At 35.8% G+C, this 57,671-nt stretch carries 51 protein-coding genes and 2 tRNA genes (1 of these 53 running past the window's edge); 18 read left to right on the top strand and 35 right to left on the bottom strand.

The genetic code is table 11. From position 1 onward, the window contains the following. Positions 1–128 precede the first annotated feature (128 nt). The gene (locus ACIQ1E_RS00540) at positions 129–1,364 is read right to left on the bottom strand and encodes an ABC transporter permease (protein WP_396167883.1); all 1,236 of its coding nucleotides are present in this window, start codon (positions 1,362–1,364) and stop codon (positions 129–131) included. Positions 1,365–1,453: 89 nt separating this feature from the next. Here ACIQ1E_RS00540 and ACIQ1E_RS00545 point away from each other — a divergent pair, with 89 nt between their 5' ends. Continuing rightward, positions 1,454–2,653 carry an exo-beta-N-acetylmuramidase NamZ domain-containing protein gene (locus tag ACIQ1E_RS00545; RefSeq protein ID WP_396167738.1) on the top strand — a complete coding sequence of 400 codons (1,200 nt, stop codon included), beginning with the start codon at positions 1,454–1,456 and terminating at the stop codon, positions 2,651–2,653. A gap of 74 nt (positions 2,654–2,727) precedes the next feature. Here the strand turns inward: ACIQ1E_RS00545 and ACIQ1E_RS00550 are convergent, their stop codons facing one another. Then, a complete protein-coding gene (locus tag ACIQ1E_RS00550; protein WP_396167740.1) occupies positions 2,728–3,225 on the bottom strand; it encodes a YkgJ family cysteine cluster protein in 498 nt (165 codons plus the stop codon). 70 nt (positions 3,226–3,295) lie between these two features. On the opposite strand from ACIQ1E_RS00550, the gene ACIQ1E_RS00555 reads away from it, so the two are divergent. Then, complete coding sequence (locus tag ACIQ1E_RS00555) at positions 3,296–4,012, top strand: class I SAM-dependent methyltransferase (RefSeq protein WP_396167741.1); 717 nt, start codon at positions 3,296–3,298, stop codon at positions 4,010–4,012. Positions 4,013–4,060: 48 nt separating this feature from the next. On the opposite strand, the gene ACIQ1E_RS00560 is transcribed toward ACIQ1E_RS00555, so the two are convergent. Both ACIQ1E_RS00560 and ACIQ1E_RS00565 read right to left on the bottom strand, forming a co-directional pair. Next, complete coding sequence (locus ACIQ1E_RS00560) at positions 4,061–5,218, bottom strand: aminotransferase class V-fold PLP-dependent enzyme (protein WP_396167743.1); 1,158 nt, start codon at positions 5,216–5,218, stop codon at positions 4,061–4,063. Between the two features lie 52 nt (positions 5,219–5,270). Further along, entirely contained in the window at positions 5,271–5,666 is a 396-nt protein-coding gene (locus ACIQ1E_RS00565; protein WP_396167745.1) for an energy transducer TonB, read from the bottom strand. Between the two features lie 11 nt (positions 5,667–5,677). Between ACIQ1E_RS00565 and ACIQ1E_RS00570 the strand changes: the two genes are divergently transcribed. Beyond that, positions 5,678–5,905, top strand: coding sequence for a hypothetical protein (locus tag ACIQ1E_RS00570; RefSeq protein WP_396167747.1), 228 nt, complete (start codon positions 5,678–5,680; stop codon positions 5,903–5,905). A 185-nt stretch (positions 5,906–6,090) separates the two neighbouring features. Here ACIQ1E_RS00570 and ACIQ1E_RS00575 read toward each other — a convergent pair whose 3' ends face one another. From ACIQ1E_RS00575 to ACIQ1E_RS00610, 8 genes are all read right to left on the bottom strand, one after another. After that, positions 6,091–6,510: an energy transducer TonB gene (locus ACIQ1E_RS00575; RefSeq protein WP_396167748.1), complete on the bottom strand. Its 420-nt coding sequence runs from the start codon at positions 6,508–6,510 to the stop codon at positions 6,091–6,093. Position 6,511: 1 nt separating this feature from the next. After that, complete coding sequence (locus tag ACIQ1E_RS00580) at positions 6,512–7,144, bottom strand: 7-carboxy-7-deazaguanine synthase QueE (RefSeq protein ID WP_396167750.1); 633 nt, start codon at positions 7,142–7,144, stop codon at positions 6,512–6,514. Positions 7,145–7,257: 113 nt separating this feature from the next. Next, a complete protein-coding gene (locus ACIQ1E_RS00585) occupies positions 7,258–8,925 on the bottom strand; it encodes a tetratricopeptide repeat protein (RefSeq protein WP_396167753.1) in 1,668 nt (555 codons plus the stop codon). Positions 8,926–8,942: 17 nt separating this feature from the next. Then, the gene (locus ACIQ1E_RS00590; protein WP_396167756.1) at positions 8,943–9,809 is read right to left on the bottom strand and encodes a PstS family phosphate ABC transporter substrate-binding protein; all 867 of its coding nucleotides are present in this window, start codon (positions 9,807–9,809) and stop codon (positions 8,943–8,945) included. A 286-nt stretch (positions 9,810–10,095) separates the two neighbouring features. Continuing rightward, positions 10,096–10,887 carry an energy transducer TonB gene (locus ACIQ1E_RS00595; protein WP_396167758.1) on the bottom strand — a complete coding sequence of 264 codons (792 nt, stop codon included), beginning with the start codon at positions 10,885–10,887 and terminating at the stop codon, positions 10,096–10,098. A gap of 44 nt (positions 10,888–10,931) precedes the next feature. Next, positions 10,932–11,498 (bottom strand): ExbD/TolR family protein, encoded by a 567-nt coding sequence (locus tag ACIQ1E_RS00600; RefSeq protein WP_396167760.1) that lies wholly within the window; start codon positions 11,496–11,498, stop codon positions 10,932–10,934. A 19-nt stretch (positions 11,499–11,517) separates the two neighbouring features. Continuing rightward, entirely contained in the window at positions 11,518–12,126 is a 609-nt protein-coding gene (locus ACIQ1E_RS00605) for an ExbD/TolR family protein (protein ID WP_396167762.1), read from the bottom strand. Positions 12,127–12,196: 70 nt separating this feature from the next. Continuing rightward, positions 12,197–13,018, bottom strand: a complete 822-nt coding sequence (locus ACIQ1E_RS00610; RefSeq protein ID WP_396167763.1) for a MotA/TolQ/ExbB proton channel family protein — start codon at positions 13,016–13,018, stop codon at positions 12,197–12,199. 372 nt (positions 13,019–13,390) lie between these two features. On the opposite strand from ACIQ1E_RS00610, the gene ACIQ1E_RS00615 reads away from it, so the two are divergent. Continuing rightward, positions 13,391–14,911: a helicase HerA-like domain-containing protein gene (locus tag ACIQ1E_RS00615; protein ID WP_396167765.1), complete on the top strand. Its 1,521-nt coding sequence runs from the start codon at positions 13,391–13,393 to the stop codon at positions 14,909–14,911. 35 nt (positions 14,912–14,946) lie between these two features. Then, a complete protein-coding gene (locus ACIQ1E_RS00620) occupies positions 14,947–15,312 on the top strand; it encodes a cupin domain-containing protein (RefSeq protein ID WP_396167767.1) in 366 nt (121 codons plus the stop codon). Positions 15,313–15,402: 90 nt separating this feature from the next. Here ACIQ1E_RS00620 and ACIQ1E_RS00625 read toward each other — a convergent pair whose 3' ends face one another. The 11 genes from ACIQ1E_RS00625 to ACIQ1E_RS00675 all read right to left on the bottom strand — a co-directional run bounded on the left by ACIQ1E_RS00625 (position 15,403) and on the right by ACIQ1E_RS00675 (position 28,160). After that, on the bottom strand, positions 15,403–17,787 hold the full coding sequence (locus tag ACIQ1E_RS00625; protein ID WP_396167770.1) for a penicillin acylase family protein: 2,385 nt from the start codon (positions 17,785–17,787) through the stop codon (positions 15,403–15,405). A 226-nt stretch (positions 17,788–18,013) separates the two neighbouring features. Further along, positions 18,014–19,063 carry a tRNA preQ1(34) S-adenosylmethionine ribosyltransferase-isomerase QueA gene (queA, locus tag ACIQ1E_RS00630; protein WP_396167772.1) on the bottom strand — a complete coding sequence of 350 codons (1,050 nt, stop codon included), beginning with the start codon at positions 19,061–19,063 and terminating at the stop codon, positions 18,014–18,016. 162 nt (positions 19,064–19,225) lie between these two features. After that, positions 19,226–20,455, bottom strand: a complete 1,230-nt coding sequence (gene aroA, locus ACIQ1E_RS00635) for a 3-phosphoshikimate 1-carboxyvinyltransferase (protein ID WP_396167773.1) — start codon at positions 20,453–20,455, stop codon at positions 19,226–19,228. A gap of 97 nt (positions 20,456–20,552) precedes the next feature. After that, positions 20,553–20,879, bottom strand: a complete 327-nt coding sequence (locus ACIQ1E_RS00640) for a nucleotide pyrophosphohydrolase (protein ID WP_396167775.1) — start codon at positions 20,877–20,879, stop codon at positions 20,553–20,555. Beyond that, a complete protein-coding gene (dtd, locus tag ACIQ1E_RS00645) occupies positions 20,879–21,331 on the bottom strand; it encodes a D-aminoacyl-tRNA deacylase (protein WP_396167777.1) in 453 nt (150 codons plus the stop codon). Before dtd ends, ACIQ1E_RS00640 begins: the two co-directional genes overlap by 1 nt. 84 nt (positions 21,332–21,415) lie before the next feature. Next, on the bottom strand, positions 21,416–22,393 hold the full coding sequence (rsgA, locus tag ACIQ1E_RS00650) for a ribosome small subunit-dependent GTPase A (RefSeq protein WP_396167780.1): 978 nt from the start codon (positions 22,391–22,393) through the stop codon (positions 21,416–21,418). Between the two features lie 125 nt (positions 22,394–22,518). Continuing rightward, a complete protein-coding gene (locus ACIQ1E_RS00655) occupies positions 22,519–23,598 on the bottom strand; it encodes a chorismate mutase (protein ID WP_396167782.1) in 1,080 nt (359 codons plus the stop codon). A gap of 74 nt (positions 23,599–23,672) precedes the next feature. Beyond that, positions 23,673–24,524: a prephenate dehydrogenase gene (locus tag ACIQ1E_RS00660; protein WP_396167783.1), complete on the bottom strand. Its 852-nt coding sequence runs from the start codon at positions 24,522–24,524 to the stop codon at positions 23,673–23,675. A 3-nt stretch (positions 24,525–24,527) separates the two neighbouring features. Continuing rightward, the gene (locus tag ACIQ1E_RS00665; protein ID WP_396167786.1) at positions 24,528–25,673 is read right to left on the bottom strand and encodes a pyridoxal phosphate-dependent aminotransferase; all 1,146 of its coding nucleotides are present in this window, start codon (positions 25,671–25,673) and stop codon (positions 24,528–24,530) included. Positions 25,674–25,739: 66 nt separating this feature from the next. After that, on the bottom strand, positions 25,740–26,567 hold the full coding sequence (locus tag ACIQ1E_RS00670) for a prephenate dehydratase (RefSeq protein ID WP_396167788.1): 828 nt from the start codon (positions 26,565–26,567) through the stop codon (positions 25,740–25,742). Between the two features lie 336 nt (positions 26,568–26,903). Then, complete coding sequence (locus ACIQ1E_RS00675; protein WP_396167790.1) at positions 26,904–28,160, bottom strand: dicarboxylate/amino acid:cation symporter; 1,257 nt, start codon at positions 28,158–28,160, stop codon at positions 26,904–26,906. Positions 28,161–28,306: 146 nt separating this feature from the next. Between ACIQ1E_RS00675 and gldA the strand changes: the two genes are divergently transcribed. Then, positions 28,307–29,203 (top strand): gliding motility-associated ABC transporter ATP-binding subunit GldA, encoded by an 897-nt coding sequence (gene gldA / locus ACIQ1E_RS00680; protein ID WP_396167791.1) that lies wholly within the window; start codon positions 28,307–28,309, stop codon positions 29,201–29,203. Positions 29,204–29,282: 79 nt separating this feature from the next. On the opposite strand, the gene ACIQ1E_RS00685 is transcribed toward gldA, so the two are convergent. The 3 genes from ACIQ1E_RS00685 to mutS all read right to left on the bottom strand — a co-directional run bounded on the left by ACIQ1E_RS00685 (position 29,283) and on the right by mutS (position 32,450). Continuing rightward, a tRNA-Leu gene (locus ACIQ1E_RS00685) sits at positions 29,283–29,368 on the bottom strand. Between the two features lie 267 nt (positions 29,369–29,635). Next, positions 29,636–29,708 (bottom strand) — tRNA-Gly (locus ACIQ1E_RS00690). 144 nt (positions 29,709–29,852) lie between these two features. Continuing rightward, positions 29,853–32,450 (bottom strand): DNA mismatch repair protein MutS, encoded by a 2,598-nt coding sequence (gene mutS / locus ACIQ1E_RS00695; protein WP_396167885.1) that lies wholly within the window; start codon positions 32,448–32,450, stop codon positions 29,853–29,855. 192 nt (positions 32,451–32,642) lie between these two features. Between mutS and ACIQ1E_RS00700 the strand changes: the two genes are divergently transcribed. From ACIQ1E_RS00700 to ACIQ1E_RS00710, 3 genes are all read left to right on the top strand, one after another. After that, positions 32,643–33,107: a DUF1573 domain-containing protein gene (locus tag ACIQ1E_RS00700; RefSeq protein WP_396167793.1), complete on the top strand. Its 465-nt coding sequence runs from the start codon at positions 32,643–32,645 to the stop codon at positions 33,105–33,107. 72 nt (positions 33,108–33,179) lie between these two features. Then, the gene (locus ACIQ1E_RS00705) at positions 33,180–33,716 is read left to right on the top strand and encodes an RNA methyltransferase (RefSeq protein ID WP_396167794.1); all 537 of its coding nucleotides are present in this window, start codon (positions 33,180–33,182) and stop codon (positions 33,714–33,716) included. A 44-nt stretch (positions 33,717–33,760) separates the two neighbouring features. Continuing rightward, positions 33,761–36,904, top strand: coding sequence for a T9SS type B sorting domain-containing protein (locus ACIQ1E_RS00710; RefSeq protein ID WP_396167796.1), 3,144 nt, complete (start codon positions 33,761–33,763; stop codon positions 36,902–36,904). Between the two features lie 15 nt (positions 36,905–36,919). Here ACIQ1E_RS00710 and folK read toward each other — a convergent pair whose 3' ends face one another. After that, on the bottom strand, positions 36,920–38,056 hold the full coding sequence (gene folK, locus ACIQ1E_RS00715; RefSeq protein ID WP_396167798.1) for a 2-amino-4-hydroxy-6-hydroxymethyldihydropteridine diphosphokinase: 1,137 nt from the start codon (positions 38,054–38,056) through the stop codon (positions 36,920–36,922). Between the two features lie 137 nt (positions 38,057–38,193). Here folK and sppA point away from each other — a divergent pair, with 137 nt between their 5' ends. Beyond that, positions 38,194–39,954, top strand: coding sequence for a signal peptide peptidase SppA (sppA, locus tag ACIQ1E_RS00720; RefSeq protein WP_396167799.1), 1,761 nt, complete (start codon positions 38,194–38,196; stop codon positions 39,952–39,954). Between the two features lie 59 nt (positions 39,955–40,013). Here sppA and ACIQ1E_RS00725 read toward each other — a convergent pair whose 3' ends face one another. After that, positions 40,014–40,808, bottom strand: coding sequence for a DUF2797 domain-containing protein (locus ACIQ1E_RS00725; RefSeq protein WP_396167801.1), 795 nt, complete (start codon positions 40,806–40,808; stop codon positions 40,014–40,016). Between the two features lie 141 nt (positions 40,809–40,949). Between ACIQ1E_RS00725 and ACIQ1E_RS00730 the strand changes: the two genes are divergently transcribed. Continuing rightward, a complete protein-coding gene (locus ACIQ1E_RS00730; protein WP_396167802.1) occupies positions 40,950–42,476 on the top strand; it encodes a GH3 auxin-responsive promoter family protein in 1,527 nt (508 codons plus the stop codon). 493 nt (positions 42,477–42,969) lie between these two features. Here ACIQ1E_RS00730 and serB read toward each other — a convergent pair whose 3' ends face one another. The 7 genes from serB to ACIQ1E_RS00765 form a co-directional block, all read right to left on the bottom strand. After that, complete coding sequence (serB, locus tag ACIQ1E_RS00735; RefSeq protein WP_396167803.1) at positions 42,970–44,205, bottom strand: phosphoserine phosphatase SerB; 1,236 nt, start codon at positions 44,203–44,205, stop codon at positions 42,970–42,972. A 282-nt stretch (positions 44,206–44,487) separates the two neighbouring features. Beyond that, complete coding sequence (clpX, locus tag ACIQ1E_RS00740; RefSeq protein WP_396167804.1) at positions 44,488–45,720, bottom strand: ATP-dependent Clp protease ATP-binding subunit ClpX; 1,233 nt, start codon at positions 45,718–45,720, stop codon at positions 44,488–44,490. An 85-nt stretch (positions 45,721–45,805) separates the two neighbouring features. Then, positions 45,806–46,477, bottom strand: a complete 672-nt coding sequence (clpP, locus tag ACIQ1E_RS00745; protein WP_396167806.1) for an ATP-dependent Clp endopeptidase proteolytic subunit ClpP — start codon at positions 46,475–46,477, stop codon at positions 45,806–45,808. Between the two features lie 129 nt (positions 46,478–46,606). Next, entirely contained in the window at positions 46,607–47,932 is a 1,326-nt protein-coding gene (locus tag ACIQ1E_RS00750; protein WP_396167808.1) for a trigger factor, read from the bottom strand. Positions 47,933–48,062: 130 nt separating this feature from the next. Beyond that, positions 48,063–48,407: a phage holin family protein gene (locus ACIQ1E_RS00755; protein WP_396167810.1), complete on the bottom strand. Its 345-nt coding sequence runs from the start codon at positions 48,405–48,407 to the stop codon at positions 48,063–48,065. Positions 48,408–48,615: 208 nt separating this feature from the next. After that, positions 48,616–49,377: an alpha/beta fold hydrolase gene (locus tag ACIQ1E_RS00760; RefSeq protein ID WP_396167811.1), complete on the bottom strand. Its 762-nt coding sequence runs from the start codon at positions 49,375–49,377 to the stop codon at positions 48,616–48,618. Between the two features lie 72 nt (positions 49,378–49,449). Next, the gene (locus tag ACIQ1E_RS00765; protein WP_396167812.1) at positions 49,450–50,163 is read right to left on the bottom strand and encodes a pyridoxine 5'-phosphate synthase; all 714 of its coding nucleotides are present in this window, start codon (positions 50,161–50,163) and stop codon (positions 49,450–49,452) included. A 99-nt stretch (positions 50,164–50,262) separates the two neighbouring features. Here ACIQ1E_RS00765 and ACIQ1E_RS00770 point away from each other — a divergent pair, with 99 nt between their 5' ends. The 7 genes from ACIQ1E_RS00770 to ACIQ1E_RS00800 form a co-directional block, all read left to right on the top strand. Further along, positions 50,263–50,922: a CBS domain-containing protein gene (locus ACIQ1E_RS00770; RefSeq protein ID WP_396167814.1), complete on the top strand. Its 660-nt coding sequence runs from the start codon at positions 50,263–50,265 to the stop codon at positions 50,920–50,922. Positions 50,923–50,928: 6 nt separating this feature from the next. Further along, positions 50,929–51,813, top strand: coding sequence for an NAD kinase (locus ACIQ1E_RS00775; RefSeq protein ID WP_396167816.1), 885 nt, complete (start codon positions 50,929–50,931; stop codon positions 51,811–51,813). Between the two features lie 214 nt (positions 51,814–52,027). Then, positions 52,028–52,657 (top strand): DUF6089 family protein, encoded by a 630-nt coding sequence (locus ACIQ1E_RS00780; protein ID WP_396167817.1) that lies wholly within the window; start codon positions 52,028–52,030, stop codon positions 52,655–52,657. A gap of 4 nt (positions 52,658–52,661) precedes the next feature. Then, positions 52,662–53,402 (top strand): isoprenyl transferase, encoded by a 741-nt coding sequence (locus tag ACIQ1E_RS00785; protein ID WP_396167818.1) that lies wholly within the window; start codon positions 52,662–52,664, stop codon positions 53,400–53,402. Beyond that, positions 53,335–56,103, top strand: coding sequence for an outer membrane protein assembly factor (locus tag ACIQ1E_RS00790; RefSeq protein ID WP_396167820.1), 2,769 nt, complete (start codon positions 53,335–53,337; stop codon positions 56,101–56,103). Before ACIQ1E_RS00785 ends, ACIQ1E_RS00790 begins: the two co-directional genes overlap by 68 nt. A 35-nt stretch (positions 56,104–56,138) precedes the next feature. Continuing rightward, positions 56,139–57,626: an OmpH family outer membrane protein gene (locus tag ACIQ1E_RS00795; RefSeq protein WP_396167822.1), complete on the top strand. Its 1,488-nt coding sequence runs from the start codon at positions 56,139–56,141 to the stop codon at positions 57,624–57,626. Positions 57,627–57,642: 16 nt separating this feature from the next. Beyond that, positions 57,643–57,671 carry the start of an OmpH family outer membrane protein gene (locus ACIQ1E_RS00800; RefSeq protein ID WP_396167824.1) on the top strand. 472 nt of this gene lie beyond the right edge of the window, so only the first 29 of its 501 coding nucleotides appear in the window; the start codon lies at positions 57,643–57,645; the stop codon falls past the right edge of the window.

The raw sequence follows: 57,671 nt of genomic DNA on the forward strand, positions 1-57,671 counted from the left end.
ATCTAGATAACCTATACCCTAGCCCTGATAGCAGGGGAAATCCTTTGCGGCCGGCGTTCGGCCGCAAAGATTGCAACGAATAGAAGGATAAAGCTCCTTATTATAATCATCCAAGAAATGACAATTATCTAATCAAAACGAATGGCTTTGACCGGGGAAATTTTGGTTATTATATAGGAAGGAATTAATAATACCAGAAAGCAGACTGTAACTGTAAGCAGATTCAAGAGCAATATGTATCCTAAATTGATGTCGACTGGGGCTTGATTGACATAGTAATTTTCGGGATTGAGTTGGATTAGTCCGAAATGCTGCTGGATCATCAACAATGATATACCTATTAGATTTCCCCAAAAGAGTCCTCTTACTATAAGGTAGAAGGCATTGTAAAGAAATATTTTCCGCACTGACCAATTGTTTGCCCCTAAAGCTTTGAGTATCCCTATCATTTGGGTTCGTTCTAGAATGAGCACCAATAAGGCGACTACCATATTGATGGTGGCCACTAAAATCATCACTACTAATATGACGATGATATTCAAATCAAAGAGTTTGAGCCACTCGAATATATAGCTATATTTCTCGATTATGGTTTTGGTGTCGAGTGTCGAGGATGTTTGCTGGTAAACTTGCTCTCCAATGGCTTCGATATTGGTAAAATCACTAGCGAAAACCTCGAAAGCACCAACTTGGTCTGGTTTCCATTTATTGATACGCTGAATGTGACGAATATCTCCTATTATATAGGTAGCGTCGAAGTCTTGAAAGCCTGAATTGAAAATTCCAGTAATTTTGAATCTTCGAATGTTGGGTAATTTATTTTGATCTTCCTTAATGAAGAATGTATTGAAAGTATCTCCAACCTTTAGATTTAAACGGTTTGCAAGCAATTGAGAAATCAATACTTCTTGATTAAGTTCCTTTGAAAAATCAGGCAAATTACCTTCGATGATATACTCCTTTATATAATCCCAATGATAATCCGTACCAACTCCTTTGAGAACAACACCTTCGAAAGCTGTTTCTGTCCTGATTATACCTGCCTTGCTTGCGATGGCCTGAATATGACTTACTCCCGATACTGAACTGAATTTTGGATAAAAGTCTTGATTTTTGGAAATAGGAACCAATGTGACTTCGGATTGGTTGTTGTCGTAATTCGAAATAATGATATGCCCATTGAAGGCGGAGACCTTATCGCGGATTTTCTGCTGCAAGCCAATTCCAGTTGCCACAGAAACAATCATCATAATCATACCAATAGCAATTGCTGATATTGCAATTTTGATAATTGGTGACGATATACTACTTTTATAATCTTTAGCAGTTATAAGTCGTTTGGCTATAAAATATTCTAAATTCAAATTTTTTTCGTTTGCCACAAAGATACATAAAGTTTTTTGCCACAGATTACACAGATTAACACAGATTAACAAAGATTAAAAATAGTATTATGAAATGTATTACCAATCCACAAACATTATTTATTGTTTGCTTTATTTTATTGTCGAATGTAAGCCTTGCAGCTAATAAAGAAAATAGTGATAGACCTCTAAACCATAAATCGCAAGAAATAAAAACCGGGGCTGATAATTTTGCCGCATATCTGCCTTTGCTAAAAAGCAAAAAAATTGGAATTGTAACCAACCAAACCGGAATTCTATCTGATAAAACCCATTTGGTTGATTTCTTGCTTTCGAAAAACATTAATATAAAAACCATTTTCGCGCCAGAACACGGATTTCGCGGAACTGCTGACGCTGGCGAACACGTAGTGGATGGCAAAGACAGCAAAACTGGCTTGCCAATTATTTCGCTATACGGAGATAACAAGAAACCAAAACCCGCGCAATTGGCAGGAATCGATTTAATGGTTTTTGACTTACAAGATGTGGGGCTTCGGTTTTATACTTACATTTCAACTTTGCATTATGTAATGGAGGCCTGCGCTGAAAACAACATTCCAGTCCTAATTCTAGACAGACCCAATCCAAACGGAAACATTATAGATGGTCCAATGCTTGAAAAGGAATATGCTAGTTTTGTTGGAATGCATCCTGTTCCTGTCTTGTACGGAATGACGATCGGAGAATATGGCAAGATGATAAATGGCGAAAAATGGATGAAAAATGGAGTGCAATCGAAGTTAACAGTGATTCCTTGCTTAAATTACAATCGAAAAATGAGCTACAGTTTGCCAGTAAAACCATCACCCAATTTACCCAATGACCAATCTATAAACCTCTATGCTAGTTTGTGCCTTTTCGAAGGAACGAATGTGAGTGTGGGACGAGGAACAGAGAAACAATTCCAAATTTACGGCTCACCTCTTCTGCCAAAAAGTGATTTTAGTTTTGTGCCGAAACCTAATTTTGGGGCTAAAGAGCCGATGCATAAAGACCAAATTTGCAATGGCGAAGATTTGTCGGCTGTGGCCAAAGTAACCCAATTGGAGTTGATATGGATTATGAAAGCCTACAACGAAACTTCGGATAAAACTACATTCTTCAATCCATTTTTTACAAAACTTGCGGGAACCAAACAACTGCAACAACAAATCGAAGCTGGAACTCCAGAAATAGAAATTAGAAAAAGCTGGGAGAACGGTCTGAATGACTTTAAGAAAACTAGAAAAAAATATTTGATTTATTAGTCCTCACCCCAGTCCTCCTCGAAGGAGAGGGAGCCGAAACTGGATAAATTATCGAAAAAAAAATAAAAAATAAATTATAACGACATTTTCTTTTTCATTTCCTCTACAATATTGAAAGCCGCAGGGCAAATAGCTACGTTTTTTAAGGTCAAATCAGAGATTTGCTGAAATTTCTTTCTATCAGTGTGTGGAAATTCACGACAAGCTTTTGGCCGAACATCATAAATAAAACAAGTATTGTCACTATCTAAAAAAGTACAAGGAACGCTTTGCAAAACATAATCTTGATCTTCATCTATACGCAAATATTGATCTATGAATTGTTGTGGTTTTTGTCGTAAATGTTTCGAGATCCTTTCAATGTCGGCTGATGTAAACAATGGCCCAGTGGTTTTGCAACAATTGGCACATTGTAAACAATCGGTTTTCTTGAATTCAGCTTCGTGCAAATCTAGCATCACATAATCCAGATTCTTGGGCGTTTTCTTTTTCAGCTTATCAAAATACTTTTTGGTTTCGTTATGCGTATCTTTGGCAAGTTTTCCGAGTTCGTTTAAATTTGGCTTTAGCATTTTATAAATTTTCTGCTGCAAAGTTAAACATCTTTTATACTCATAAACCCTTACACTTTTAAACTTTTTTATGAAAGACCTTTTCGGAAAAGCCATACTCGATTACCAAACTAACAATTCTCCTGAGGATATAATCACAGAAACTAACATTTCTGAAGAAGATGAAATGAGTGTTGCTTATCTGTTTCGTGCGTACGATGAAATGCCAAAATTGGAACAAAAAGCCTTGCAACTTGCAACAGGAAAAGTTCTTGACGTTGGCTGTGGCGCTGGTAGTCACAGTTTGACTTTACAAAATGACCGACATCTCGATGTGACTTCTATTGATATTTCTCCAAAAGCAATTCAAACCTGTACACTTCGTGGTTTGAAAAAGGCTAGAGTTCAAGATATCCTTGCGTTAGAAAATGAAAAATTCGACACCATTTTAATTTTAATGAATGGAACAGGCATTTTTGGAACATTAGAAGAAACCCCTAACTTTTTACAAAAATTAAAAAGTCTATTACAACCTGGTGGCCAAATTCTCATCGACTCTTCTGATATTATTTATATGTTTGACGATGATGAGTCGGAAGACTCAGACGGCGGAAAATGGATTAGCGGAGAAGGTTATTATGGAGAACTGACTTTTACTGTTTCGTATAAAAACGAAACTGAAGTGTCTTTTCCGTGGCTTTATCTTGATTACAACACTTTACAAAATGCGGCTTTCGCCAATGGTTTGCAATGCGAGTTGATACTTGAAGGCGAACATTATGATTACTTGGCGAGACTTTTTGTTTAGAAAATAGAGAAGAGAACAAAGAAAAAACACAAGAAATTCTATCAATATTTACAACTCAATCAAATCCGTTGTTGCGATTATATCTTGCAAAGCTTTGTACAAAACCTCCAAATCCGCTTGGGAGTTATAAGCGCTTATGGAATATCTCAAAAAATAACTTCCATTCAGAGGCATCACTGGAATTTCGATTTTGTATTTATTGAAAAGCAGGTCCTTCAACGCAACCGCATCTGAAGTTCTAATTGGAATACTCGCCATTTGAGCAAGAAATCCTTCTGTAATTGGGCATAAAGGCTCTGTCCCCAGCAAATCGCAAAAACGTTGATAATTGTTCAGAACAATATCTCTACATGCTTTGGCTTTGGTTTTCCAGTTGTTTTCTTCCAAAAAATCTATAACTTTAGGCGTGCATAAAAATGCTGAAATTTCTCTGGTTCCTTGGTATTCTTGATAATCCAAGAATTGACTTTCGCCAGGATTCACACTTTCGTAACCCCAGCCAACTATTAGTGGATCGAGCATTTCCTGAAAACCTTTTTTTACGTATAAAAAAGAACTGCCTTTTGGAGCCAGCATCCATTTGTGCAAGGTTCCAGTATAAAAATCTGGATTTAATTCTGAAATATTCAACTCTATTTGACCCGGAACGTGCGCGCCGTCGATAATAGTAATCAAACCTAATTCACGTGCTTTACCACAAATTTCTTTAATGGGAAAAATTAACGCTGTCGCACTTGAAATTTGATTAAGGAAAATAATTTTTGTTTTGGCAGTATAGCCACTCCAGAATTCTTCCAAGATTTGTTCTTTAGAAACAACAGGAAGCGAAATATTTTGGCGAATGTATGTGGCTCCTGATCTTTTGCAATAGAAATTCCAAGTTCTGTCCATTGCCCCATATTCGTGGTTGGTACTCAAAATTTCATCGCCTTCTTGCAGATGCAAACTTCGCATTATCGTATTGCTTGCAAATGTTGGATTTGGCGTAAAAAAGAAATCATTGGCATTACATCCGATAAATTTTGCTAATCTTTCTTTGGCAATTTTTAAATATGCTGCCTGTTTTTTTTGAATGAAATAAACGGGTTCTGTTTCCAGTTCCAATTGAAAACGCAGATATTCTTCAAAAATTGGTTTTGGACAAGCACCAAAAGAACCGTGATTCAGGAAAGTAATTGTTGGATCAAGAAGGAAATGGGATTTCATATTTTTGATTTTTGTAAATATAAAAAATCCCAAACAATGTTTGCGAAAAATATCACTTTCCCATTATTGAAATTGGCAAACTGTAAGTGCATCTCACTTTTTGCCCATTTTGTTCTCCCGGCAACCACTTTGGAGAAAGTTCCAAAACTCGAATCGCTTCTTTTCCTGTACCGTAACCTAAGTCTCTAAGAATTTTGATGTCCGTTAAAGAGCCGTCTTTTTCAATTACAAAAGTGATATAAATTTTACCGTTTAATTTCTTTACATCGGGAGTCCTGTAATTTTTTGCAATAAACTTATAAAACTCATCCCTTCCACCAGGAAAATCAGGTTTTACATCTAGTCCTTTTATATCGTAAAGTAGATTATCAGAGGTATTTTTGACCTCTTGGGCAGAAACCATTTGAATTGAAAAAAGGGCAATTGCTAGGAATAAAAAGTTTTTCATATGATTTTTATTTGAGAATTATTTTTTGTGTAAAAACAAAGGGCATCTTTATCACTACACTAAAAGGTGTACCTGCTCGTTTTGCGGGTTCCCATCTTGGAGATTTATTCAAAACTCTTATGATTTCTGAGGCAGATTCAACGTTTGGAAATTCTAAAACCTTGATCTTTTTCAAATCTCCCAATTCTGTAACCGTAAATGAAACAACAATTTTCCCAGCTTTAGAGACAGTCGAATAATTAAATTCTTGATTAATAAATTCATAGAATTTATTAAGATCGCCACCATTAAAGTTTGGATTAGAAACATCTGCACTAGTAACAAGTTCCGTTTCTATTAGGAGCTCGCTTTCTTGAGCAGAAATATTTTGAAAAAAAAAAGAAAATTGTCAGGAAAAAAATTTTTTGCATCCGATTCTTATTTATTATTTAGACTTCCTGGGATATTTATCGGCTGACTTAACTGTTATTGGAAATTGGTAAAGAACTCTAACTGGTACATTGTTTAATTTGGCTGGATTCCATTTTGCGCACATACTCAAAACCTTGAACACCTCTGCTCCAGAGTTATATCCAATATCTTGCAAGACTCTAATATCACTGATACTGCCGTCTTTTTCAATCACAAAAGTGGTTATTATTTTTCCGTTTAGCCCTTCTTGTTCAGGTGCTCTGTAGTTTTTTGCAATAAATTTATAAAAAGCCTCAACTCCACCAGGATATTCAGGTTTAACATCTACTACCTTGTAATCATAAATTGTATCCTTCGACTGGGAAGCTTGTTCTTGAGCAGAAATAAATTGCAAACAAAAAATAGGAATTATTAAAAAAAGAACTCTTTTCATATCAAGGAATATTCAAGTATTTGTGTGTTTGTAAAGATACACGCCATTTTGGATTGTTCATAACATAATCAACTACAAGTGGCGTCATTTCTTCTTTTTTGCTCCACTCAGGTTGGAGGAATAAAATGGCGCTATTGTTGACTCTTTCGGCTTGTTCCTCTGCGAAGATAAAATCGTGCTTGTTGAAAATAATCACTTTCAGCTCGTGGGCTTTGTCGTAGACGGTTTGAGTAGGTAATTTGTTTTTCTTTGGCGAAAGACAAATCCAATCCCATTTTCCAGTAAGTTCATAAGCACCCGAAGTTTCGATATGTACTTTTAGATCATTATTTTTTAACTTTTGTGTCAGCAAACTCATATCCCAAGTCAAAGGTTCGCCTCCGGTGACCACCACTGTATCTGCATATTTACTGGCATTGGCAACAATCAAATCTATACTTGTTGGCGGATGCAATTCGGCATTCCAACTTTCCTTTACATCGCACCAATGACAACCCACATCACAGCCTCCAATTCTAATAAAATAGGCGGCAGTTCCGGTGTGAAATCCTTCTCCTTGAATGGTATAAAACTCTTCCATCAAGGGAAGCATTGCGCCTTTGTTGACTTCTAATTGAATTTCTTTTGATAACATTGTTCTATTTTAATGTGCAAAGATAGTGAATATATAGTGTTGCCTATTCATCATAAAAAAACCGATAGCCTTTTTGAAACTATCGGTCATTATATTGATAAAACAGAAAATTATTATTTCAATTTAGCTAAAGATTCCGTGGCATACGGATTTGTTGGATCTATTGAAAGCGTTTTATTTAGGAACTCTATTGCTTTTGCTTTGTCTGTGTTAGCATAGCTAGCTGCAATGTTATTGTACGACTCTATAACCTTTTTAGCTGTGGTCGGTTTTGCTAATTCCTCAGGACCTTTTTCAGATACTTTTGCAACATAAGTCTCGTAATATTTAATGGTCATTTCATCATTCCCCATCAAACTATTTGTTCTAGCTCTATAAAGGTACGCATCTTGATATGAAGGAGAGGCTACTAAAACCTTTTCAAAAGCAGCGTCAGCTTTTTGCAATTGTGCTGGATCCGGTTTAACATCTTTCTTGTTATTAGCATAATAAATAGCTAGACCATAGTAAATGTTATCGTCTACGTAGTTTTTATATTCTGCATTCGCAGTTCCAAATTCAAAAACTGGTATAGCCTCTTTATAGAATTTTAATGCAAATATCTTTTTACCTACTTCATTAAAGTCTTCAATGATCAACGGCTCAATTTCTATTGCTTTCTTAAGATCATTTAAACCTGCATTGTACAAAGTTGGGTCAACGGACAATCCGTCAGCACTAACCCCTTTTTTGAATTTTGCCGTTCCTAAATACAAATAATCTTTTGCAATGATTTTATTTTCAGGATTTGCAATATAGTTTTCTAACGCTTTTATTGCTCCTTCTGCATTCCCGTTCTCGTAAGCTGAATAACCCAAATAACGGAAGATTCTAGGATTTACCTTATCCATTTCAATCATTTTATTCGCTTCGTCTTCAAGTGCTTTATAGTCTTTTAGCAATACAAGAAAGTCAGCGCGACGCATTCTTGAATGTATAGAACGGTCCGTAAGATTCATGTATTTTTCATAGTTTGAAAAAGCCAATTGCATATATTCAGTAGATTTAGAAGGCTTATTTCTTCCCCATTTGTAATAAGTCTCGGCCAATTCTCTATACACAGGACCGTAACTTGCATTGATTGCAATTACTTCATTAAATGATTTGATCGCTTCATCATAAGATTTTGCGCCTTTTAACAAAACTCCCAATTGCATTTTTGCTCTTAATAAAGTTGGGTCAAATTGAAAAGCATTTCTGTATGCAGCATAGGCCTCATTTTGGTTTTTATCACCATAAAACGCATCTCCCAAGGCCAATTGAACCAAGGCATCATTTGGATTGATGGTTTTGGCTCTATTCAAATATTCGATTGCCTTTTTGTAATTAGGCTTTGTCGAATACGTATAAGCTCTTCCTATCGCTATTAATTCCTCGACATCTTTCTTTTTAGCATCTTTCAACGCCAAAGCAAAGTTTGCTTCAGCCGCAGTTGCATTACCGCTATCCAAATCCATTGTTCCTATACCAATATTATTCAATCGAGCACCATCGGTTCCGGCTAATCCTTTTTGAAAAGAAATTTTCGCAGAATCGTTTACCATCTGTATAAGGTATATGTTTCCAAGCATGAAATTGGCTCTTCCGTCAATAGGATTGGTTTTTAATAATGTCTTTAAAATAGATTTTGCTTTTTCATATTGTTCTGCATCAACCGCTTTTCTAGCTTGGTTAATATCTTGTGCAAATCCAACAGTCATCGATGTTAAAAAAGCTATACTAAAAATCTTAAATGTGTTCATTGTGGTATTATATTAATTTATTTCTTATCACTATTTATCTCACTACTAATATTCAGTTTCCGGCCAGGCATATATGCTGGTAATAACCCAGATTTCAAAACTATTCTTTGACCTATATCTCCTGCTACAAATGAAGCGAACCCCATTCCTAATCCAGAAAAACCTTGTGCGTTGATGATGTACAAATCACGTGCCAAAGGATACTTGCCTTCCGCTATATTGTTTTGACTTGGCGGGTAAAATTTTGCTCCTCCTTTAGCTTTTACACTCAAAGCATTCACTTTGTCAATATACGTTTGCATATTTGGCATCGGCTGAGTTAGCCAATTGATTCCAACAACACCAATCATCCCCTCATTTTCAGCAACAAACTTTATCACTTCGTCGTTAGTCTTAAAAGAATAAACCCCTTCCTTAGGAATATCGTTTACTTCTGCAAGATTCTTCATATAACGCACCGTGCTAGAGTTTGGATTGTCAAAAACCAAGCCTTTTATACTTGGACTTTGTTTCCCTTTCATAAAAGCGATTACAGTCTCTAACTCAACAATCGTATCTTTATTGCTCTTGCTTGAAATAAACGCGATCGCATCAGTGGCAAATTTAGTGATTTTAGGCGTAATTTTCTTTTCAACAAAGATTTTATTTTCGTTAACTGTTAAATTTCTAGTTAAAATTGCAATTCCTGACTTTTCTTTAAACAACGCAACAATAATTTCCGCTTCTGATTTAGGCACGATCTTAATTTTAGCATCATACTTGCTTTCAAAAATAGCTACCTGATCTTCAACTATAGGCACCAAGGTTTCATCCACAAAAATGGATGTAGACCCTTTTAAAATAGATTCCTTGTTGTTATTTGATTTATCTGATTTATTACACATAATAAAACACAGACAAACAAATCCTAAAGTAAAAACCTTGCTAACTTTAAACATATCTACTCATTATTTAAGTTAAAAATCCTAAAAAACCGTATAAACGAATATACAATTAAAACCACTCCAAATGCAATTCGATAGCGAAATTCCATTGTTATTGGCATCGTTTTCCAAAAAATGAAAATCAATCCAAAAACGAGATAAGCTAGAAAAACCGTTAAGCCTATAACGAGAAGAAACCGCTCTTTCGGCGATTTCTCCTGAAAATTTTTTATAAAATTTTTAAACATTATTCCGCAGATTGAATGCTAATAGGTAAACTGAATGTACATCTTACTTTTTTACCATTTTGTTCTCCAGGAGTCCATTTCGGACACTTGTTTAAAACACGTATAGCTTCTTTTCCAGTTCCATAACCAATATCTCTAAGAACTTTGATATCTGTTAATGATCCGTCTTTCTCAACTACAAATGTTACATAAACTTTTCCTTTAAGACCTTCCTCTTCTGGTGTTTGATAATTCTTTGCAATGAATTGAGTGAATTTCTCCATTCCTCCAGGGAAATCTGGTTTAACCTCGATTCCAGCTGTGTTATACACCGTGTTGTCTTCTTCAACAACTGCGGCTACTCCTGTTCCAACTGGCTCAACAGTTAATTCAGCATCTGGATCACCTTTTATAGTTTCTTTACCGATGTTTTTATCTTTAAGATCTTTTACAACAGCAATCTCTTCAACAACCTCATCCGCTTTGGCAACCACAGGTTTCACAAATTTCACTTGATCCACTTTTGGCGGTGGTGGCGGTGGTGGTGGAAGATTTTCTTTTGGCTTCTCCTTTTTAGGAGGCATCTTTACTGCCGTTATTTTTGTATCTAAGGTATTATCCTCTTGTCTGTCTGGAATCATACGCATAAGCGTAGGAACACTAACCAAAAGAGCAAAAAGGATTGTTCCGATGATAAAAGCTCTAACTGTACTCTTCGTAATTGATTTTCTTAAATCGTAAGCACCATAAGCTTTATTACGCCCTTCGAAAACAATTTCAAGCCAATTATTATTTAATAAATCTAATTTCATATTTCTTAATTATTAGGTTATTGGGTTCATAAGATTAAATCATCTTACTTTCCTTCTAACAATTTTGCTTCTTCAGGTGTAAATTCATTAACAATTGCATAGGTCGGAACATCTACAATTGCCATCTCATCAAGTATGTCTACTAAATTTTTGTAAGTACATTTCTTACTTGGTTTAATAATCACAATCATCCCGTTTTTAGGTTTGCCTTTGGCAGCAGAATAAGCTTGTACTTTCGCTTTTCTGTCGATTAGCTCAGCACGAATTCCTTCTTTACCATAAGTAAAATCTTTAGGAGCTCCACCAGCCACTGGCGTTGCAAGTAAACCAACGAAACGAACCAATTTGTTATCTTTTCCTAACAAAATAGTCACCGTACGATTCTCATCTACCTTTATATCAGCTTGTGGTTCATTATCTTTCTCTTTATCTGGCAACCCCAAATTCATCGCTTGAGGTTTAGACAAGGTCGTAGTAAGCATAAAGAAGGTAATCAATAAGAAGGCCAAATCCACCATAGCAGTTAAATCTACTTTAGAGTTTTGTTTTTTACTCCTTACCTTTTTGTCTCCTTTTTTGCCACCACCGTCGCCTGTATTTAATTCAGCCATTTTAGTGTATTTTTTTTAATTAAAAATTCTTTCCTCTTAACCCCGTAACTAAACTAAAGCTATTGATTCCTTGATCTTGTAAAATATCCATTACCTTTTTGATAGAAGGATATTCCTCTTTTGCATCCCCTTTTATGGCTATTTGCAATTCTTTGTCATTCACTTCAATATTTGCAATACGAGCATTATAAACCCATTCTTTCAACTGATTGTCAAGCGAATCTGTTGGCACACCTGGCTGACCTGCTTTACTACGTTCAGCAGTTGCCATTGCAATAAGTTGTTTCAAATTCAGAACCGGCACTCCAATTCCTTCCATCAAGGCAAATTTCGATTTTTCATCTTCAGTAAATTCAACACCATATTTTTGACCCATCAATTCAAGAGTTTTTACACGAACTTCTCTTCCTTTCAAATCAAAAAACACTTTTCCTTTACCAATGGTCAGTGTAGCCAAATCCGTTTCAGGGACTTTGGTCTGTACGGTAGATTGTGGCGTATCCACAGGCAGTGCTTCTGGAATTTTGGCCGTTGCGGTCAAAATAAAGAAGGTCAGCAAAAGGAATGCCACATCACACATAGCCGTCATATCAATAGACGTTGCTTTTTTTTGCGTTTTTACAGCCATTAATTTTATCTTTAAATTATTAGGGAATTAGCGTATTAATTGAATAACGCTAATTCCATAAAAATTATTATTATTTAGTTTGTGTACCTCTGAAATGTCTGTAGGTATTCACGATTGTGTTACCAGCCTCATCGATAGAATACGTTAAAGTATCGATTTTTGAAGTAAATAAGTTGTAAGTAACAATTGCTAAAGCAGAAGTAGAGATACCTGTTGCTGTATTGATAAGAGCTTCAGAAATACCATTTGCCAACATCGCTTGGTCAGGAGTTCCTGAACTTGCCAATGCACCAAACGCTTTAATCATACCTGTTACAGTTCCTAATAATCCTGCAAGAGTTCCAAGAGAAACTAAAGTAGAAAGAATAGTCATATGTTTTTCTAACATTGGCATTTCAAGTGAAGTTGATTCTTCAATTTCTTTGTGAAGAGTTTCGGCAGCAGTTTCGCTATCAAGTCCTTCTTTTTTCACTTCTTGATATTTAACTAATGCAGATCTAATTGGATTTGCAACTGAACCTTGTTGTTTGTCACAAGCAGCAATTGCACCATCGATATCTCCTGCTTTGATGCTTTTTTGAACCTCTGCCATAAATTTATCAAGATTTCCTTTTCCAGCAGCTTTAGATATTACAGCATAACGCTCGAATGAGAAAACGATTACCATCAATAATAATCCCATAAGAACCGGTACAATAGGACCTCCTTTGTACACCATTGCTAAATAGTTTCCTGGAAGTGGATGCCCTGTATTTACTCCTCCTTCAAAATTTGCTCCATCACCCATAATGAATTGCCAAATTATCCATCCTGCAAAAATACATAGTGCAATAATGATTAATGAAATACTTCCTCCTAAACCTGCACCTTTTTCTTTTTTAACGTTTGCCATTTTTTTTAATTTTAATAGTTTTAATAATTTATTTTTTTTGTTATAAAAAACTTTGTTGAGGAGCAAATTTAATTTTTTAGTTTAAATAAAAAAACTTTTTTTGTGTTAATTTCATTAATTTAAAATTAGCAATACGATAAGGACGATTTTCCGATTTATATAAAAATCAAATACTTTGCGAAAATTAGATTTATTACAAAAAGATAAACACTGTTTTATGACATTTAGACACAATATTTCAACACATTTATAGATTTATAAAAGGCAAATTTTTAGGGTTTTATTAAAATACAATTCAATTAAAATAAATAATTTTTACTTTATTGCTCAAAAAAAATAATAACTTGCAATTGTTTTAAAATCAAAACCATCATGAACAGAATAAAAGATTTCAAAAAACTGATAAATGAAGGCTATCTTTCTAAAGGAGACAGCATAATTCTTGGAGGTGCAATTCTTGACGGCGAAGCCCTTGGTGATGCACCAATAAAAATTCCTTTAAAAACGCTTAATCGACACGGATTAATCGCTGGAGCCACTGGAACCGGAAAAACCAAAACGATTCAAGTATTATCCGAACAATTGTCCTCTTTTGGAATCCCTGTATTGATGATGGACATCAAAGGTGACTTTAGTGGCATTGCCAAAGAAGGTGAAGAAAAATCATTTATCAAAGAACGTCACGCAAAAATCAATATTCCATACAAAGTGGCTGCTTTTCCTGTAGAATTAATGTCTTTATCCGAGCAAAGTGGGGTGAGACTCCGTTCTACGGTCTCGGAATTTGGACCAGTATTATTTTCTAGAATTCTCGATTTGAATGATACTCAAGCTGGAGTTGTTTCGGTGATATTCAAATATTGTGACGATAATAAAATGCCGCTTTTGGACTTGAAAGATTTCAAAAAGGTAATCAATTACATTACCGAAGAAGGAAAAGCAGAAATTGAAGAAAATTATGGTAAAATTTCAACCTCGACAACTGGTACCATACTTAGAAAAATAATCGAATTAGAACAACAAGGAGCCGATTTATTTTTTGGAGAAATGTCTTTTGATATCAACGATTTAATGCGGTTTGACGAAAATGGAAAAGGGTACGTAAACATCATCCGCTTGACAGATATTCAAGATAAGCCAAAACTGTTTTCTACATTTATGTTGAGTTTATTGGCTGAAATATACCAACAAATGCCTGAAAAAGGCGACGCCGACCAACCAGAATTGGTGCTGTTTATAGACGAAGCCCATTTGATATTCAAAGAAGCGAGCAAAACCTTGTTGGATCAAATTGAAACCATTGTAAAACTAATTCGTTCCAAAGGGATTGGCGTTTATTTTATCACACAAAACCCGATGGATGTTCCTAGTGGTGTTTTAGCTCAATTGGGATTGAAAATTCAACATGCATTGAGAGCCTTTACGGCCAATGACAGGCAAGCCATCAAGCAAACGGCAGACAATTATCCAACATCTGATTTTTACAAAACGGATGAATTATTGACCAGTCTTGGCATTGGCGAAGCCTTGGTCACCGCCTTAAACGAAAAAGGAATTCCAACCCCTCTAGCCGCAACAATGATGCGAGCACCAGAAAGCAGAATGGATGTTTTAACGGAAAGTGAAATACAGGAAATCAATGCTAAATCAAAGTTAGTCAGGAAATATTCTGAACTTATAGACCGAGAAAGCGCTTATGAAATGCTGAATAAAAAAATTGCTGTTGTAGAAGAAGAAGCTGCTCAACAAGAGGAAGCAAAAACAGCTGAAAAAAAAGCTACTTCAGAGCCAAGTACCGCCACTGTTGTTGGAAAATCAGTCCTTAAAGTATTGACAAGTGCTACATTTATTCGTGGAGCGTTTAGTATATTAAGCAAAATCATGAGGAAATGATTTTAATGTCAAAGTCAATTACAATTATTTTATAAATGAAAAAATATTTTATTCAAAAAACTCCTTTTGTGGTTCCTACAACCGATGGAAAACTTATAGAAGAGCACCACGGTATTCCAACTACAAACAATCCAGCAATTTCTATTGCACATATGATTGCACCACCGCATTGGAAAGAACCTTTTCAAACACCAGAATTTGAAGAATACACCTATATTATATCAGGAAAAAAACAATTTATTATCGACGGAGAAACCTTAATTCTCGAAGCGGGGCAATCGATAAAAATTGAGAAAAATACTCGAGTTCAATATTCAAACCCATTTGATGCTCCTTGCGATTATATCGCCATTTGCACTCCCGCTTTTGATTTCAATAAAGTGCATCGGGAGGAAGAATAAATTTAATCTCAAAAATCAATGGCACTGACAATAACAATGCCGAATATTGAAATTGAATTTTGCCATGGCCATTGCCATTGCCATTAAAAATTATTTAGGAACGAAAACCAATTTTGTCGAAGTCTTCATGATTTCTTCCTTGTTCATTTTCATTATCCTGAATTTACCGGTGTTGTACATCTCGGCTTGGTCGTTGTAATGTTTGCTAAACGGATTGCCCGATTGCCCAGTTGGCAAAATGCTCATACTATTTTCAATATCCGAAAAATCGATTACCCTTCGGGTTGATGGGCCGCCTTTTACGTCATATTCACCAGTATCTGTAAAACTAAAAAACAAGTTATTGATGACTTCTGTACACCCAGTCACTTCGAAAGGGCCAACATTGAAAACCCCTCTCAAAGCAGCCACTTGTCCCAAAGGATGTTGATGTTCCAGGGTATGAACTCGATTCCAAGCCCAAGAATTGACATCTTTTCCTAATTGATTTTCGAGCGAGACAATCGCTTCACGAAAGGATTTATTGAGAATAACTACCCTACTCTCTTTTCTGTCTTTAGTGTTCACGTCATCCCACCACATCGAATTTTCATTTTTACTTTGCGATTCAATCATTTGTTTGACGATATGAGTACTTAGCAGCATTTTAAAATTGGCTTCGCCCAACTCGTCTAGAAACGTATTTTTTAAATACTGATAAATCCATTTCTGATAAATTGTGGGTGCTATATCCTTTAGATTTGATGAACCGTTCCATTTTATTAGAATTGAAACCGCTTGTTTCTCGTTGCTTGAAAGTACTTTTGAATCTAATGCAGTAATTAAATTGCCTACAATACTTGGCGTAATTGAGGATATATTATCATTCAACATTTTCCCAACTTCTTCCTTTGTCCAATTATTTTTTGGTTGCAATAAATCTGAAATCCTTTTGGCTCTGTCTTGTGGCAAATAATAGCCCGGATATAGATAACCTCCAACCGCTTCTGGCTGATTATTAGCCGAATAGATGTAATTCCAACTTGGATTAATTGCGTGAGGGTTTGTGGAGAAATCCAGAAATTCTTTCTTATCATCTATGCCGTTTGTACCATTTAAAATAAAATTTGAATTGACAGATTTATCCAATTTATAGAGTTTTCCCGAAGTGTTCCAAGCAATATTTCCTTTGGCATCGCCGTACATAATATTCAAACCCGGTGCTGCAATTAAAGAAACTCCTTCCCTAAAATCCTCCAAATTCTTGGAATGAGAAAGCGAATACACGGCTTCGAGTATATGGTTGTTTTCTTGGGTGTAAATCCAAGACATTGCAACCGGATTCTTTCCTGAAATCCCATCCAATAAATTATTCATTATTGGTCCGTGTTGTGTTTCTCGCACTACCAAAACCACATCAGAACTGTCTTTTACTTTAATAATTTCTTTTCGAATGATATAATCTTGAAATCCAGCACTGGTTTTGTATTGCTTTTTACTTTTTGGATTATCCTCTTCTTGGAACAAATCGAGATCGTCATTTTCGAACATCGTCAATCCGTAAGCATAGTCACGATTGTGTGCCAAAAGCGGAAAAGGAGTTCCGGCCAAATAATAGCCATACATTTCATAATCAGGAACGACAATATGTGCTTCATACCAAGTGCACGGCTGTGAAAATCCAATATGCGGATCATTGGCAAAAATTACTTTGCCGTTTTTAGTTTTTTGAGGAGCAATTACCCAACTGTTGCTGCCAATAAAAGCCGGAACTGGCGAATTATCGAGTAAACTAGCAATCGATGTAGAAATTGCGGAATATTCAATTGCTTTCCCATCAAAATTTTTGATTTGAGTTGTTCCTAAAGAACCGTCTAGGCCAAAATCTTTCAAATAATTAGCACCTAATTTATTACGAATATCGGTCAATAATGGATCCGTTTTTTGTGCCATTGCAAAACTAAATGCCATATAACCAAAAATGTTGTAAACATCTTTCAGTGTAAATTTATCTTTCTTTAATCCCAATAATTGAAATTCAATGGGAGTTTTGCCCTCTTCCAGATATTGATTTATTCCATCGACATAAGCCATTGACAGTCGATAGGCTTCTGAATTTTTATCCAATTTAGCAATTGCTTTTTCAGAATGTTCATCGATACCTAATCCCGCAAAAAACATATCTGTTTTCAATAATTTAGAACCAAACATTGCTGATAGCCTTCCCGGCGCAATTCGTCGCAATAACTCCATCTGCCATAAGCGATCTTGAGCGTGAACATAACCCAATGTTGTAATTGCATCCTTTTGAGAATTGGCATAAATGTGTGGCACGCCAAAATCATCAAAATACACAGTAGTTTCTTGTTGAATGTTCTTCAGTTGCAGTTCTCCCTCATAATTTGGTTTTGAATAAAAATAATATCCTATTAACGCCAATACAAAAAAGGCAACCAAAACTAGCATTACGAGCAGGAACTTCTTAAGGTTTTTCATTTGAAACTAAATTAAATACAACCGATTAAGTGTTACAGTTTTATAAAAACTTCGAAATTTAATATAAAAAAATGACATTCTATATAGTTATTTTTTGGACTATTTAAAAAAAGGAATACACTCAAAATCGAACTTTCTAAAACAAAAAAAATCTCGCCATTGCTGACGAGATTTTTCAATCCTCACCCCAACCCTCTCCAAAGGAAAGGGAGGAGAAATGTGTATATTAGATAATCAACATCGCGTCGCCGTAAGAATAGAATTTATATCCTTCTTTTATTGCCTCTTCATAAGCTTTTTTCATTAAATCGTGTCCACAAAAAGCGGAAATCATCATCAATAAAGTCGATTTTGGAGTATGAAAGTTTGTAATCATACAAGTTGCAACGCTAAAATCGTGAGGAGGAAAAATAAATTTATTGGTCCAACCATCGTAAGGATTTAGGGTTCTTTGTGATGAAACTGAACTTTCGATTGCTCGCATTGAAGTAGTACCTACGGCGCATATACGATTTCTGGTTACTTTGGCAGCGTTTACAATATCGCAGGCTTCTGGAGTAATTTTCAACTCTTCAGAATCCATTTTGTGTTTGGATAAATCTTCAACCTCAACTGGATTGAAAGTTCCTAAACCTACGTGTAGCGTTACTTCAGCAAATTTTATTCCTTTGATTTCTAATCTTTTCAGCAAATGCTTAGAAAAGTGCAAACCGGCAGTTGGTGCTGCAACAGCACCTTCTTCTTTGGCATAAATAGTTTGATAACGATCTGCATCTTCTGGAGTTACTTCCCTGTTGATGTATTTTGGAATTGGGGTTTCTCCTAATTCTGTCAATTTATTTCTGAACTCTTCGTATGAACCATCATATAGAAAACGCAAAGTTCTTCCGCGTGAAGTTGTATTGTCGATTACCTCAGCTACTAATGAATCATCATCTCCAAAGTACAATTTGTTACCGATACGGATTTTACGCGCTGGATCTACTAGTACATCCCAAAGTCTTTGCTCGGCATTAAGTTCTCTAAGTAAAAAAACCTCGATTCTTGCACCTGTTTTCTCTTTATTTCCGTACAAACGGGCAGGAAAAACTTTGGTGTTATTAAGAATCATAACGTCGCCTTCATCAAAATAATCGATAACGTCTTTGAACATTTTGTGCTCAATAGTTTGTTTTTTACGATCAATAACCATTAAACGTGATTCGTCACGATTTTCGGCTGGATATTCGGCAAGAAGTTCTTTTGGTAAATGGAATTGAAAATGTGATAATTTCATTTGAAAATATTTAAAAGTTTAAAAGTTTAAAGGTTTAAAGGTTGTTTACTTAAACCATTTAAAATTCAGGCTGCAAATATACGATTGCGAGATAGGCGTTGTCAAGTGTTTTGCCGTTTATTTTAGTTTTCACCGCAAACACGCCAAGTCGCGAAGAGTTAATTAGTTAATTTCTATTGTTTGGAATCCTAAACGAGCCATATCGACCCAAAAATCGGGATAGGATTTCGAAACTACTTCGGCATTTTCTATAATGATGGGCACTTTTAAAGCCAAAGGAGCAAATGCCATCGCCATTCTATGGTCGTTATATGTAGCAATCTTTACATTCGGATTGATTTTGGTTGCTGGTTCTAAAGTCAAACTATCATTTGTCACCGAAATATTGGCTCCGAGTTTTGTCATTTCAATTCTTAAAGCTTCTAATCTATCGGTTTCTTTTATTTTCAAGGTATGTAATCCTGTCAAATGGCAACCAATTCCCAATCCAAGACAAGTCACCACAATAGTTTGAGCAATGTCGGGAGTATTATTCAAATCCAAGGTTAAAGTCTCAAGTATAAAGTTCGGTTGCTTCACTAATGTTATTTTGTTTTCTTCAAAATGAGTCTCCACTCCCATTTTGGAATAAATTTCGACTAAAGCTGAATCGCCTTGCAAACTGTTTTTCTTATAACTAGACAATGAAACGGTGGCTTCGTTAGACAAAGCCACCAAACTAAAAAAGTAGGATGCCGAACTCCAATCCGATTCGACTGTAAGGGTCTTTGGTTTCAGGTTTGTTGTTAGTGGTTTTACGGTTAATGTATTCCCTTCAAAACTAGTTTCGACACCAATCTCAGTGAGCAATGCCAGGGTCATTTTGATATAAGGAACAGAAGTTATTTCGCCAACCAAAGTTATTTCGATACCGTTTTGCAATTTTGGTGCAACTAATAACAAAGCCGAAATGTACTGACTGCTTACATTAGCAGGAATACTGACTTTGTTTTTTTTAATTTTTTGCCCTGTGATTCGAATGGGTGGATAGCCCTCTTCATTTTCATATGAGATTTGAGCTCCTAATTGTTGTAAAGCTTCAACCAAAACTTTTATAGGACGTTCTTTCATTCTTGGCGAACCTGTCAAAACGACTTCGCGACCTTCGTTTACAGCGAAATAGGCAGTAAGAAAACGCATTGCTGTTCCTGCGTGATGAATGTCCACTATTTCTCCATTCCCTTTCAATGCTTTTTGCATTACTTCACTATCATCAGAGTTTGAAGTATTGGCCAAAGAAATATTCGAAAATAAAGCCTGCAAAAGCAGTAATCTATTAGTTTCGGATTTTGAACCCGTTATTGAGATTTCAGCTTTAAGGTTGCAGATTGCAGATTGCAGAAGTAAATTCATTTTTGTAATTATCTTTTTTACCGCCAGGACGCTATGGCGCAAAGTTCTTTGATTTTTTTAGCGGTGCAATTTACAATTCCTAATTTAAAATTCACAATTATTTCAATTTATCATTGTTTTTGTGACGGTCTTTATCCCGAACTGATTTCAAGTCCATTTTTTTATCGAAAGCGGCTTGCAAATCGATTCCGGTTTGGTTTGCCAAACACAAAACTACGAAAACCACATCGGCTAGTTCTTCGCCAAGGTCTTTGTTTTTATCACTTTCCTTTTCGGATTGTTCGCCGTATCGACGGGCAATTATTCGGGCTACCTCGCCTACTTCTTCCGTCAATTGTGCCATATTGGTGAGTTCGTTGAAGTAGCGAACACCATGTTCTTTGATCCACGTATCAACGACTAATTGGGAGTCTTTTAGGTTCATTATTCTTTATTTTTACTATCAATTAAAATTGTCACTGGGCCATCGTTTAAAAGAGCTACTTTCATATCGGCTCCAAAAATTCCCGTCTGTACTTTCTTACCTAATTCAATTTCAAATCGTTGCACAAATTGCTCATATATTGGAATGGCAATTTCAGCTTTTGCCGCTTTAACATAGGAAGGACGATTGCCTTTTTTGGTTGATGCCTGAAGGGTAAATTGAGAAACAACAATTACTTCGCCATCAACATCTTTGACCGAAAGGTTCATTACCTCATTTTCATCGCCAAAAATACGGAGATTGGCTATTTTTTGACAAAGCCAAACAATATCTTCTTGATTATCGGCATCTTCAATTCCAATTAAAACCAATAATCCTTTTTGGATTTCGGCTACGATTTTAGAGTCGATTGCAACTGATGCTTGAGAAACTCTTTGGATAACTATTTTCATAATTCTCTATATTATCTGAGATTCCTACGGAATGACAAACCTTACAAAAATGAGTACTGAACACTAAAAACTACCAACTGAGCACTATTTCCTCGTTTCGTCACTCGCTTTTCTTTCTTCGTCGAAGGAATCGGTGCGGTAATTTTCGTCGTCACCTTCTAAAATTTTAAGGTAACTACTGTATCTTGACCAAGCGATTTCGTCATTTTCTAAAGCCTTCTTTATGGCGCAATGTGGTTCTTCTTTGTGCAAACAATTATTAAATTTACATTGGTCTTTCAACTTGAAAAACTCTGGAAAATAACCACTGATTTCTTCTTTTTCCATATCGACAATCCCGAAGCCTTTGATTCCAGGTGTATCAATTATTCGAGCATCAAAACTCAAATCGTACATTTCGGCAAAAGTAGTGGTATGCTGTCCTTGTTTGCTGGCTTCGGAAATGGTTTTGGTTTTTAGATTTAAAGTGGGTTCTAAAGCATTGACCAAAGTCGATTTCCCAACGCCTGAATGACCCGAAAACATAGTCACTTTACCTATCATCATTTTTTTTAATTCCTCGACTCCTTTACCTGTTGTAGCAGAAACACGCAAACATTGGTATCCAATTTCTTGATAGACATGTTGCATATACAATTGTTCATCCAAGGTCGCCTCGTCGAAAGTGTCAATTTTATTGAAAACTAATATGGTTTCAATTCCATAAGCTTCGGCGGTAACCAAGAATCGGTCGATGAAATTGAAAGTTGTTGGTGGATTATTGATGGTTACCAAAAGGAAAACACGGTCGATATTCGACGCAATAATGTGCATTTGATGCGAAAGATTTACCGACTTTCGAACTATATAATTCTTCCTGTCATGAATTTTATGAATAATTCCAGTAACGGTATCCGAAGTTTCTTCGAGTTCATAATCTACAATATCGCCCACTGCGATTGGGTTGGTGCTTTTGATGCCTTTGATTCGGAATTTCCCTTTCATACGGCATTCGATAAAATCGCCTTTATCGGATTTTACGGTGTACCAACTTCCTGTAGATTTATAAACGGTTCCTGTCATAAGGCAAAGGTAAAATTTTGTTTCAAGTTTAAAGTGTAATGTAGCGCTTTTTTACAATGTTAAAAATAAAAAAATCCCCACAATCAATGAAAACTGTGGAGATTTAGTTTATTCAAAATAAAGAATTAAGAATTCAATATTTTTTCTTGGTGTTCGATACTTTCTTGGTGAATTCCTCTGAATAATTTTATTATAAATTCTTCTGTTAATCCTTTTTTAGCACCTTCGGCAACCATTTTGGCTTGAATTTCATTCCAACGATTGTTTTGCAAAACAGCCACATTATTTTCTTTTTTCACTTGACCAATTTCGTCAGCCACTTTCATACGCTTTCCTAAAAGTTCCAATAAATTAGCATCTAAAACATCTATATTGGCTCTCAATTTCGTCATTTTATTTTCGAAATCACTATCGCCACTCAAATTTCTGATTTTCAAGTCTTTGAAAATTTGTTTCAAAGCATCTGGAGTCACTTGCTGAGGCGCATCAGACCAAGCATTATCAGGATCATTATGCGTTTCGATAATCATTCCATCATAATTCAAATCCAAGGCTTCTTGAGTCACCTCTAGAATCATTTTGCGATCTCCTGTAATATGCGAAGGATCGATAATCAATGGCAAATCAGGGAATTTATTTTGCAATTCGATAGCAATCTGCCATTCTGGAATATTTCGGTATTTTGTTTTTTCGTAAGTAGAAAACCCTCTGTGAATTACTCCCAAATTTTTGATTCCAGCGGCATACAGACGTTCTACACCACCCAACCATAAAGCCATATCAGGGTTCACTGGATTTTTTACCAATACTATTTTATCTGTTCCTGCTAATGTATCGGCAATTTCTTGAACCGCAAACGGATTCGCAGTAGTACGAGCACCAACCCATAAAACATCGATATCATTTTCTAAAGCCAATTTACAATGTGCAGCTGTAGCAACTTCAGTTCCCATTAGCATTCCTGTTTCGGCTTTGGCTTTCTTCAACCATTTCAAACCAATTTCTCCTACCCCTTCAAATCCTCCCGGACGCGTTCTCGGTTTCCAAATTCCAGCTCTAAATACACTTACATCAGAATTTTTTAATTCGTGAGCAATTTTTAATACCTGCTCTTCGGTTTCAGCACTACAAGGTCCTGCAATTACAAATGGATGAGTCAAATTGAATTCGTTCAACCAATTTCTCATTTCTTTCTTGTTTTCCATCTTATTTTTTGTTTGTCGATTATTGTTTGTTGTTTATTGTTCTTTTTAACTGCCATCTGCAAACTGCAAACTGACTATTTTTTCATTCCATTTAATATTTCCTTGATCCTATTGACGCTTTGCATTTCGTTGAAAATAGCATCGTAATCATCCTTTTCTAATAGTTCTTTGAACTTAGATAAATTTGAAATATACTCTTCTAATGTTTTTACTACTTGTTTTTTATTCTGCTTGAAAATCGGAGTCCACATAGCTGGTGAACTTTTAGCCAAACGAACGGTACTTTCAAAACCAGAACCTGCCATATCAAATATATCTTGTTCGTCTTTTTCTTTATTGATAACCGTTTTTCCTAGCATAAATGAACTAATGTGCGACAAATGCGAAACATAAGCAATGTGCTTGTCGTGCGATTTTGGATCCATATAGCGGATTCTCATTCCGATACTTTTAAACAAATCCAACGCTTTTTCCTGTAATTTGAAAGTCGTTTTTTCGACTTCGCAAATGATATTCGTTTTCCCTTGAAACAAGTTTTTTATCGCCGCTGATGGCCCCGAAAATTCCGTTCCAGCAATAGGATGTGTGGCAATAAAATTTCTTCTTCGCGGATGATTCGCTACTGCTTCGCAAATTGGCATTTTGGTAGAACCCACTTCAAAAACTATCGTGTTGTCACCAATAGCATCCAAAACTTTTGGCAAAAGGGTCAAGGCAACATCCACGGGAACTGAAACTATCACAAAGTCGGCTTCTGCCAAATCTTCGAATGTGGCCTCTTGATCAACAACTCCAAGGGCAATGGCTTCTGCCAAATGACTTTTGTTGTTGTCAATTCCATAAATAGTCGCATCTGGATGTAGTGATTTGATGTCCAAAACCATCGAACCTCCAATTAATCCTATTCCTATTACGTGTACTTTCATTTGTTAAAATCTATCTATTGCTTCTTGTATTTTTTCTTCTTTTACACAAAGTGCAAATCGAATGTAACCTTCACCATTTGACCCAAAAATGGTTCCAGGCGTGATAAAAATTGATTTCTCATACAATATTTTATCAATAAAATCTTCAGCAGAGGCAATTCCGGCAGGCAATTTAGCCCAAACAAATAATCCAACTCCTTCTTTGTAAACTTCACAACCTAGCTTCTCTGCTAGTTGTTCTGTCAAAACTCTTCTTTTTTTGTACACCGCGTTCATCGAATCGAACCACGATCTATCGCTTTTCAAGGCTTGAATGGCTCCTTTTTGAATTCCATAAAACATCCCACTGTCCATATTACTTTTTACTTTCAAAACAGCGTCGATACAGGCTGCATTTCCTAAAACCATTCCAACTCGCCAACCTGCCATATTGAAGGTTTTAGAAAGCGAATTCAATTCTAAAGCCACTTCTTTAGCTCCTTCGACTTGCAACAAACTAATTGGATTGTCATTCAAAACAAAACTATACGGATTGTCATTAATCAATAAAATGTGATGCTTTTTGGCGAAAGCCACTAATTTTTCGAACAATTCCAGACTCCCTCTCGCACCTGTTGGCATGTGTGGATAACCCAACCACATTATTTTCACTTTCGATAAATCTAATTTTTCTAAAGCTTCGAAATCAGGTTCCCAATTGTTTACTTCTGTTAAATCATAATAAACTGGAACTGCACCAACCAAATTCGTCACCGAAGAATAGGTTGGATACCCTGGGTTTGGAATCAAAACTTGGTCTCCTTCGTTCAAAAAAGCCAATGAAATGTGCATAATTCCTTCTTTGGAACCCATCAAAGGCAAAATTTCTGTGTTCGGATTTAAGGAAACTCCATAATTAGTTGCATAGAAATCAGCCATTCCAGTTCTCAATTCTGGCAAACCTTGGTAACTTTGATATTGATGCGCATTTTCTTCTTGCATTGCCAAAGTTACGGCATCAATAACTGCTTGTGACGGTCTCAAATCTGGACTTCCAATTCCCATATTGATAATGGATTTTCCTTCGGAAGCCAATTGTCTTACTTCTCTCAATTTTGAGGAGAAATAGTATTCTTCAACTATATCTAATCTTTTTGCTGTTGTAATCATATTCATAATTTTCACTAATGCTCTCCTTTTTGGAATTTGTTTTTTGCCTTTTGGAATTTCCTTTTCCTACGGTTTTGTATTTTTATATTCTCCTAATACTTTGAAATATTCCGCCATAATTTCCATCAATGATTTTGCTTTGGCGTAATCTTCATATTTATCGAAAGTCACGTCCACAAAAAACGAATATTTCCAAGGTGTTTCTATTTTTGGCAAGGATTGAATTTTGGTTAAATTCAGTTTGCAATCGCTCATTACATTGAGAACAGCTGCCAAACTACCTCTTTTGTGATCCAATTCGAATTTAATTGAAGCACGGTTAATTTCCTCTTTAGAAACAAAAGAATTCTCCTTTTTAATAATAACAAAACGCGTCATATTGTTATTAATCGTCTGGATTTCTGGGGCTATAATTTCTAAATTATACATTTCTGCCGCTGTTTTACTGGCAATGGCGGCAATTCCTGAAAGTTGTTTTTTCTGAATTCTACGAGCTGTTTCGGCGGTATCTTTGTCTTCGACCAATTTTATTTTAGGATATTTTTTTAAGAATTCCATACATTGCAACAACGCCATCGGATGTGAATGTACTTCTAAAACATCTTTGATTTTTTGCCCTTTTAAAGCCATTAAATTTTGATGAATATCTAAATAATGCTCTCCAATAATATGCAAATTGTTTTTGTCAATTAAGGCATAATTTGGAATAATTGGTCCTGCAATAGAATTTTCGATGGCCATAACCGCTTGATCCGATTTACCAGACAATACACTGTCAATTAATTTATCGAATGACAAACATTCATCCACCTCAACTTCATTGCCAAAATATTCTTGTGCCACCTGATGGTGGAAAGAACCTTTTATACCTTGTATTGCAATAATTGTACTCATAAATATTCAAAAAAAAATCCTGATTTTCATCAGGATTGTATATTAGCTTTATTTGTTTTTATAATCTTTCAAATAACCATAGACAATCCTTACTTCCTAAAGAAGAAATAGTAAGTATTGCTAAAATAAAAACGGTTAGTTGACATAAATATCACGGTTTTTTTTAAAATCCTCTGCGAATGTATAAATTTAATTTTAGCAACCAAAAAAAAAAGATGATTTTATTAGTCAAAAAAAAGAATTATCAAAAAAGCTTGCTTTTAATTCAATAATAATCAAAAAAGAACTCCAAAATCAAAATTAAAGCAACCGGCACTTATCCTAATCTCCCTAAAATCATAGACTTTCATTCGTTTTAGACATCCATTTCTTTCCTTCAGAAATTCGGGTAACCATCATGGATGCAACCAAATCGCCATTGGCGTTTAATAAAGTGGCCATAGGATCAATCAATGTTCCGATAATCATTGCAACCGGCAAGGCTTGCTCCATTGGCAATCCATAAACAGTTATTGCCAATACTTCTCCTATATAACCTCCGTTTGGAATACCTCCTTCAACAACTGAAACAATTACAGTAATTCCTATTGCTAAAAGCAAAGTACTTGGTTCTGTAAAATCTTTGCCAAACATGGCAAAAAGAATGGCAATTTTTATGATAGACCCGGTTGACGAGCCGTCTTTATGTAAAGGCGCTCCCAACGGAATCACAATATGACTGATATGCTTAGGTATTTTAATTTCCTCGGCTGCTTCGAGATTTGCAGGGATTGTCGCAATACTGCTGCAAGTTCCCAAAGCAGTCAAAGACGGGGTAATGTTGTTTTTCCAGAAGATTGACAGTCCTTTTTTTCCTCCCGCCATAAAAGCATACAAACTAAAAAACACAACAAAATAAAACAAGCAAACTCCATAATATAGTCCCAAAGGCTTCGCATAGGTGCCAAATAATTGCGGTCCAAAAATACCAACTTGATACGCAAAATAAGCTCCTAATCCCACGGGAGCTGTTTTCATTATTAAATGAAGCAATTGTTTCATCACCTCATCGCCGGATTTTAAAAAACCTTTGAAGTTCTCCCCTTTTTCACCCGATTGCAAAGTCGCAAAGCCAATTAAAAAAGAAAACAATATCAGCGCCAACATGCTTTTTCGGGTCAACAATTCTGAGAAATCATTCACAGTCAGCAATTGGGTTACTTGCGTTCCTACACTACTGTCCTGAATAGTTTCTACTGGGATTTTAGATAGTACAATATCTTGATTAATTGGAAAAAGCAATACACCTATAATCATTACTACCGCTGAAATTAAAACGGTAGCCAAAAAAACGCCTAACATAATGCTGAATAATTTACCAAGTTTTTCGGTTTTTTCCAAAGTGGCAACAGAGGTTGCAATCGTAAAGAAAATCAAAGGAATGATCGCGGTAAATAGCATATTCAAGAAAATATCACCTAAAGGTTTTATCACCTCCACTCCTTTTCCGAATACTAACCCTAAAATGCTTCCCAAAATTATTCCTCCTAAAAGCAACAAAATTTCGCTATAGTTTTTCAAGAAACTGCCCGATGATTTACTTTGACTAGCCATATTTTAAAAAATTTAGGTAAATATATAAATCTAAACGATAAAGTCCTCAACGTTTGTTAAAGTTTTGAACATTGATAAATATCAATGTGATACAAAAACAATAAATAAAAGTTTTTTCTGTTTACTTTTGCTACAAATAAATTTCAATGTCAATAGTAGTAAATAACATATCGAAAAGTTATGGTGTTCAAAAAGCACTGGACAACATTTCGTTTTCTGTCAAAAAAGGAGAAATCGTTGGTTTTCTAGGGCCTAATGGTGCTGGAAAATCAACTTTAATGAAAATATTGACTACCTATATTGCTGCTGATGAAGGGTCTGCAGCTGTAAATGGATTTGATGTTAATTCACAAGCCAAAGCCGTGCAACAATCCATTGGCTATCTCCCAGAACACAATCCTTTGTATTTGGATTTGTATGTTCGAGAATATTTGGCCTTCAATGCCGATGTATATAAAGTATCTAAATCCAGAATAGAAGAAGTGATTCAATTGACAGGTTTGTCCAATGAAAGCCATAAGAAAATAGGTGAATTGTCTAAAGGTTACCGTCAACGCGTGGGACTTGCCAATGCTTTATTGCACAATCCTGACGTTTTGATTCTCGATGAACCAACAACTGGATTAGATCCCAACCAATTGGTCGAAATTAGAAACGTGATAAAAAACGTGGGCAAAGACAAAACCGTTTTCCTTTCGACACATATTATGCAGGAAGTAGAAGCGATTTGCGACCGCGTAATTATTATTGACAAAGGGAAAATCGTTGCCGATAAAAAACTGGACAACCTAATTTCGGAAGAAAAAGAACAAATAATTGAAGTGGAATTCGACAATCAAGTAGAAGAACAATTACTTGCAAAAATCGAAAATCTGACTTCTTGTAAAAACACGCACGATATGATTTGGGAATTGACTTTCAACGCCGATAAAGACATGCGTCCCGCAGTTTTTGATTTTGCGAATGCCAATGGCTTGAAAACACTACAGCTTAATCAGAAGAATAAAAATCTAGAAGCAGTTTTTAGGGAGATTACGAAGTAATAACCAATATATAAATCTAAAAGCTATAAATTAAAAAACCGCAAAGAATTAACAATTAAGTCTTTACGGTTTAACTAAGTACTCAGAGCGGGACTTGAACCCGCACGAACATTGCTGTTCACTGGATTTTAAGTCCAGCGTGTCTACCAATTTCACCATCCGAGCATTACTTTTCGATGTTATATCTAATTTTTAGAAAAAATTAATTAAATACAGCACCATCCGAGCATTTTACTAATTTGATGTTATATCTAATTTTTATAAAAAATTAATTAAATACAGCACCATCCGAGCATTTTTACTTTTCGATGTTATATCTAATTTTTAGAAAAAATTAATTAAATACAACACCATCCGAGCATTTTTACTTTTTGATTTAAAACCCAATTGAAAATTCATTAAGATTTAAAACCTACTAAGCGTATGGTTTTGAGCGAAAAACGGGGCTCGAACCCGCGACCTCGACCTTGGCAAGGTCGCGCTCTACCAACTGAGCTATTTTCGCATTTACATTCTAAAAAGAACTCAATACTTAATCGTATTGCGGATGCAAATTTAAGACATTAATTCAATTACACAAGCCTTTTTTGTAAAAAATATGCAGACAAAAGATAATCTTCTGATAACCTAAACTTTAAACACAAAGAAACTATTTTTTAGTCAACATTCTTTTGATTTCGTTGAGTTTCATCAAAGCTTCCATTGGCGTAATCGTGTTGATATCGAGACTCAAAATCTCGTCTTTTATTTCTTCCAACAAAGGATCGTCCAGATTGAAGAAACTCATTTGCATATGCTCCGCCTGTTCGCCTTTCAGTCTCGAGCCGTCCTTCGCTGATTTGATGCCGTTCAAAGCTTCACTAGAGTGGTCTTTCTCCAATTTCTTCAACAACTTCTGCGCTTTCAAAATCACGATTTGTGGCATTCCCGCCATTTTAGCTACATGAATTCCAAAACTGTGCGCACTTCCTCCTTTTACTAACTTTCGAATAAAAAGAACGGTGTCTTTTAACTCTTTTACCGAAACATTGTAATTTTGGATTCTCGGTAAGGATTCACTCATTTCGTTCAGCTCGTGATAATGCGTCGCAAAAAGCGTTTTGGGTCGTGCAGGATGTTCGTGCAAAAACTCGGCAATTGCCCAAGCGATGGAAATTCCATCGTAGGTGCTGGTTCCGCGTCCTATTTCGTCCAACAACACCAAACTTCGGTCGGAAATATTGTTCAAGATCGAAGCGGTTTCATTCATCTCGACCATAAAAGTAGATTCGCCCATCGAAATATTATCACTTGCTCCTACTCTAGTAAATATTTTATCAATAATTCCCATTCTAACATGCTCTGCAGGAACAAAACTTCCCATTTGAGCCAAGAGTACGATCAAAGCAGTTTGACGCAAAATAGCTGATTTACCCGACATATTGGGACCCGTAATCATTATTAATTGCTGCGTTTCTCTATCCAAGAAAACATCATTGGCAATGTAAGGCACGCCAACGGGCAGTTGTTTTTCGATAACGGGATGCCTGCCGTTTTTGATATCCAATTCGAATGTTTCGTCGAGTTCTGGACAAACGTATTTGTTTTCAATCGCCAATTGGGTAAACGAACACAAACAATCTAGTTGCGCCACCAAATTGGCATTCATTTGAACAGGTTTAATGTACGTGGCAATCCAAGAAACTAATTGCTCGAATAATTCGACTTCAATTTTATAAATTTTTTCTTCGGCACCCAGAATTTTGGTTTCGTATTCTTTTAATTCTTCGGTAATGTACCGTTCTGCGCTAACCAAAGTTTGTTTTCGAATCCATTCTGCGGGTACTTTATCTTTATGCGTGTTTCGAACTTCGATATAATAGCCAAAAACATTATTGAAGGAAATTTTCAGGGATGAAATTCCTGTTCTTTCGGATTCGCGTTTTTCAATTCCTTCTAAAAATTCTTTTCCAGAGGTCGAAATCGCACGCAATTCGTCTAATTCGGCATTTACGCCTTTGGCAATTGCATTTCCTTTGGCTACAGCCACGGGCGCATCTTGATTCAAAACCGTTTTGATTTTTTCCCGCAATAAATCACAACTATGCAGGCTGTCTCCAATAATTTTGACCGCTTCTTGCGGACTTGCTAACGCCAGGGCTTTTATTGGAATAATAGCATCTAATGATTCCTTCAAATACACCACTTCGCGAGGCGACACTTTTCCTGCTGCAATTTTCGAAATCAAGCGCTCTAAATCGGAGATTTGTTTGATTTGTTTTTGAATGTTTTTCAACACCTCTTGATTTTCTTTCAAATACGAAACTACTTGATGGCGATTTCGAATTTTATTTGCATCTTTCAACGGCAAAGCCAACCAACGTTTGAGCAAACGACCACCCATTGGCGAAAGCGTTTTATCAATAACATCCAGCAGCGTGACCGCATTTGGATTGTAACTATGATATAATTCGAGATTCCGGATTGTAAATCGATCCATCCACACGTAGGCATCCTCTGCAATTCGCTGAATCGCCGTGATGTGTTGCACTTTGTTGTGTTGGGTTTCGGATAAATAATATAAAATTGCTCCCGAAGCGATAATTCCTTCGTGCAATTCTTCAATTCCAAAACCTTTTAGAGAAATGGTTTGAAAATGTTTCGTCAAAGTTTCAAAAGCGTAATCTTCTTTGTAAATCCAGTCTTCGAGATAAAAACTGTGATAATCATCTCCGAAAGTTTCACGGAAATTAGTCTTGCTGTTTTTAGGAACCAAAACTTCGCTTGGACTGAAGTTTTGTAACAACTTATCAACATATTCGGCATTGCCTTGGGCGGTGAGAAACTCACCTGTCGAAACATCTAAAAAGGAGATTCCGATCGATTTATTGGCAAAATAAATAGCCGCCAAGAAATTATTCGTTTTCGATTGTAATACCTCATCATTCATTGAAACACCGGGGGTAACTAATTCCGTAACACCACGTTTCACAATGGTTTTGGTCATTTTTGGATCTTCAAGCTGATCGCAAATGGCAACCCGAAGTCCTGCTTTGACTAGTTTAGGCAAATACGTATTTATAGAATGATGCGGAAAACCCGCTAAGGCGGTCTCCGTCTCAGAACCTGCGCCTCGCTTGGTCAAGGTTATTCCTAAAATTTTAGATGCTCGAACCGCATCTTCGCCAAATGTTTCATAAAAATCCCCCACACGAAACAACAAACAAGCATCAGGATACTTCCTTTTTATTTCGTTGTATTGTTTCATTAACGGGGTTTCCTTGACCTCTTTTCCTTTTGATGACAAAATGTATTTTTTAAATTTAAACAGAAGGCGAATTTATATATTTTGTAGCAAATTACGAGCAGTCTCCATATTTAAAATACATTTAAGTAAAATTTAAGTTGGTTTTTCGATTTTTTCCATAAATTTGTCATTCAAATCATAAATAAATTAACGATGAAAAAAATTATTGCTCTTTCAATAGCTCTTTTGGGATTCACTTTTTCAAATGCACAAGAGACTTCAAAAGCGACCAAATCTGCTAAAAAAACAACCGCAAAAACAACTGCCCCAGCACTTCCTAAAGTAGAAGGCGCAGGAATGGTTTTTGCAACTGAGACTATCGATTACGGCACTGTTGCGCACAACGCCGATGGAAAACGCGAATTCACTTTTACCAATAACGGTAATAAACCGCTGATACTTACAAATGTTGGGTCGTCTTGTGGTTGTACAATTCCTGCTTATCCAAAAGAGCCAATCGCTCCTGGAGCAAAAGGAGTAATAGGCGTTAAATATGACACTGCTAGAGTTGGTGCGTTTACAAAAACAATCACTATCACTTCAAATGCAGAAGGAATGCCATCAAAAGTATTGACCATCAAAGGAACTGTGCTTGCTGCTGACGCTCCAAAAAGCTAAATTTGTTTTAAATACCACAGAAAAGCTTCCTTTATTTTGGAAGCTTTTTTCATTTAACCCCAATTCCAACCTATGAGAAAGCTAGAAAACAGTGAACTCGACCGAAAATCAGTTGAAGATTTCAAACAATCCGAAAAAACACCCATCATCATTGTCCTAGATGACATTCGGAGTTTGCACAATATTGGTTCTGTTTTCCGAACCGCCGATGCTTTTTTGGTTGAAAAAATTTATTTATGTGGCATTACGGCAACTCCACCCAATAAGGAAATGCACAAAACGGCTCTTGGTGCCACCGAGACCGTAGCTTGGGAACACAATGCCAATGTCCTTGAAGTAATCGAGAATCTGAAAGATGAAAAAGTAACCGTTTTGGCAATTGAGCAAGTGGAAAGTGCTGTTTTCCTCCAAGATTTTAAAATAGAAAAAGATAAAAAATACGCCTTGGTGTTTGGCAACGAAGTATTTGGCGTTTCTCAAGAAGCTGTAGCTATCTGCGATGGCTGCATCGAAATTCCACAATTGGGCACCAAACACTCTTTAAACATTTCGGTGAGTGCTGGAATAGTCGTTTGGGATTTGTTCCAAAAAATGAAATGGCCTAAATAAAAGATGTTTAAAAGAAAATTATTACTTTTATAAAATGAAAATTAATGTTTTTTTTTAAGATAATTTTAGGCCTATTATTACTTATTCCGAAAAATACTTTCGCAATTAACCCGCCCGTAATCAAAGCAACAGGAAATCAAACCTATTGTCCAGTCACAAGCATCAAAATAGTTACTGGAGTAACAATAACTCACGATCCGTCCGAAACAGGTACTGATGCCATTTACATTCAAATTTCATCGGGATATGTTTCAGGTCAGGATCTATTAGCACTCGCTAATCCTCTTTTGCACCCTACTATTACTACAAATTGGAGTTCTTCAGAAGGAAAACTAAAACTCTTTAACCCAACAGGATTTCAAATTAGCTATGCCGATTTTGAAAAGGCTATAAAAGATGTGGAGTTTTCAAATTCTTCTACATCACCCTCTGGAACGAGAGATTTTTCGATAAATATAGGTTTTGGCGAAGCCAATTATTTACCCAGAAATGGGCATTTTTATGAATATATTGCAAGTCCAGGAATCACTTGGATTGCTGCCGAAGTACTAGCAAAAGGTAAAAATTATTATGGATTACAAGGCTATTTGGCCACTTTGACCGCGGCCGACGAAGCACAACTTTGCGGAGCACAAGCCCCCGGAGCCGGCTGGATTGGCGGCAGTGATGCTGCAGTAGAAGGAGAATGGAGGTGGGTAACTGGACCTGAAGCTGGAACTACTTTTTGGATTGGAACCCAATTTGGAGCCGCTACACCACCCTTCAATTATGCGAATTGGAATCCTTCATTCGAACCTAACAATGCCTTTAATGAAGATTACGCTCACATCAGGCCTTCTACCTCTACCAATCCGGGCACTTGGAACGACCTTCCAAACGCTGGTACTTCGGGAGACTATTATCCCCGCGGTTATATCGTAGAATATGGAGGTATGCCTGGCGATCCTGTCCTTCAAATTTCAGCAAGTACGAAAATTACAATGTCACAACTGACCGTCACTGCACCAAGTGCAGTTTGTTCTGGTGAAAAAACAACGCTTAAGGCTACTGCCGTATCGGGAACTATAAACTGGTATAATACACCAACAGGAGGCACATTGCTGCAAACAGGAACTAGTCCTAGTAGTTTTGAAACACCTGCACTTACTATCACTACCACTTATTATGTTGATAATGGATGTTCTCCAAGAACTCCTATGACTGCTACCGTAAATCCGCTGCCAATTGTAAATGATGTTACTATTATTCAATGTGATACTGATCTTGTTGTAGACGGAAAAACATTTTTCAATTTAACGGTAAAAAATACTGAAATTTCAAGCAATTTCGCCAACGAAAACTTTGCGTATTACACCAGTCTGAATGGAGCAAAAAATGCTGTCCCTGCAGATTTGATTTCAAATCCGTTGGCTTTCGAAAATACCATACCAACTCAAATGGATGTTTGGTCTAGAATTACGAACAAAATTACTAGCTGTGCCAGCGTCGGAAAAATCACTTTGAAAGTACCCGCAACAAATATTCCTCCCACCTATAAGATTCCCTTCGACCCAGTATGTGATGACTTTTTAGATATTAATGGAAATAATAATGCTAACAATAATAAGCGTGACGGGATAACCACTTTCGATTTCTCTTCGACAGAAGGAACTATACTAGCCTTACTCCCAACCACTCAAACATATACAATAAAATACTATAAAAACGAAGCAGATGCTTTGGCAGAATTGAATGTCATTCCCGATATTTCTAATTACAGAAACATTGGCTATCCTAACTCTCAAGATATTTGGATACGTATTGATAGCGATGTAGACAATGCCTGCTATGGATTAGGTCCTTATTTGACTTTAAACGTGGAGGCACTCCCCTTTGCCAATGCAGTAACCATTACTAGACAATGTGATGATAATGCGGATGGCATTTTCCCATTTAACACTGCAACGCTAGAATCTGATTTATTAAAAGGCCAAACCAATGTGACGGTTACTTATTTTGACCAAGCCAATAATGCGCTACAAGATGCCTACGGAGCAGCAATTACAAGTCCGTTTCCAACAACTTTTGCATCAAAATCTCAAACTATTAAAGCCGTGGTTACTAACAATACACCTCAAGGCTGTTTTGACGAAACCACCATCACTTTTACAGTAGATGATTCGCCTCAAGCTTTTCCTATCGATCCAAATTTAACAACCATTTGCGACGATGAAACAGATCCTTTGCAACAAGATGGCAAGGTTGCTTTTGCCACAACAAATTTTGAAGTAACCATTTTGAACGGTCAAACGGGAATGACTGTAAAGTATTTTGACCAAAATGGAAATGCATTGCCAAGTCCATTGCCCAATCCATTTGTAAGCAGCACCCAAAATGTGAAAGTTATTGTCCAAAACCCAGTAAACATCATTTGTAGTGCCGAAGTTATAATCCCATTTATTGTACAGCCAACACCAAAAATCAACTTAAATACCGACAAAAAGGACGACGAATTAGTTTGCCAAAACGATCCGAGTTTCTTTGTCCAAATTGATGCAGGTCTTCAAGACGGAAGCGACCCGAATGACTATGTTTACCAATGGAAAAAAGATGGGGTTGCCATAGGTGCAAATACCTATACTTTACCAGTAAATCAAAAAGGAGTGTATATAGTGGAGGTAACCAATAGTAGTGGTTGTACTAAAACTAGAACTATAACAGTGACCGCTTCCAATCTTGCAGAATTCACTGTTGATGTTGTAGATTTATCCGATGTCAATACCGTAACAGTCAACGCAACTGGACCTGGTGATTACCAATATAGCTTAAATGAACCTAATGGTTTCTGGCAAGATTCGAATTTCTTTGATAATGTACCGGCCGGTGTTCACATCGTCTATGTTAATGATAAAAATGGTTGTGGAACCGTTAATCAAGAAATTATACTCGTGGGAGTTCCTAAATTTTTCACACCAAACGGAGACAGTTATAATGATGTATGGGAAATAAAAGGAGTGGTCAAATACCCTCAAGCCGAAGTACGTATATTCGACCGTTACGGAAAGTATCTAACCACACTAAATACAACTAACAAAAGCTGGAACGGAACATATAACGGCTCCCCTTTACCATCCGACGATTATTGGTATATCTTAAATTTAGGAAACGGGAAACCTGAAATAAAAGGGCATTTTTCGCTAAAAAGATAATGTTCTAATGCTAATTTATTGGTGTATTTTTTGCCTGATTTCGTCCAAAATATAAAGGTAATCTTCTTGGTTTTTAACAAAATCTCGATCCGAAACGTCTATTATCAAAACATTCAAATCGGTTTGAGATTTAATATAATCCAGATAACCACTGTTGATTTTATCTAAATAATCAGCAGGAATATTTTGCTCATAACTTCGGCCTCTTTTTTTGATGTTTTGCAGTAAACGCTCCGTATTTTGATATAAATAAACATACAAATCCGGTTTTGGCATTTCACGGTACACGATATCAAAAAGCGTTCGATACAATCGATATTCGTCTTCCGCAAGTGTTATCTTCGCGAAAATCAAGGATTTAAAAATATGATAATCGGCCACGATAAAATCCTTGAACAAGTCAAACTGAGCTAAATCATCGGATAATTGTTTGTATCTATCCGCAAGGAAAGACATTTCGAGTGGAAAAGCATAGCGATTTTGATCTTCGTAAAATTTTGGCAAAAACGGATTGTCTGCAAAGCGCTCCAAAACGGTTTTGGCATTAAAATCTTCGGCAATCTTCGTGGACAAAGTTGTTTTACCAGCACCAATATTTCCTTCAAAAGCAATATAGTTGAATTGCTCCAAAGGAATCGAATCCAAGGGATTTTTTAAATTCTGTACGAATGTACAAACACTTTCGTCAGATGAAATCTCGACTAATTCAGCTATTTTTTTATGAAAAACAGGATGAATCCAGTTCAAGTTCAAATCCAACATTGGCAACAAAACAAAATTTCTATTTTGCATTAAAGGATGTGGCACTTGAAGATTATCATTGTCAATAATCTCTTCATTGAAAGCAATCAAATCAATGTCAATAATCCGAGATTGGTATTCTGAAGAAGTGTTTCGAATACGTCCGAGTTGGATTTCGATTTCCAAAATTTTGGATAAAATAGCATCAGCTGATAAAAAGGTATGTAAAACCAAGGCACAATTATAAAACGCATCGCTATCAAAACCCCAAGACGGAGACTCATACAACTTCGAAATTTTGATTACTGTGCCCACTTCTTGATGAATCAAATGGATGCAATTTTCAATATTTCGAACGCGATTGCCTTGATTCGTTCCGAGTGATAAAATGACTTGATTTTGTGATTTCATAAGAAGCACAAATTAACTAAAACAATTTTAGAAATAAACTATATTTGCCTGGGTGTTGATAACTATTTTTTACAATTTTTTTTCAAATAAATGTAACATATCAACACTTTTGACTACATATAGAAAAAATAATTATTATGAGATTTTTAGGAAATGTTTTAGCAACCATCGTTGGTTTGTTTGTGTTTTTAATGATGTTCTTTTTCGGAATTGTAATAATTGCAGCCATTTTTGGAGGTGAATCTGAAGAAATATCGGTAAAAAGTGATTCTGTAATCGAGTTAAAATTAACCGACGTTACCAATGATTATGCAGGAAAGTATAAGGATCCTTGGGTAGCAATTTTGTCTGACGGCGAAAAAGTAGGCTTGTCCGATATCCTCCTTGCAATTGAAAACGCAAAAACAGACAATGATATCAAGGGAATTTCTATATTGAATAATGATTCCCAATTGGGAATGGCGCAAAGAAAAGCATTGCGAAACGCACTAGAAGACTTTAAAAAATCAGGGAAATTTGTGATGGCTTACGCCAATACGTACTCCCAAAAAGAGTATTATTTAAATTCCGTCGCCAATACAATCTATATCAATCCCATTGGTGAATTTGACTTCAAAGGCCTTTCTGCCGAATTGATGTTTTTCAAAGATTTACAAGAAAAATCAGGGGTTAAAATGGAAGTTATTCGTCACGGCAAATACAAAAGTGCTGTCGAACCGTTTTTAGACAACAAAATGAGCGATGCCAATAGAGAACAAACTTTGTCTTTATTAAATTCTGTTTGGAGTTCTGTTTTAGAGGACATTTCGAAAAGTAGAAATATTTCGGTAACCAAATTAAACGAAATAGCCAATGGCTTGCTTGCTCGCACTCCGGAAATGGCAAAAGCTGAAAAATTAGTCGATGTGATTGCTTACGAAGATGAATATCATAACGCCATCAAAAAATTATTGAAAGTAGACAAAGACGAAGATTACAACAAATTAAGCATTCTTGACTACGCTCAAAAAGTAGCTACCACCGCTGAAATTTCTGCTGCTGAAGATAAAATAGCAGTAATATATGCTCAAGGCGAAATTATGGGCGGAGAAGGTGACATCAATACTATTGGAGAAGGCTCAATAAATCGCTCACTAATCGAAGCTAGAAAAGATAAAAATGTAAAAGCTATTGTACTTCGAGTGGACAGTCCTGGTGGAAGTGCTTTGACATCAGATTTGATTTGGAGAGAAATTGAATTGACTAAAAAAGTGAAACCAGTAGTGGTTTCAATGGGGAATTATGCAGCTTCTGGAGGTTATTATATTGCTTGTAATGCAAACAAAATTTTTGCTGAAAACAACACAATTACCGGTTCAATAGGTGTTTTTGGAATATTGCCTAATTTCACTCAATTAGCCACAAAAATTGGCGTTCATACCGAACAAGTGAAAACCAATGAAAATGCTTCTGAATATAGCCCGTTTGTGCCGATGGACGAAAAATTCAAAACGGTCACTCTTGAAAGCGTTGAAAATATCTACAAAACATTTGTGTCGCACGTTGCCGCAGGACGAAAAATGACTGTTGCTCAAGTCGATTCAATCGGGCAAGGTAGAGTTTGGTCGGGTTCTCAGGCATTGAAAATTGGTCTTGTAGATAAAATTGGAGGATTGGATGCCGCAATAAAAGAAGCTGCAAGCTTATCAAAAACTAAGAAATACAGCACTCAGAACTTTCCTGAATATGAAAAAGATATGAACGACATTTTCAAAAGTCTTCCTTTTGCAAAATCAAAAGAATCTTTTATCAAAGAAGAATTAGGAGAAGAAACCTATCGTTTGATGCAACAGATTAAAAAAGTGCAAACTCGCAAAGGAATTCAAGCGATGATGCCATTTGAAATTACCATTCAATAAATTTTATTTTAATAGTTTGCCCTTTTAGTCCTGCGCCATTGGATTGAAAGGGCTTTTTTTTAAATATTAATTTGCACCACATAACCTTCGGAACTGCGCACATTAAAAACGGTCCCGTCCTCAAAAATCAGATATTGTCCTTTTATTCCAGTTAATTTGCCTTGAAAATTGGATGTTTTTTCTAAACTCAAACTAATTATTTTCTTTGGATATTCCAAAACAGGAAAGTGCATTTCGTATAAATCATTTTTCTCATTGTAAAAATACTCCTGAACTTCAGCGGGAATTAAATTCTCCACTTTCAACCTTTCGGCAATTAAATCGACTTGTTCCACGTCATTTTGCAGCATTTTGCGCCAATTGGTTTTGTCGGCAAAATGATTTTTCAAGGCGACTTCCGTAATTCCCGCCAAATACCTATTGGGAACTTCTACAATAGAAATGGCTTGGGATGCGCCTTGGTCAATCCATCTTGTGGGCATTTGAGTTTTTCTAGTTACACCAACTTTTACTTCGCTGGACAAAGCCAAGTACACAATATGCGGCTGCAATTGCACTTTTTCTTCATAAACTAAATCACGATCTTGAATTCCCAAATGTGCCGTGCTCAATTCAGGTTTCATAATCCAATCGCCAACGGCTGGACTCGAATAAAAACAGTCGTAACAGAATCCCTGACGGTAAATTTTCTTCTTTTTACCACAATTCAAACATTGGTAACCCATAAAATTGATTTCCAAATTCTTGTTCAGCAATTGATTGACATTCAAAAAACTATTCTCAAACACCAAATAATATTGAATTGGATTTGCAAATTCGGTTTGCATTTTAGTAAGCGTGCCTTCGTATGTCATTGTTGCTTTTTGATTTTTGATTTTAGAATCAAGAAATAGAAATTAGAAATTTCCAAAACTTAAAAAAAAAACACTATTTTTGATAAAGTTGTAAAGTTAGTGTTTGTTCGCCTTTTTACAAATCTAAAATCTGAAATCTGAATGCCAATAGCCGTAATCAATTCTTTTGCTTCTTGGATGCTTAAACAAAGGATTCATCAAATTGAACTTTTCATAAAATATCCGAATGAAGTTCAGGAGGAATTGTTGATGAATTTGATTCGAGCTTCTGAAAATACAGTTGTAGGTCAACAATACGATTATAATTCTATATATTCTTATGCGACTTTTGCCGAAAGAGTTCCCGTTTCGACCTACGAAGAATTACAACCTTTGATAGAACGCACCCGAAAAGGGGAACAAAATGTTTTCTGGGAAACACCCATAAAATGGTTTGCCAAGTCAAGCGGAACAACTAATGCCAAAAGTAAATTTATCCCCGTAAGTCCGGAAGCTTTAGAAGATTGCCACTACAAAGGAGGAAAAGATTTGTTGTGTATGTATTTAAACAACAACGAAAATTCCGAAATGTTTTTAGGAAAAAGTCTTCGTCTTGGCGGGAGTGCCCAAATTTATGAAGACAACAACACTTCCTTTGGTGATTTATCCGCTATTTTAATTGAAAATATGCCGATGTGGGCTGATTTTAGCAGCACACCCAACAAAGAAATTTCGTTGATGAGCGACTGGGAAACTAAAATTCCAGCGATAATTAACGAAGTTAAAAATGAAAATGTAACCAGTTTTGCCGGAGTTCCTTCATGGTTATTAGTTTTGATGAATAAATTACTCACGGAAACTGGCAAAGGGAATTTACTGGAACTTTGGCCAAATATGGAAGTCTATTTTCACGGAGGTGTGAATTTTGAACCGTATCGCGAACAATACCAAAAAATACTACCTAAAAAAGATTTCAAATATTACGAAATATACAATGCCTCTGAAGGATTTTTTGCCATTCAAGATTTGAATTATTCCAGTGATTTATTGCTAATGCTGGACTATGGCATTTTTTACGAATTCATTCCAATGGATACTTTTGGAACACCGAATCAAAAAACGGTTCGATTGTGTGATGTGGAACTTTTTAAAAATTATGCTATTGTTATCACCACTAATTCTGGTTTATGGCGTTATCTGATTGGCGACACCGTTCGATTTACTTCATTAAGTCCTTATAAAATTAGGGTGACGGGTAGAACAAAGCATCACATCAATGTCTTTGGCGAAGAATTGATGGTAGAAAATACAGATCAAGCCATTGCCAAAGCTTGCCAAATAACAAGAACTGAAGTGGTTGATTATACTGTTGCTCCGGTATTTATGAAAGACAAAGAAAAAGGCGCTCACGAATGGATGATAGAATTCAAGAAAAACCCAGACGACATTGCTGATTTCCAAAAAGTATTGGACGAAACATTACAATCTTTAAATTCCGATTACGAGGCCAAACGTTACAACAATATGACGTTGAATCCTCTAATAATAAATATTGCAAGACCTAATTTATTCTATGATTGGTTGAAAGAAAAGGGGAAACTGGGCGGTCAGCACAAAATTCCAAGATTATCCAACGAAAGAGATTATTTGGAACAACTGAAAAATATGCAAGAAATTGTGCATCAATAATATGAAAAAACTCCTTTTGTTACTGTTTGCGATTTCTTTTTTGGCGTCTTGTGGACCGCATAGGATGAGTTGTGGCGCAAGGGGAATTTGTGAAAACATGGCTAAATCTACCAAAACAAACTCTTAATAAAATATGTTAACTAATAACTCAATAAGAATATGCTTTTCTTTACTCTTCTTTACTTTAATTAGTTGCGATGGAACTTTAGGCGGTTTTAATATTATTAGTTTTCCTGTATCGAAGAAAAAAATAGAAATTGCAATCGATAGTTTGTACTCTAAAAATCCTGAGTATAAAATCCCTTCTAAATGGGAGGAACATAACAACTGGGTCTTGTGGATCGCATAGGATGAGTTGTGGCGCAAGGGGAATTTGTGAAAACAAGGCAAAATCTACCAAAACAAACTCTTAATAAAATACTTTTTTAGATAAAAAATCCCGTCTTGAAAATTTCAATTCGGGATTCTCTGTTTTTTATACTAAAGGTTTCGCTTATTCTTGCATCATGTCAATGTGTCTGTCATGATAGCCTAGTAAATACAAAACACCATCAAGTCCCAAACTTGAAATGGACGTTGAAGCACTTTCTTTCACTTTTGGCTTAGCGTGAAAAGCAATGCCTAATCCTGCCAAATTCAACATTGGTAAATCATTAGCACCATCGCCCACGGCAATAGTTTGGTTGATGTGAATCCCTTCTCTTTCGGCAATAGCTCGCAGATATTCAGCTTTCTTCGCTCCATCAACAATTTCTCCTAAATATTTCCCAGTTAGTTTACCGTCTTTAATTTCCAATTGATTGGCGTAAACGTAGTCAATGCCTAATTCTTTCTGCAAATAATCCCCAAAATAAGTGAATCCTCCGGAAAGAATAGCGGTTTTATAGCCATAGTATTTCAAGGCTTTCATCAATCGATGTGCGCCTTTGGTGATTGGCAAGTTGATAGCCACATTGTGCAAAACATCTTCACTAAGACCTTCGAGCAAAGCCATTCTTTTTTTGAAGCTTTCGCTAAAATCAATTTCGCCATTCATTGCCGATTCAGTAATGGCTCTAACTTGCTCTCCAACTCCAGCCAATTCAGCCAATTCATCGATTACCTCTGTTTGGATTAAAGTCGAATCCATATCGAAACACACCAAACGGCGGTTTCTTCTGTACATATTGTCTTCTTGAAAAGAAATATCAACATCAAATTCTCCCGAAATTGCCATAAAATTGGCTGTCATTACCGTTTTATCTTTAATTTCACCTGTTACCGATAACTGTACGCAAGAACGAGGATATTCTTCAACTTCCACCACCGAAGTCCTACCTGTTAATCGAATGATAGAATCGATATTCAATTTTTGGTCTGACAATATTTTAGTTACAGCCGCCAATTGCACAGCAGTCAATGTTTCGCCCAAAACATTAATGATATATCGCTGTTTGCTTTGTCCCTTTACCCAAATCTCATAGTCTTCAATCGAAATCGGAATAAATTTAACTTTAATTCCCAATTCATATCCTTTGAATAATAAATCCTTTAAAACGCTTCCAGAACCGGAACCTGCTTTTACTTCAAATAAAATTCCTAAGGAAAGCGTATCGTGAATATCGGCTTGTCCTATATCTAAAATGGTTGCCCCATACGTGGCCAAAATAGCGGTTAAACCCGCAGTTACCCCAGGTTTGTCCTGACCAGAAACTTTCAACAAAATAATCTCTTTATCTACTATTGCCATTTGCATTGTATTAATTTACGATGGGCAAAAATCGACAATCTATTGGTTATAAAAAAGGATATTGAAGGTTTTTTTGGGAGAGGGAATTGGAGGTTTACACATACTAAGTTTAATCAAAGAAACTTCCAATACCAAACGTTACATCAGAAAATACTTTTAAGCTCTCAACCTAAACAAATAAAGCTCAAAAACACCCGTTTTGGAGCTTTATTTTACTTTTTATTGCCCTTGAAATAAAAAGATTTGACAACTTTCAAAAAGTTGTCAAATCTATCAAATGAATTACGAAGCGATTTCCAATCGTTTCAATAAGTTTCTATTCAAGGTTTCTTTGGCGTAATCCACGTCGATTTCCAAGATTTTATCATCAGAACTTGGCAATTCATACATCGCATCGGTTAGAATGGCTTCGCATAACGAACGCAATCCACGGGCTCCAAGTTTGTACTCCAATGCCTTTTCGACAATAAAATCCAATGCTTCGTCTGTGATAGTGAATTCCACTTCATCCATTGCAAACAATTTTTGGTATTGTTTGATTAAGGCATTTTTGGGTTGAGTCAAAATCGCTCTCAAAGTGGCTCTGTCCAAAGGATCCATATGCGTCAAAACCGGTAAACGACCAATAATTTCTGGAATTAATCCAAAATCCTTGATGTCTTTTGGGATAATGTATTGCAACAAATTGTCTTTATCGATATTATCCACATTTTTGGAAGTCGAATAGCCTACTGCTTGACGATTCAAACGTTTGGAAATGATTCGCTCCACTCCGTCGAAAGCGCCACCGGCAATAAACAAGATGTTTTGGGTATTGACCTCAACAAATTTCTGGTCTGGATGTTTTCTTCCTCCTTTTGGCGGAACATTTACCACGGTTCCTTCTAATAATTTCAATAAAGCTTGTTGAACGCCTTCGCCTGAAACGTCACGTGTGATGGATGGATTGTCGCTTTTGCGGGCAATTTTATCAATTTCGTCAATGAAAACGATGCCTCTTTCGGCTTTAGCCACATCATAATCGGCAGCTTGCAAAAGACGCGTCAAAATACTTTCGACATCTTCTCCCACATAACCAGCTTCTGTCAATACAGTCGCATCGACAATCGCCAAAGGAACATCCAACATTTTGGCAATGGTTTTGGCGACCAATGTTTTTCCGGTTCCGGTTTGACCTACCATTATGATATTGCTTTTTTCGATCTCAACTTCATCGTGCAATTCTTGTTGCATCAAACGTTTGTAGTGATTGTAAACCGCAACCGCCATTACCTTTTTGGTTTGGTCTTGACCAATAACATATTGATCCAAGAAAGCACGAATTTCTTTAGGTTTTCTCAGTACCAAGTCCGTCGGCAAGTGATTCTTACTGCTTGATTTTAATTCTTCTAATACAATTCCGTGGGCTTGTTCGATGCATTTATCACAAATGTGTGCATCGATTCCGGCAATCAATAAATTGGTTTCCGGTTTTTTTCTTCCACAGAACGAACATTCTAATTTTGGTTTTGCCATTTTTTCTTAGTGGTCAGTGGTCAGTGAGTAGTATTCAGTGAGCAGATTGAACTGAACACTATATACTAATCACTGAATACTGAATTTATCTTCTTAACACTTCATCAATCATTCCGTATTCTTTCGCTTCATCAGAAATCATCCAATAATCGCGCTCACTATCGGCATACACTTTATCAAAAGGTTGTCCTGAATGGTGTGAAATGATTTTATATAATTCATCTTTCAATTTCAACATTTCACGCAAATTAATTTCCATATCAGAGGCCACACCTTGTGCTCCGCCTGATGGTTGGTGAATCATTACTCTTGAATGTGGCAATGCAGAACGCTTTCCTGCTGCTCCAGCGCACAACAATACAGCGCCCATAGAAGCAGCCATTCCAGTACAAATTGTAGCTACATCTGGCTTGATGTATTGCATTGTATCATAAATTCCCAATCCTGCGTAAACGCTTCCTCCAGGAGAATTCAAGTAAATTTGAATGTCTTTTGATGCATCTGCGCTTTCAAGGAAAAGCAATTGCGCTTGAACGATGTTTGCAATTTGATCATCGATTCCTGTTCCCAAGAAAATAATTCGATCCATCATTAATCGCGAAAAAACATCTAATTGAGAAATATTCAGCTGACGTTCCTCAATAATATAAGGCGTCATATTAGTTGGATTCATTGCCGCTACGATTTTGTCGTAGTACATTGCGTTTACACCTTGGTGCTTTGTTGCAAATTTTTTAAATTCTTTACCGAAATTCATAGTTAAAAAGTTTAAGGTTTAAAGTTTAAGGTTGCTCAACATTGAACATTTGACCTTAAACAAATAAAAACAAAGAGCGTCAAAAAGATTATTCTTTTGACGCCCAAAGATACTAATTTTTTCTAAAAATTACTCACCATAAGATGCAGCAATAAACTGCTCATAAGTTACTTCTTTAGTTGTTGGATTTGCTTTTTCCTTGAATAATTCTAATAATTTCTCAGCAACAACTTGCTCTGAAAGTCTTTTTACTTCTTCTTGGTTAGATAAAACTCTAGCAACAATTCCTTGTACCTCTTCGTCAGTAGGATTCGTTTGTCCGAATTGTGCCATTTGCTGACGAATAGATTTAGTTGTAAACGCTTTCAAGTCTTCGAAAGTAATTTTGATATCCGATTGAGCCATCGCTTTTCCTTCGATCAATTGAAAACGCAATCCTTTTTCAGAACGAGCATATTCAACTTCAGCTTCCTCAGGTGATAATTTTTTCTCACCTACAGTTTGCAACCATTTTTTAAGGAATTCCGCTGGCAAATCGAATTTGGTGTTCTCGATTAAAAACTCTGTTACATCACCTAATAATTTTTGGTCTGCTTGTTGAGCAAATTGAACTTCAGCATCCTCTTTGATTTTGGCTTTCAATTCCTCTAATGAAGCTACGTTTCCAGCACCAAACAATTTGTCGAATAATTCTTGATTCAATTCTGCTGGTTCTGAAGTTGTAATCGCTTCGATAGTGAAGTCAACATCAATAGTTAAACCGTGAACATTGTCGTGACCTACTTTCAAATAATCCATCAATTGATGGTCATCTTGAAACAATCCTTTTGTATTAACAGTAACGACATCACCAACTTTTTTACCAATGAATTTATCGGCAGTCGCTTTATCTTTGAAAACTGACAAATTAATTGTAGTTGAATTTCCGATTCCTTCGGCTTCGTTAGTAAATATTCCTTTCAAATCAGCACCTTCAACAACCACTTCTTGAGTAATTGGAGTTCCAAATTGTTTTTGGATACGTTCTACTTGACCGTCGATTAATTTATCGTCAGCTTTTACAATATATTTTACAATCTCGTTTTTAGCATCTAAATCTAATTCGAAGTTTGGAACCAAACCGATTTCATATTCAAAAACCAATTCTTCGTTGTCCCAGTTGAAATCTTCGTTTACTTTTGCAAGCGGAGTTCCAAGAAGATTTAATCTTTCAGATTGCACAAAACGCTCCAAAGCTAAGTCAACAACTTTCTTTACTTCTTCTTGTTTGATGGCTTTTCCGTATTGTTTTTCAACAAGGTCTTTAGGAACTTGTCCTTTTCTAAAACCTTTTACAGTTGCCAAAGGCATTTTCTCATTTATTCTTTTTGCTACTTGACCTTTGTAATCCATATGAACAACTGTCATTACAATTGTCTCGTTTACTGCGTCTAATGCTACTCTTTTGATATCCATCTTCTTCTTTAATTTACATAATAAAATTGGGTTGCAAAAATATAAAATTTTCGCAACCCAAACAAGTTTTTAATCTCGAACCTTCGAGATTGTAATTTAGCCCCTCGGTTTATATAAAAACAGTAGTAAACTATTTGTCTTCGCCAATCATTTTAAACACAATTGACTGACTAATAGAAAGAATTATACTAAAAACAATAGCAGTCCAAAATGAATTTATTCTAAAACCGTCAACTAACGTCGAACATATCTTAATCATTGCTCCATTCAGTACAAATAGAAACAAACCCAATGTAAGGAATGTAACGGGTAATGTTAGGATAGTCAAAATGGGCTTTACAAATATATTAAGCAAACCCAAAACTGCCGCAACTATTACCGCAGTTGTAAAACCATCGATATCTACAGTTGACATCAAACTAGAAATAAGCATAACCAAACCAGCCGTAATAAGGATTCTAAAAAGTAATTTCATGTGCAATTTATTAAATGAATATTAATGATTACAAAACATCTTATTTCTAAAATCTATGTTTTGGTTATTTCAAATGTAAAAAAAATATTCTAAAAAATCCTTTTTATGACCACATTAATCCAGATTACAACTTAAAATCGACTTAAAAATCTAATAATTCTTCCTCAGAAACACCCGCTATGTATTTTACATTAAAACTTTTCACGATTTATTTTAAGAAAGAACTAGTTATTTCATAAAACAACTTTGGGTTTTCGGCGTGAAGCCAATGCCCAACATTAGGAATTGTTTCGACTATAGAATTTGGAAAATGACCATGGATTAACTCTAAATCTTCATCTAAAATATAAGTGGAGTTGCCACCCCGAATAAAAAGTGTAGGATTTGCAAAAACAGCATTTCCCGAAAGTTGTTTTCCAATTTCTTCGATTCTCTCATTGAAAACAGCCAAATTAAATCGGAAAGCCAATTGCCCAGGCTCTTGCCAGTACAAACTTTTCAAAAGAAATTGTCGCGTACCAAAATCCGGAATGTATTTTGCCAAAATCTCTTCGACCTCTGTTCGGCTAGGTTTCAGAGAAAAATCGACGGCGTTCAATCCTTCAAGAATAATTTGATGGTGTTGCGGGTAAAATTTAGGTCCGATATCGGCAACAATCAACCTTTCAACCATTTCGGGATGTTCCGCAGCAAAAAGCATTGCTGTTTTTCCTCCCATTGAATGTCCAAGAATATTGATTTTTTCCAGATTATTGGCCTTGCAATAGTTGTAAACATCCTCAGCCATTAGTTCATAACTAAATTCACCAGAACGAAAACTTCTGCCGTGATTACGTAGATCTAGTATATGAGTCTGAAAACCATCTGACGCAAATTGCAGTCCAATTGTTTTCCAGTTGTCGGACATTCCAAGAAACCCGTGGAGAATTAACAGTGGCTTGCCTACGCCTTCAATTTTTGAGTACAACATTTCATTGCAGATTTTAGATTGCAGATTTTAGATTGCAGATTGCTATCCAAATTCTTTTAGGTTTATTAAAAACTATTTCAGTTTTTGCAAGTACATATTCACTACATTATCCAAACCAAGATAAATCGCTTCGGAAATAAGAGCGTGTCCGATAGAAACTTCTAAAAGTCCCGGAATGTTTTGTTTAAAAAACGCAACATTATCCAAACTCAAATCGTGACCGGCATTTATTCCCAAACCGAGTTCATTGGCCAAAACAGCCGATTTCACATAAGGGTCTATTCCGTTTTTATTACCCAAAGCATATTGGTGTGCAAAAGCTTCGGTATACAATTCGATTCTATCGGTTCCTATAACTTTAGCGCCTTCAATCATTTCTAGGACTGGATCCACAAAAATCGAGGTTCTTATGCCGTTTCTTTGAAACTCTTGCACCATCTCCATCAGAAAACCTTTGTGTTGAATGGTATCCCAACCCGCATTTGAAGTAATCGCATCGACAGCATCAGGCACCAAAGTAACTTGCTCTGGTTTGATTTCGAGAACTAAATCGACGAAACTTTTTTCTGGATTTCCTTCTATATTATACTCAGTGTGCACTATCGCCTTTAGATCACGAGCATCCTGATATCGAATGTGTCTTTCGTCAGGACGGGGATGAATAGTGATGCCTTGACCTCCAAATTTTTGAATATCGGCAGCAACTTTTAATAAATCAGGAACATTTCCTCCACGAGCGTTTCGTAAAGTAGCTATTTTGTTAATATTTACACTTAACTTTGTCATTAGAATAGTTTTCAGTCATTGAATGGCAAAAATACAAAGTAAAACTAGCTGTTATTGCATAATTTTGATTATTTTGCATCAAATTTTCGGGAAGACTTTATGATGGAGATCACCAACTATATTACCAATGATTATAAAGCAATTGACAGTCAGGAAACTATTTCTGCAGCTCAAGAGTTTTTTGATGAATGTACTTTTTCGCATTTTCCTGTGCTTGGAGAAGGAATTTATATTGGCAGTATTGCTTCTGAAGATCTAGAAACTTTCGACAGTTTTAAAAAAATTTTCGATTACAGGTATTCGCTTGAAGGCTTTTTTGCAAGAGAAAATATGATTTGGCTGGATGTTTTGGAGGTTTTTGCTAAAAACCACTCCAATTTAGTTCCCGTTTTGAATGAAAAAAATCAATATCTGGGGTATTATGAAATTAGTGATATTCTAAATTTCTTTCACGAAACTCCTTTTTTACAAGAATCTGGAGCAATTCTTGTGATACAAAAAAAGACTTTGGGCTATGCTATTGGAGAAATAACTCAAATAATAGAAAGTAATAATGGTCGAATATTGGGATTATTCGTCTCAGCATCTGATACCGAAAACACCCAAGTGACTGTCAAAATTAGTTCAGGAGTAATGAATGAAATAATACAATCATTCAGACGGTATGATTACGAAATCATTTCCGAACATTTCGAAGACAATTACATCAACACCTTGAAGGAGCGTTCTGATTACTTAGACAAATACCTTAATATATAAGCCCTAATGAAAGTAGCCATCTACGGTCAATACTATCTCAATAGCACCGAACCTATCATAAAAGATATTTTCATTTTTCTGATTAAGAATAATGTCGAAACCCTTATCGAAGCTAATTTTTTGGATATGTTATTCGAAAAAAATCTGTTCGAAAAAAAACATTCAACATATCAATCCTATACAGAATTAGATAGTAGTTTCGATTTACTAATAAGCATTGGTGGAGATGGAACTATTTTAAGAGCAGCCACTTTGGTAAAAGATACAGGCGTGCCAATATTAGGAATAAACGCTGGTCGATTAGGTTTTTTAGCAACTGTTCAAAAAGACAACATTGCTGAATTTATGCAATTCATCATCGATAAAAAGTATTCTATTTCTAAAAGAACCTTGTTAAGCTTGTCTTGTTCTCCTGAAAACGAAGCTATCAAAGACCTCAATTTTGCTATTAATGAAATTACTGTTAGCCGAAAAGAGACGACTTCGATGATAACCATTGAAACCTATCTAAACGACGAATATCTAAATTCTTATTGGGCTGACGGATTGATTATAGCAACTCCAACGGGCTCTACAGGTTATTCGATGAGCTGCGGAGGGCCAATTTTTACTCCAAATGTAAAAAGCTTGGTTATTACACCAATTGCACCTCACAATCTAAACGCTCGCCCACTTGTCGTAACAGACAATACCGAAATTAGGCTTAAAGTTTCCGGCCGCGACGATCACTATTTAGTTTCTCTAGATTCAAGATTGTTTTCTGTAAAAAATGATACTGTTTTACATATCAAAAAATCTCCCTTTAAAATAAATATGGTAGAAATCCCCGACGCAACTTTCCTGAAAACATTGCGAACCAAACTTTTTTGGGGCGAGGACCGAAGAAATTAAATCTAATTCGCTTCTCGATATACAAAATCCTTCTTTTTATCGTTTCTCTAGTATTGAAGCACTAATTTTTAGAAAATTTTGTTTCAAATAACCAATTAGTTACACATTTACCATAATGAGTATTGATTGGCGTCGATAATTATTATATTTGCACGCAATTTTTAATTAAATGTATAAATTTTTCAAGCTAATTTTTTTATTTTGCTTCATTTCGATGAATGCACAGATTCACGAAGTTGGTATTTTTGTAGGCGGAAGCAACTACATAGGCGATGTTGGCTCAACAACCTATATCGCACCAAACCAACCAGCAATGGGAATTTTGTACAAGTATAATAAAAACCCGAGGCTTGCCTACCGATTTTCATTGAATGGCGCTTATTATCAAGCTGACGATCTTGATTCTAAGGAACCAGGGAGAAATCAAAGAGGATATCAATTTAAAAATAGTATAAAAGAAGTATCTTTAGGGCTTGAATTTAACTTTTTTGATTTTAATTTGCACGAGGTTGAAAGAAAATATACGCCATATGTGCATTCCGGAATTAATTATTTAAGATTTCGTGATAGCCATTTAGATTCAAACAACATTGTAACGCAGGAAAGAATTGGCGCGTTTGCCATTCCGATGACAGTAGGTGTAAAATCGAATGTATGGCCACACTTGATTTTGGCTTTAGAAGTTGGGGCTCGATATACATTTACGGATAATTTAGACGGAAGTAATCCAACGGACGACAGTTGGACAAAATTTGGAAATATAAATAATAACGATTGGTATGTTTTTTCAGGAATAACACTAACCTATACCTTTGGAAACAAACCTTGTTATTGCGCAGAATAAAAAAATGAATTTACTAGACGAAATCGACATAACCAGATTGCCCAATCACCTCGCTATCATAATGGATGGCAATGGCCGTTGGGCAAAAAAACAGGGGCTTCTCCGCGCTTTCGGACACGAAAGAGGATCAAAATCGGTCAAAGACAACATAAAAACTTGCGCCGATTTGGGAATAGAATACCTTACCCTATATGCTTTTTCGACAGAAAATTGGAACCGACCAAGAATAGAAGTCGAAACTTTAATGAAATTATTAATCAAATCATTAAGGAAAGAGCTCAAAACCCTACAAGAAAATAATGTCAAAATGAATGCTATTGGCAATTTAGAAAAATTACCAAAGTCAGCTCAAGACGAACTTTTTGATGTAATGGAAAAAACAAAGCATAATACAAAAATGACCCTAACCCTCGCTTTAAGCTACGGCGCCAGAGAAGAAATTGTAAATGCTGTAAGAAACATAAGTAATAAAGTTAAAAATAATATAATTTCAATAGACGATATTGACGATTCAATTATAAATGAGCATCTTTACACCCGAAATTTACCTGATGTAGATTTATTGATTAGAACAAGTGGAGAGCATAGAATAAGTAATTTTTTGTTATGGCAAATTGCCTACGCAGAGTTGTATTTTACTGATGTATTATGGCCGGACTTTAAGGAGAAAGATTTATATGAGGCTATCATTAGTTATCAAAAAAGAGAGCGTAGATTTGGAAAAACAAGTGAACAAATTAAATAATTTTTTAGTGTTACAAAAAAGCATAAAGATACTCATAGGCCTTTTGATTTTTGGAAGTTTTTCGCAAATTAAAGCACAAGATAGAGTACCGTTCGACCAAGGAAAAACATATATCCTAGCCAAAGTCGACATCGTTGGAAAAATAAGTTTTAACGCAAATACAGTAACCACATTTGCTGGCCTCGAAAAGGGACAGGAAATAACAGTTCCGGGAGAAGAAATTAGTAATGCCATCAAAAAACTGGGAAAACTTGGGCTTTTTGACGAGATTTCCTTTTATGTAAATAGAATCGAACAAGACAGCATTTACCTTGATTTGCACGTTGAAGAACTACCGAAATTAAACGAAGTAAAGTTTGTTGGCGTAAACAAAAGCAAGATTGAAGCCCTTATAAAAGACAATGGTCTTACCAAGGAAAAAGTGGTTAATGAGAATTTAATCGCTACTACAAAGTATTATATCGAAAATAAATACAAAAAAGACGGTTTTTTCAATACCAAAGTAAACATAAATACCGTTATAGATACTTCAATGACAAACCATGTTAACATGTTGGTTAAGATTGATAAAGGATCGAAAGTCAAAATAAAAGACATTGTATTTGAAGGAAATAAAGAGATAAAATCTGAAACACTTCGTGCCGCAATGAAAGATACGAAGCGAAAAACATTGATAAGTCTAAAAACATCTAAGTTTATTCAAGCTAAATACAATGACGATTTAGAAAAGGTAATTGCAGCTTATAAAGAAAGAGGATACAGAGATGCTAGAATACTTTCGGATTCAGTTGCTTATAATGAGGAACTAAAGGCTATCATGATTAAAATTAAAATCGAAGAAGGTAATAAATATCGATTTGGAAACATTAAATTCCTTGGAAATACTGTGTATTCTGACGAGGGACTTCTTGGCATGTTAGGAATTAAAAAAGGAGATACTTACAATGGAGTTTTATTAGAAAAAAGAATTGCTGATAAAACCAAACCAGACGGGGATGATATTACCAATTTATACCAAAATAATGGTTATTTGTTCTCTAATATCAATGCTGTAGAAACCAAGACAGCCAACGATTCTATCGACTTTGAAATTAGAATTACCGAAGGTCCAATTGCGTATTTCAACAAGATTACAATTTCTGGAAACGACAAGACAAACGACCATGTTGTGTATCGAGAGTTGAGAACTAAACCGGGAGAAAAATACAATAAGGATTTACTGATCCGAACTATTCGTGAAATTGGGCAATTAGGTTTTTTTGACCCAGAATCGATTGAGCCAAAATTCAAAAACGTAGATGCTGCAGCCGGTACAGTAGACATCGATTATCCTTTGACTGAGAAAGGTGCGAGCCAGATAGAACTTCAAGGAGGTTATGGCGGTGGAGGTTTTATTGGAACTTTAGGTTTATCATTCAATAACTTTTCAGCTAGAAATTTGTTCAACAAAGAAGCCTACAAACCTCTTCCTATGGGTGATGGTCAAAAAGTATCTTTAAGACTTCAAGCAAGTTCCTTTTTTAGAACTTATAGTTTGTCATTTTCTGAACCTTGGTTTGGAGGTAAAAAACCAGTTCAGCTAAATACCTCCTTTTCGTATACTCAGCAGTTTTATAATAATTTCCAAACGCAAAGAGTGGACAAAAGTCGTAGTTTTAATATCATGACGATTTCGGCAGGGATTTACAAACGACTTACTGTTCCAGATGACTACTTTGGATTGTCACAAACGGTGAGTTATCAACATTACGACCTAAAAAATTACAATACTGGATTATTCACCTTTGGAGACGGAGCATCAAGAAACTTAGCGTATACTATTGGTTTATCCAGAAGCAATAAAGGTATCAACCCCATATTTCCAATTTACGGAGCTGAATTTAGTATAGTAGGTAAGTTTACATTTCCTTATTCCTTGGTTAATGGTGTAGATTATGCAACTCTAGGCGATCAAGAAGAATACAAATACATTTATTCAGGACCATCTTATACTGGCACGAATGGAATCAGGGTAAACAATGGTGATTATTTAGAGGCAATTCCTAGCCAAAGTAATCCGACCCCAAATAGTGTGTCAAATTATCAAGATGCTGCTGCTGACCCTGCAAAAGTGGATCAAAAGAAATACAATTGGCTAGAATATTACAAACTTAAATTCAAAGCAGATTGGTACACAAAAGTATTAGGAACTCCAAAAAGCCCATTGGTTTTGCGTTCTCTTGTTGAGTTTGGTTTCTTAGGAGCCTACAATCAAGACCGAGGAATTATCCCATTTGAAAGGTTCTTCTTAGGAGGAGATGGAATGCAAAACTTCGCTATGGACGGAAGAGAAGTAATAGCATTAAGAGGTTATCCTAATAGCTCATTGACACCTATAAACAGCCAAGGAGAACCAATTGGAGCAACAATTTACAATAAGTTTTCATTAGAATTAAGATACCCAATAACCTTAAAACCATCGGCGTCCATTTATGCTTTAACATTTTTAGAAGCGGGTTCCTCTTTTGATACTTTCAAAAATTACAATCCTTTTGCTTTAAGTCGTTCTGCCGGCGCTGGTTTAAGAGTATTTATGCCTGCATTTGGATTATTAGGAATAGATTTCGGATATGGATTTGATGGCTTACCTTTGCCTAATGGCTTACTTAGACCACAAGCTAATGGTTGGGAAACTCACTTTATCATTGGACAACAATTTTAATAGTTTGATATAAATTTTTCTAATACATCAAAGTTATGAGAAAAGGATTTTTATTTATATTTTTAGCCCTGTTTGTATCTAATACAATACAGGCACAAACTAAAGGTACAAAAGTGGGTTATATTGATATGGAATACATTTTGCAAAATGTTCCAGGGTATACTGAAGCTCAAACGCAACTTGAATCGAAGGCCCAAATATGGAAGCAAGAAATTGAAGCCAAAAAAACCGAAATTAACAAACTAAAAGAAGCTTTAAAAGCCGAAAAAGCATTACTTACAAAAGGCCTGATAGAAGAAAGAATAAGTGAAATCGTGTTCCTTGACAATGAGTTATTAGAATATCAACAAAAAAGATTTGGACCAAATGGGGATTTGATGACCCAGAAAAATGGCTTAACAAAGCCAATTCAAGACCAAGTTTTTTCGATCGTTCAAGACATAGCCGAAGTAAAAAATTATGATTTTATTTTTGATAAAACTTCTGATATGACTATGCTCTTCGCAGCAAAAAGATATGACATTAGCGACCAAATAGTTCGTGTTTTAAATAAAACAGAAAAGAGAGAGCAGCTAACAAAAAAACAACTCAAAGAAGAAGCTGAAAAAGAAGCCAAGGAAGAAGCAATGTATGACAATCCAGAATTGGCAAAAAAACAAAAATCATTAGACGCAAAAAAAGCAGCACGTGATCTCGTTATAGCCAATAGATTGTTAGCTGAAGAAGAAAAAAGAAAAGCAGCAGAGGAACGAAAACAAAAAATCATAGATGATAGAGCTGCAAAGAAAAATGGAACAGCCACACCAACTGTAAAAACAGAAGCTTCGGCAGGTGCCCCTGCCGTAGATAAAGCTGCTGCCGCTGCCGCTGCGAGGCAAGCTCAAATTGATCAAAGAAACGAAACTATTAAACAGAGAAATCAAGCTGCATTAGATAAGAAAAAAGCATTAGAAGAAAGACAACAACAAATTATTGAAGAAAGAGCTGCCAAAAAAACAGGCGGTACTCAACCAAATCCATCTGCTGCACCAGCAACTGGCACTGAGGCTGAAACTAAAGCTGCAAAAGCAGCTGAAGCAACATCTGCCGCAGCTGAAGCAAAACAAAAACAAGCCGATGCCAGAGCAAAAACTTTAGAGGACCGCAAAAAAACAGCAGAAGAAAACAAAAAAGCACAAGAAGAGAAAAGGCAACAAGCTATAGATGCTAAAGCAACAAAAAAAACTGGCACGGTTTCTGAGAATACAGTAAAAGAACCAGCTAAAACCGCAGCCGAACCTGTCAAAGAAACAGTAGAAACTGCCAAAACAAAAGAAACTACTGCCAAAACTGCAGCAGAAATTGAGAAACAAAAACAAGCTGATGCAAGAGCAAAAGCAATAGAAGATAGAAACAAAGTAATTGAAGATCGCAAAAAAGCTTTAGAAGAAAAAAGAAAAAAAGTATTAGAAGATAGAGAAGCTGCGAAAAAAGCACAAGAAGAAAAAATAAAAACAACAAAAGAGAATACAAACAATAATTAATTAATATTTTAAAACGATGAAACAAATCAAAACTTTACTAATTGC

Origin of the sequence: Flavobacterium sp. (genome assembly GCF_044348915.1) — a bacterium.
Classification (GTDB): domain Bacteria; phylum Bacteroidota; class Bacteroidia; order Flavobacteriales; family Flavobacteriaceae; genus Flavobacterium.

Excerpts from the sequence above, each read along its gene's own strand:
- ACIQ1E_RS00545 (WP_396167738.1), top strand. The coding sequence starts at position 1,454 with ATGAAATGTATTACCAATCCACAAACATTATTTATTGTTTGCTTTATT.
- ACIQ1E_RS00550 (WP_396167740.1), bottom strand. The coding sequence starts at position 3,225 with ATGCTAAAGCCAAATTTAAACGAACTCGGAAAACTTGCCAAAGATACG.
- ACIQ1E_RS00555 (WP_396167741.1), top strand. The coding sequence starts at position 3,296 with ATGAAAGACCTTTTCGGAAAAGCCATACTCGATTACCAAACTAACAAT.
- ACIQ1E_RS00560 (WP_396167743.1), bottom strand. The coding sequence starts at position 5,218 with ATGAAATCCCATTTCCTTCTTGATCCAACAATTACTTTCCTGAATCAC.
- ACIQ1E_RS00565 (WP_396167745.1), bottom strand. The coding sequence starts at position 5,666 with ATGAAAAACTTTTTATTCCTAGCAATTGCCCTTTTTTCAATTCAAATG.
- ACIQ1E_RS00575 (WP_396167748.1), bottom strand. The coding sequence starts at position 6,510 with ATGAAAAGAGTTCTTTTTTTAATAATTCCTATTTTTTGTTTGCAATTT.
- ACIQ1E_RS00580 (WP_396167750.1), bottom strand. The coding sequence starts at position 7,144 with ATGTTATCAAAAGAAATTCAATTAGAAGTCAACAAAGGCGCAATGCTT.
- ACIQ1E_RS00585 (WP_396167753.1), bottom strand. The coding sequence starts at position 8,925 with ATGAACACATTTAAGATTTTTAGTATAGCTTTTTTAACATCGATGACT.
- ACIQ1E_RS00590 (WP_396167756.1), bottom strand. The coding sequence starts at position 9,809 with ATGTGTAATAAATCAGATAAATCAAATAACAACAAGGAATCTATTTTA.
- ACIQ1E_RS00595 (WP_396167758.1), bottom strand. The coding sequence starts at position 10,887 with ATGAAATTAGATTTATTAAATAATAATTGGCTTGAAATTGTTTTCGAA.
- ACIQ1E_RS00600 (WP_396167760.1), bottom strand. The coding sequence starts at position 11,498 with ATGGCTGAATTAAATACAGGCGACGGTGGTGGCAAAAAAGGAGACAAA.
- ACIQ1E_RS00605 (WP_396167762.1), bottom strand. The coding sequence starts at position 12,126 with ATGGCTGTAAAAACGCAAAAAAAAGCAACGTCTATTGATATGACGGCT.
- ACIQ1E_RS00610 (WP_396167763.1), bottom strand. The coding sequence starts at position 13,018 with ATGGCAAACGTTAAAAAAGAAAAAGGTGCAGGTTTAGGAGGAAGTATT.
- ACIQ1E_RS00615 (WP_396167765.1), top strand. The coding sequence starts at position 13,391 with ATGAACAGAATAAAAGATTTCAAAAAACTGATAAATGAAGGCTATCTT.
- ACIQ1E_RS00620 (WP_396167767.1), top strand. The coding sequence starts at position 14,947 with ATGAAAAAATATTTTATTCAAAAAACTCCTTTTGTGGTTCCTACAACC.
- ACIQ1E_RS00625 (WP_396167770.1), bottom strand. The coding sequence starts at position 17,787 with ATGAAAAACCTTAAGAAGTTCCTGCTCGTAATGCTAGTTTTGGTTGCC.
- queA (WP_396167772.1), bottom strand. The coding sequence starts at position 19,063 with ATGAAATTATCACATTTTCAATTCCATTTACCAAAAGAACTTCTTGCC.
- aroA (WP_396167773.1), bottom strand. The coding sequence starts at position 20,455 with ATGAATTTACTTCTGCAATCTGCAATCTGCAACCTTAAAGCTGAAATC.
- ACIQ1E_RS00640 (WP_396167775.1), bottom strand. The coding sequence starts at position 20,879 with ATGAACCTAAAAGACTCCCAATTAGTCGTTGATACGTGGATCAAAGAA.
- dtd (WP_396167777.1), bottom strand. The coding sequence starts at position 21,331 with ATGAAAATAGTTATCCAAAGAGTTTCTCAAGCATCAGTTGCAATCGAC.
- rsgA (WP_396167780.1), bottom strand. The coding sequence starts at position 22,393 with ATGACAGGAACCGTTTATAAATCTACAGGAAGTTGGTACACCGTAAAA.
- ACIQ1E_RS00655 (WP_396167782.1), bottom strand. The coding sequence starts at position 23,598 with ATGGAAAACAAGAAAGAAATGAGAAATTGGTTGAACGAATTCAATTTG.
- ACIQ1E_RS00660 (WP_396167783.1), bottom strand. The coding sequence starts at position 24,524 with ATGAAAGTACACGTAATAGGAATAGGATTAATTGGAGGTTCGATGGTT.
- ACIQ1E_RS00665 (WP_396167786.1), bottom strand. The coding sequence starts at position 25,673 with ATGATTACAACAGCAAAAAGATTAGATATAGTTGAAGAATACTATTTC.
- ACIQ1E_RS00670 (WP_396167788.1), bottom strand. The coding sequence starts at position 26,567 with ATGAGTACAATTATTGCAATACAAGGTATAAAAGGTTCTTTCCACCAT.
- ACIQ1E_RS00675 (WP_396167790.1), bottom strand. The coding sequence starts at position 28,160 with ATGGCTAGTCAAAGTAAATCATCGGGCAGTTTCTTGAAAAACTATAGC.
- gldA (WP_396167791.1), top strand. The coding sequence starts at position 28,307 with ATGTCAATAGTAGTAAATAACATATCGAAAAGTTATGGTGTTCAAAAA.
- mutS (WP_396167885.1), bottom strand. The coding sequence starts at position 32,450 with ATGAAACAATACAACGAAATAAAAAGGAAGTATCCTGATGCTTGTTTG.
- ACIQ1E_RS00700 (WP_396167793.1), top strand. The coding sequence starts at position 32,643 with ATGAAAAAAATTATTGCTCTTTCAATAGCTCTTTTGGGATTCACTTTT.
- ACIQ1E_RS00705 (WP_396167794.1), top strand. The coding sequence starts at position 33,180 with ATGAGAAAGCTAGAAAACAGTGAACTCGACCGAAAATCAGTTGAAGAT.
- ACIQ1E_RS00710 (WP_396167796.1), top strand. The coding sequence starts at position 33,761 with ATGTTTTTTTTTAAGATAATTTTAGGCCTATTATTACTTATTCCGAAA.
- folK (WP_396167798.1), bottom strand. The coding sequence starts at position 38,056 with ATGAAATCACAAAATCAAGTCATTTTATCACTCGGAACGAATCAAGGC.
- sppA (WP_396167799.1), top strand. The coding sequence starts at position 38,194 with ATGAGATTTTTAGGAAATGTTTTAGCAACCATCGTTGGTTTGTTTGTG.
- ACIQ1E_RS00725 (WP_396167801.1), bottom strand. The coding sequence starts at position 40,808 with ATGACATACGAAGGCACGCTTACTAAAATGCAAACCGAATTTGCAAAT.
- ACIQ1E_RS00730 (WP_396167802.1), top strand. The coding sequence starts at position 40,950 with ATGCCAATAGCCGTAATCAATTCTTTTGCTTCTTGGATGCTTAAACAA.
- serB (WP_396167803.1), bottom strand. The coding sequence starts at position 44,205 with ATGGCAATAGTAGATAAAGAGATTATTTTGTTGAAAGTTTCTGGTCAG.
- clpX (WP_396167804.1), bottom strand. The coding sequence starts at position 45,720 with ATGGCAAAACCAAAATTAGAATGTTCGTTCTGTGGAAGAAAAAAACCG.
- clpP (WP_396167806.1), bottom strand. The coding sequence starts at position 46,477 with ATGAATTTCGGTAAAGAATTTAAAAAATTTGCAACAAAGCACCAAGGT.
- ACIQ1E_RS00750 (WP_396167808.1), bottom strand. The coding sequence starts at position 47,932 with ATGGATATCAAAAGAGTAGCATTAGACGCAGTAAACGAGACAATTGTA.
- ACIQ1E_RS00755 (WP_396167810.1), bottom strand. The coding sequence starts at position 48,407 with ATGAAATTACTTTTTAGAATCCTTATTACGGCTGGTTTGGTTATGCTT.
- ACIQ1E_RS00760 (WP_396167811.1), bottom strand. The coding sequence starts at position 49,377 with ATGTTGTACTCAAAAATTGAAGGCGTAGGCAAGCCACTGTTAATTCTC.
- ACIQ1E_RS00765 (WP_396167812.1), bottom strand. The coding sequence starts at position 50,163 with ATGACAAAGTTAAGTGTAAATATTAACAAAATAGCTACTTTACGAAAC.
- ACIQ1E_RS00770 (WP_396167814.1), top strand. The coding sequence starts at position 50,263 with ATGATGGAGATCACCAACTATATTACCAATGATTATAAAGCAATTGAC.
- ACIQ1E_RS00775 (WP_396167816.1), top strand. The coding sequence starts at position 50,929 with ATGAAAGTAGCCATCTACGGTCAATACTATCTCAATAGCACCGAACCT.
- ACIQ1E_RS00780 (WP_396167817.1), top strand. The coding sequence starts at position 52,028 with ATGAATGCACAGATTCACGAAGTTGGTATTTTTGTAGGCGGAAGCAAC.
- ACIQ1E_RS00785 (WP_396167818.1), top strand. The coding sequence starts at position 52,662 with ATGAATTTACTAGACGAAATCGACATAACCAGATTGCCCAATCACCTC.
- ACIQ1E_RS00790 (WP_396167820.1), top strand. The coding sequence starts at position 53,335 with ATGAGGCTATCATTAGTTATCAAAAAAGAGAGCGTAGATTTGGAAAAA.
- ACIQ1E_RS00795 (WP_396167822.1), top strand. The coding sequence starts at position 56,139 with ATGAGAAAAGGATTTTTATTTATATTTTTAGCCCTGTTTGTATCTAAT.